This window comes from Neobacillus drentensis, assembly GCF_021560175.1.
GTDB classification, from domain to species: Bacteria; Bacillota; Bacilli; order Bacillales; family Cytobacillaceae; genus Neobacillus; species Neobacillus drentensis_A.
On the sequence record NZ_CP091110.1, the window covers coordinates 1 to 57,671 of the forward strand.

47 protein-coding genes, 5 tRNA genes, 6 rRNA genes, 1 other RNA gene and 1 other annotated feature (1 of these 60 running past the window's edge) are annotated in these 57,671 nt (G+C 41.6%); of the genes, 52 read left to right on the forward strand and 7 right to left on the reverse strand.

Features of this window, described 5'->3' with window-relative positions:
* Positions 1 to 593 precede the first annotated feature (593 nt).
* The 7 genes from dnaA (at position 594) to gyrA (ending at position 9,626) form a co-directional block, all read left to right on the forward strand.
* Positions 594 to 1,940 carry a chromosomal replication initiator protein DnaA gene (gene dnaA / locus L1999_RS00005; protein WP_235741754.1) on the forward strand — a complete coding sequence of 449 codons (1,347 nt, stop codon included), beginning with the start codon at positions 594 to 596 and terminating at the stop codon, positions 1,938 to 1,940.
* A gap of 200 nt (positions 1,941 to 2,140) precedes the next feature.
* A complete protein-coding gene (gene dnaN, locus L1999_RS00010; RefSeq protein WP_235741755.1) occupies positions 2,141 to 3,277 on the forward strand; it encodes a DNA polymerase III subunit beta in 1,137 nt (378 codons plus the stop codon).
* A 194-nt stretch (positions 3,278 to 3,471) separates the two neighbouring features.
* A complete protein-coding gene (yaaA, locus tag L1999_RS00015; protein ID WP_235741756.1) occupies positions 3,472 to 3,687 on the forward strand; it encodes a S4 domain-containing protein YaaA in 216 nt (71 codons plus the stop codon).
* 18 nt (positions 3,688 to 3,705) lie between these two features.
* Complete coding sequence (gene recF, locus L1999_RS00020) at positions 3,706 to 4,824, forward strand: DNA replication/repair protein RecF (protein ID WP_235741757.1); 1,119 nt, start codon at positions 3,706 to 3,708, stop codon at positions 4,822 to 4,824.
* Positions 4,825 to 4,833: 9 nt separating this feature from the next.
* Entirely contained in the window at positions 4,834 to 5,082 is a 249-nt protein-coding gene (gene remB, locus L1999_RS00025) for an extracellular matrix regulator RemB (RefSeq protein ID WP_235741758.1), read from the forward strand.
* 64 nt (positions 5,083 to 5,146) lie between these two features.
* The gene (gene gyrB, locus L1999_RS00030) at positions 5,147 to 7,072 is read left to right on the forward strand and encodes a DNA topoisomerase (ATP-hydrolyzing) subunit B (RefSeq protein ID WP_374104106.1); all 1,926 of its coding nucleotides are present in this window, start codon (positions 5,147 to 5,149) and stop codon (positions 7,070 to 7,072) included.
* A gap of 22 nt (positions 7,073 to 7,094) precedes the next feature.
* Positions 7,095 to 9,626 (forward strand): DNA gyrase subunit A, encoded by a 2,532-nt coding sequence (gene gyrA, locus L1999_RS00035; RefSeq protein WP_235741759.1) that lies wholly within the window; start codon positions 7,095 to 7,097, stop codon positions 9,624 to 9,626.
* A 134-nt stretch (positions 9,627 to 9,760) separates the two neighbouring features.
* Here the strand turns inward: gyrA and L1999_RS00040 are convergent, their stop codons facing one another.
* Positions 9,761 to 11,122: an IS1182 family transposase gene (locus L1999_RS00040; RefSeq protein WP_235739642.1), complete on the reverse strand. Its 1,362-nt coding sequence runs from the start codon at positions 11,120 to 11,122 to the stop codon at positions 9,761 to 9,763.
* A gap of 322 nt (positions 11,123 to 11,444) precedes the next feature.
* On the opposite strand from L1999_RS00040, the gene L1999_RS00045 reads away from it, so the two are divergent.
* The 5 genes from L1999_RS00045 to rrf (L1999_RS00065) all read left to right on the forward strand — a co-directional run bounded on the left by L1999_RS00045 (position 11,445) and on the right by rrf (L1999_RS00065) (position 16,509).
* A 16S ribosomal RNA gene (locus tag L1999_RS00045) occupies positions 11,445 to 12,994 on the forward strand.
* A gap of 93 nt (positions 12,995 to 13,087) precedes the next feature.
* A tRNA-Ile gene (locus L1999_RS00050) sits at positions 13,088 to 13,164 on the forward strand.
* Between the two features lie 11 nt (positions 13,165 to 13,175).
* Positions 13,176 to 13,251 (forward strand) — tRNA-Ala (locus L1999_RS00055).
* 129 nt (positions 13,252 to 13,380) lie between these two features.
* A 23S ribosomal RNA gene (locus L1999_RS00060) occupies positions 13,381 to 16,315 on the forward strand.
* A gap of 78 nt (positions 16,316 to 16,393) precedes the next feature.
* Positions 16,394 to 16,509: ribosomal RNA gene (gene rrf, locus L1999_RS00065) — 5S ribosomal RNA — on the forward strand.
* Together the 16S, 23S and 5S rRNA genes with 2 tRNA genes alongside form the textbook arrangement of a ribosomal RNA operon.
* Before the next feature lie 308 nt (positions 16,510 to 16,817).
* On the opposite strand, the gene L1999_RS00070 is transcribed toward rrf (L1999_RS00065), so the two are convergent.
* Positions 16,818 to 17,753 carry a YaaC family protein gene (locus L1999_RS00070; RefSeq protein ID WP_235744193.1) on the reverse strand — a complete coding sequence of 312 codons (936 nt, stop codon included), beginning with the start codon at positions 17,751 to 17,753 and terminating at the stop codon, positions 16,818 to 16,820.
* A 112-nt stretch (positions 17,754 to 17,865) separates the two neighbouring features.
* Between L1999_RS00070 and guaB the strand changes: the two genes are divergently transcribed.
* From guaB to L1999_RS00090, 4 genes are all read left to right on the forward strand, one after another.
* On the forward strand, positions 17,866 to 19,335 hold the full coding sequence (guaB, locus tag L1999_RS00075; RefSeq protein ID WP_235741760.1) for an IMP dehydrogenase: 1,470 nt from the start codon (positions 17,866 to 17,868) through the stop codon (positions 19,333 to 19,335).
* Positions 19,336 to 19,554: 219 nt separating this feature from the next.
* Entirely contained in the window at positions 19,555 to 20,871 is a 1,317-nt protein-coding gene (locus tag L1999_RS00080) for a serine hydrolase (protein WP_235744194.1), read from the forward strand.
* A 171-nt stretch (positions 20,872 to 21,042) separates the two neighbouring features.
* Positions 21,043 to 21,261: a binding site (T-box leader), on the forward strand.
* A gap of 73 nt (positions 21,262 to 21,334) precedes the next feature.
* Positions 21,335 to 22,615, forward strand: coding sequence for a serine--tRNA ligase (serS, locus tag L1999_RS00085; protein ID WP_235741761.1), 1,281 nt, complete (start codon positions 21,335 to 21,337; stop codon positions 22,613 to 22,615).
* A gap of 117 nt (positions 22,616 to 22,732) precedes the next feature.
* Positions 22,733 to 22,825: transfer RNA gene (locus tag L1999_RS00090), tRNA-Ser, on the forward strand.
* 111 nt (positions 22,826 to 22,936) lie between these two features.
* Here L1999_RS00090 and L1999_RS00095 read toward each other — a convergent pair.
* The 4 genes from L1999_RS00095 to L1999_RS00110 all read right to left on the reverse strand — a co-directional run bounded on the left by L1999_RS00095 (position 22,937) and on the right by L1999_RS00110 (position 26,445).
* Positions 22,937 to 23,632, reverse strand: coding sequence for a deoxynucleoside kinase (locus L1999_RS00095; RefSeq protein ID WP_430539998.1), 696 nt, complete (start codon positions 23,630 to 23,632; stop codon positions 22,937 to 22,939).
* A complete protein-coding gene (locus tag L1999_RS00100) occupies positions 23,632 to 24,297 on the reverse strand; it encodes a deoxynucleoside kinase (protein WP_235741763.1) in 666 nt (221 codons plus the stop codon). Before L1999_RS00100 ends, L1999_RS00095 begins: the two co-directional genes overlap by 1 nt.
* Before the next feature lie 250 nt (positions 24,298 to 24,547).
* On the reverse strand, positions 24,548 to 25,837 hold the full coding sequence (locus L1999_RS00105) for a LysM peptidoglycan-binding domain-containing protein (protein ID WP_235741764.1): 1,290 nt from the start codon (positions 25,835 to 25,837) through the stop codon (positions 24,548 to 24,550).
* A 32-nt stretch (positions 25,838 to 25,869) separates the two neighbouring features.
* Positions 25,870 to 26,445 carry a cysteine hydrolase family protein gene (locus tag L1999_RS00110; protein ID WP_235741765.1) on the reverse strand — a complete coding sequence of 192 codons (576 nt, stop codon included), beginning with the start codon at positions 26,443 to 26,445 and terminating at the stop codon, positions 25,870 to 25,872.
* Positions 26,446 to 26,565: 120 nt separating this feature from the next.
* Here L1999_RS00110 and tadA point away from each other — a divergent pair, with 120 nt between their 5' ends.
* The 22 genes from tadA (at position 26,566) to rsmI (ending at position 43,533) form a co-directional block, all read left to right on the forward strand.
* Positions 26,566 to 27,078: a tRNA adenosine(34) deaminase TadA gene (tadA, locus tag L1999_RS00115; RefSeq protein WP_235744195.1), complete on the forward strand. Its 513-nt coding sequence runs from the start codon at positions 26,566 to 26,568 to the stop codon at positions 27,076 to 27,078.
* 92 nt (positions 27,079 to 27,170) lie between these two features.
* An RNA gene (gene ffs / locus L1999_RS00120) (signal recognition particle sRNA large type) lies at positions 27,171 to 27,435 on the forward strand.
* 131 nt (positions 27,436 to 27,566) lie between these two features.
* Positions 27,567 to 29,261 carry a DNA polymerase III subunit gamma/tau gene (dnaX, locus tag L1999_RS00125; protein ID WP_235741766.1) on the forward strand — a complete coding sequence of 565 codons (1,695 nt, stop codon included), beginning with the start codon at positions 27,567 to 27,569 and terminating at the stop codon, positions 29,259 to 29,261.
* Positions 29,262 to 29,291: 30 nt separating this feature from the next.
* The gene (locus L1999_RS00130; protein WP_374104104.1) at positions 29,292 to 29,615 is read left to right on the forward strand and encodes a YbaB/EbfC family nucleoid-associated protein; all 324 of its coding nucleotides are present in this window, start codon (positions 29,292 to 29,294) and stop codon (positions 29,613 to 29,615) included.
* A gap of 84 nt (positions 29,616 to 29,699) precedes the next feature.
* Positions 29,700 to 30,296, forward strand: a complete 597-nt coding sequence (recR, locus tag L1999_RS00135; RefSeq protein WP_098533749.1) for a recombination mediator RecR — start codon at positions 29,700 to 29,702, stop codon at positions 30,294 to 30,296.
* Between the two features lie 71 nt (positions 30,297 to 30,367).
* Entirely contained in the window at positions 30,368 to 30,586 is a 219-nt protein-coding gene (locus L1999_RS00140; protein WP_235741767.1) for a YaaL family protein, read from the forward strand.
* A gap of 85 nt (positions 30,587 to 30,671) precedes the next feature.
* Positions 30,672 to 30,935, forward strand: coding sequence for a pro-sigmaK processing inhibitor BofA family protein (locus L1999_RS00145; RefSeq protein ID WP_215047276.1), 264 nt, complete (start codon positions 30,672 to 30,674; stop codon positions 30,933 to 30,935).
* Positions 30,936 to 31,258: 323 nt separating this feature from the next.
* Positions 31,259 to 32,808: ribosomal RNA gene (locus tag L1999_RS00150) — 16S ribosomal RNA — on the forward strand.
* 93 nt (positions 32,809 to 32,901) lie between these two features.
* Positions 32,902 to 32,978: transfer RNA gene (locus L1999_RS00155), tRNA-Ile, on the forward strand.
* Positions 32,979 to 32,989: 11 nt separating this feature from the next.
* Positions 32,990 to 33,065, forward strand: a tRNA-Ala gene (locus L1999_RS00160).
* A gap of 128 nt (positions 33,066 to 33,193) precedes the next feature.
* A 23S ribosomal RNA gene (locus L1999_RS00165) occupies positions 33,194 to 36,128 on the forward strand.
* An 84-nt stretch (positions 36,129 to 36,212) separates the two neighbouring features.
* A 5S ribosomal RNA gene (gene rrf / locus L1999_RS00170) occupies positions 36,213 to 36,328 on the forward strand.
* Positions 36,329 to 36,534: 206 nt separating this feature from the next.
* On the forward strand, positions 36,535 to 36,753 hold the full coding sequence (locus L1999_RS00175) for a sigma factor G inhibitor Gin (protein WP_235741768.1): 219 nt from the start codon (positions 36,535 to 36,537) through the stop codon (positions 36,751 to 36,753).
* Positions 36,754 to 36,847: 94 nt separating this feature from the next.
* Positions 36,848 to 38,290 (forward strand): aminotransferase class I/II-fold pyridoxal phosphate-dependent enzyme, encoded by a 1,443-nt coding sequence (locus L1999_RS00180; RefSeq protein WP_235741769.1) that lies wholly within the window; start codon positions 36,848 to 36,850, stop codon positions 38,288 to 38,290.
* A 25-nt stretch (positions 38,291 to 38,315) separates the two neighbouring features.
* Positions 38,316 to 38,948, forward strand: a complete 633-nt coding sequence (gene tmk, locus L1999_RS00185; RefSeq protein ID WP_235741770.1) for a dTMP kinase — start codon at positions 38,316 to 38,318, stop codon at positions 38,946 to 38,948.
* 81 nt (positions 38,949 to 39,029) lie between these two features.
* Positions 39,030 to 39,359, forward strand: a complete 330-nt coding sequence (locus L1999_RS00190; RefSeq protein WP_098530279.1) for a cyclic-di-AMP receptor — start codon at positions 39,030 to 39,032, stop codon at positions 39,357 to 39,359.
* Between the two features lie 22 nt (positions 39,360 to 39,381).
* Positions 39,382 to 40,389, forward strand: a complete 1,008-nt coding sequence (gene holB, locus L1999_RS00195; RefSeq protein ID WP_235741771.1) for a DNA polymerase III subunit delta' — start codon at positions 39,382 to 39,384, stop codon at positions 40,387 to 40,389.
* A complete protein-coding gene (locus L1999_RS00200; RefSeq protein WP_235741772.1) occupies positions 40,382 to 41,209 on the forward strand; it encodes a PSP1 domain-containing protein in 828 nt (275 codons plus the stop codon). The genes holB and L1999_RS00200 overlap by 8 nt, the downstream gene beginning before the upstream one ends.
* 12 nt (positions 41,210 to 41,221) lie before the next feature.
* On the forward strand, positions 41,222 to 41,596 hold the full coding sequence (gene yabA / locus L1999_RS00205; protein ID WP_215045699.1) for a DNA replication initiation control protein YabA: 375 nt from the start codon (positions 41,222 to 41,224) through the stop codon (positions 41,594 to 41,596).
* An 18-nt stretch (positions 41,597 to 41,614) separates the two neighbouring features.
* Positions 41,615 to 42,400 carry a tRNA1(Val) (adenine(37)-N6)-methyltransferase gene (locus L1999_RS00210; protein WP_235741773.1) on the forward strand — a complete coding sequence of 262 codons (786 nt, stop codon included), beginning with the start codon at positions 41,615 to 41,617 and terminating at the stop codon, positions 42,398 to 42,400.
* The gene (locus L1999_RS00215) at positions 42,390 to 42,674 is read left to right on the forward strand and encodes a GIY-YIG nuclease family protein (protein ID WP_235741774.1); all 285 of its coding nucleotides are present in this window, start codon (positions 42,390 to 42,392) and stop codon (positions 42,672 to 42,674) included. Before L1999_RS00210 ends, L1999_RS00215 begins: the two co-directional genes overlap by 11 nt.
* On the forward strand, positions 42,652 to 43,533 hold the full coding sequence (rsmI, locus tag L1999_RS00220) for a 16S rRNA (cytidine(1402)-2'-O)-methyltransferase (protein ID WP_235741775.1): 882 nt from the start codon (positions 42,652 to 42,654) through the stop codon (positions 43,531 to 43,533). The genes L1999_RS00215 and rsmI overlap by 23 nt, the downstream gene beginning before the upstream one ends.
* A 112-nt stretch (positions 43,534 to 43,645) precedes the next feature.
* Here rsmI and L1999_RS00225 read toward each other — a convergent pair whose 3' ends face one another.
* Positions 43,646 to 43,930, reverse strand: coding sequence for a transition state genes transcriptional regulator AbrB (locus tag L1999_RS00225; protein WP_098530272.1), 285 nt, complete (start codon positions 43,928 to 43,930; stop codon positions 43,646 to 43,648).
* Between the two features lie 478 nt (positions 43,931 to 44,408).
* Between L1999_RS00225 and metG the strand changes: the two genes are divergently transcribed.
* The 14 genes from metG to L1999_RS00295 form a co-directional block, all read left to right on the forward strand.
* On the forward strand, positions 44,409 to 46,367 hold the full coding sequence (gene metG, locus L1999_RS00230; RefSeq protein ID WP_235741776.1) for a methionine--tRNA ligase: 1,959 nt from the start codon (positions 44,409 to 44,411) through the stop codon (positions 46,365 to 46,367).
* A gap of 172 nt (positions 46,368 to 46,539) precedes the next feature.
* Positions 46,540 to 47,307, forward strand: coding sequence for a TatD family hydrolase (locus L1999_RS00235; RefSeq protein ID WP_235741777.1), 768 nt, complete (start codon positions 46,540 to 46,542; stop codon positions 47,305 to 47,307).
* Positions 47,308 to 47,544: 237 nt separating this feature from the next.
* Positions 47,545 to 48,726: a G5 and 3D domain-containing protein gene (locus L1999_RS00240; protein WP_235744196.1), complete on the forward strand. Its 1,182-nt coding sequence runs from the start codon at positions 47,545 to 47,547 to the stop codon at positions 48,724 to 48,726.
* 208 nt (positions 48,727 to 48,934) lie between these two features.
* Positions 48,935 to 49,495 carry a ribonuclease M5 gene (gene rnmV / locus L1999_RS00245; RefSeq protein WP_235741778.1) on the forward strand — a complete coding sequence of 187 codons (561 nt, stop codon included), beginning with the start codon at positions 48,935 to 48,937 and terminating at the stop codon, positions 49,493 to 49,495.
* Complete coding sequence (rsmA, locus tag L1999_RS00250) at positions 49,488 to 50,366, forward strand: 16S rRNA (adenine(1518)-N(6)/adenine(1519)-N(6))-dimethyltransferase RsmA (RefSeq protein WP_235741779.1); 879 nt, start codon at positions 49,488 to 49,490, stop codon at positions 50,364 to 50,366. The genes rnmV and rsmA overlap by 8 nt, the downstream gene beginning before the upstream one ends.
* Before the next feature lie 601 nt (positions 50,367 to 50,967).
* Positions 50,968 to 51,852, forward strand: coding sequence for a sporulation peptidase YabG (gene yabG / locus L1999_RS00255; protein WP_275677304.1), 885 nt, complete (start codon positions 50,968 to 50,970; stop codon positions 51,850 to 51,852).
* A gap of 236 nt (positions 51,853 to 52,088) precedes the next feature.
* Positions 52,089 to 52,352, forward strand: coding sequence for a biofilm formation stimulator Veg (gene veg / locus L1999_RS00260; RefSeq protein WP_007084178.1), 264 nt, complete (start codon positions 52,089 to 52,091; stop codon positions 52,350 to 52,352).
* A gap of 130 nt (positions 52,353 to 52,482) precedes the next feature.
* Positions 52,483 to 52,668 (forward strand): small, acid-soluble spore protein, alpha/beta type, encoded by a 186-nt coding sequence (locus L1999_RS00265; RefSeq protein WP_235741780.1) that lies wholly within the window; start codon positions 52,483 to 52,485, stop codon positions 52,666 to 52,668.
* A gap of 304 nt (positions 52,669 to 52,972) precedes the next feature.
* A complete protein-coding gene (ispE, locus tag L1999_RS00270; protein WP_235744198.1) occupies positions 52,973 to 53,842 on the forward strand; it encodes a 4-(cytidine 5'-diphospho)-2-C-methyl-D-erythritol kinase in 870 nt (289 codons plus the stop codon).
* A 56-nt stretch (positions 53,843 to 53,898) separates the two neighbouring features.
* Complete coding sequence (gene purR, locus L1999_RS00275; protein ID WP_235741781.1) at positions 53,899 to 54,726, forward strand: pur operon repressor; 828 nt, start codon at positions 53,899 to 53,901, stop codon at positions 54,724 to 54,726.
* Position 54,727: 1 nt separating this feature from the next.
* Positions 54,728 to 55,102 carry a 2-iminobutanoate/2-iminopropanoate deaminase gene (ridA, locus tag L1999_RS00280; protein ID WP_235741782.1) on the forward strand — a complete coding sequence of 125 codons (375 nt, stop codon included), beginning with the start codon at positions 54,728 to 54,730 and terminating at the stop codon, positions 55,100 to 55,102.
* Between the two features lie 498 nt (positions 55,103 to 55,600).
* Positions 55,601 to 55,891, forward strand: coding sequence for a septation regulator SpoVG (gene spoVG, locus L1999_RS00285; protein ID WP_003347151.1), 291 nt, complete (start codon positions 55,601 to 55,603; stop codon positions 55,889 to 55,891).
* A gap of 203 nt (positions 55,892 to 56,094) precedes the next feature.
* Positions 56,095 to 57,468, forward strand: coding sequence for a bifunctional UDP-N-acetylglucosamine diphosphorylase/glucosamine-1-phosphate N-acetyltransferase GlmU (gene glmU, locus L1999_RS00290; RefSeq protein ID WP_235741783.1), 1,374 nt, complete (start codon positions 56,095 to 56,097; stop codon positions 57,466 to 57,468).
* A gap of 24 nt (positions 57,469 to 57,492) precedes the next feature.
* Positions 57,493 to 57,671, forward strand: partial view of a ribose-phosphate diphosphokinase gene (locus L1999_RS00295; protein ID WP_235741784.1) — the 5' portion only. Its footprint extends 778 nt past the window's final position; only the first 179 of its 957 coding nucleotides appear in the window; its start codon is at positions 57,493 to 57,495; the stop codon falls past the right edge of the window.

Sequence of the window (57,671 nt, forward strand, 5' to 3'; positions counted from 1 at the left end):
TGCCGAACGATTAAATCACATCCCTGTCTGTCATATCTGATCAAGGCGCTTCCGCTTTTCTGGTTGTCTGGCTCCGGCGAACAGCGACAGGCACCTCCGCTTTTCTAGGCTGTGGATAAAATTTCGACATTATTTTTATTATCCACACATGATATTGACAGGTTTTACACAAACCATCAGCTTGTGGACAAATTTTACGCACAGAATGTTATAGTTGTGGATAAACTACGAAAAAGCATTGCACCTAAGGCAATTATTTGTTATTATATTTGTGTTTTCACTCTGAATAACTTCATCAACAGAAAAGTGTTATCCACAGATTGTGGATAACGTGTGGATAGTTTATCCTAGCATTCTGTAAAAACTTGTCCACAAGCGGTGGATATTGTCGAAACTCCACTTTATTTCCTTATTATAAGTTTTTCCACAATCACTGTTTTGTATATTTATAAATTAATAGGTTGTACTGCCGGTATAACCTATTTTTTCACGGAACATCGCCGTAAATAAATATTAGTTTGGAGTTAGACAGTAATAGAGAGAGTGTCTGTTATAATAAATGGTTTTATAAAATGAAAAAGGAGGGATACTAGTTGGAAAATATTGCGGATCTTTGGAATGCAGCGCTGGCCAATATCGAGAAAAAGATAAGCAAGCCAAGCTTTGACACCTGGCTTAAATCTACAAAAGCCCATTCCTTACAAGGCAATCTCCTGGTGATTACCGCTCCTAATGAATTTGCAAGGGACTGGCTAGAAGAGCGTTATTCTCAGTTAATCGCGGGGATCCTTTATGAAATAACCGGTGAAGAGCTATCTGTAAAGTTTATTATTCCGCAAAATCAAAATGACGCTGAAAATGACGTTCAGCTGCCGCCTAAAAAGGTTAAAAAAGATGATGATCATGTTGAATTCCCACAGGGGATCTTAAATCAAAAATATACTTTTGATACGTTTGTTATCGGATCTGGAAATCGATTTGCCCACGCTGCGTCACTAGCAGTAGCTGAAGCACCAGCGAAAGCTTATAATCCATTGTTTATTTATGGGGGAGTGGGACTCGGAAAAACACACTTAATGCACGCCATTGGCCATTATGTTCTTGATCATAATCCAGCTGCAAAAGTAGTTTATTTATCATCTGAAAAATTTACGAATGAATTCATTAACTCAATTCGTGATAATAAAGCAGAGAGTTTCCGCAATAAATATCGAAATGTCGATATCTTACTTATTGATGATATTCAGTTCTTGGCCGGAAAAGAATCGACGCAGGAAGAATTTTTCCATACCTTTAACGCCCTGCATGAGGAAAGCAAACAAATCATAATCTCAAGTGACCGCCCGCCAAGGGAAATTCCCACATTAGAAGACCGGCTTCGTTCACGATTTGAGTGGGGCTTAATCACGGATATCACTCCTCCTGATTTAGAAACGAGAATAGCGATTCTCCGTAAAAAAGCAAAGGCCGAAGGTTTAGATATTCCGAATGAAGTGATGCTATACATTGCAAATCAGATTGATTCGAACATCCGTGAGCTGGAAGGTGCACTCATTCGCGTGGTGGCTTATTCGTCTTTAATCAATAAAGATATCAATGCAGACCTTGCAGCCGAGGCATTAAAAGATATCATCCCAAGCTCAAAGCCAAAGGTGATTACCATTCATGAAATTCAAAAGGTTGTTGGGGAGCATTATAGTATTAAACTAGAGGACTTCAAAGCAAAAAAGCGGACAAAGTCTGTTGCCTTTCCACGGCAGATCGCGATGTACTTATCACGTGAATTAACCGATTATTCCTTGCCAAAAATAGGAGAGGAATTTGGCGGTCGTGACCATACAACCGTTATTCACGCACATGAAAAAATTTCAAAGCTCCTTCAAACCGATTCTATGTTTCAAAAACAAATGAAGGAATTACATGAGCTTTTAAAAATATAGTTCATTTTTTTTGTTTAAACTGTGAATAACTTCTTGGGATCTATACACAGTCTGTCCACATGTGGATAGGCTGTGTTTCTATTGAAAATCGCAGTTATCCACATACTAACAGGGCCTACTAGTACTTCTACTATTTTTTTAAAAAATAATATTATATGTAACAGCAATAAAAATATGCATAATACGGAGGATTAAAGGCGATGAAATTTATCATCCAGCGCGACCACTTAGTTCAAAGTGTTCAAGATGTAATGAAGGCTGTCACTTCTAGAACGACTATACCAATCTTAACGGGGATTAAAATAACAGCTTCAACTGAAGGAGTTACATTAACCGGCAGTGATTCAGACATATCGATTGAATCATTTATACCTAAAGAAGATGATGGAAATGAAATTGTGGAAGTCAGACAACCAGGTGCGATTGTCCTTCAAGCCAAATTTTTTAGTGAAATTGTTAAAAAGCTTCCTACCGATACGGTTGAAATAGAAGTTCTAGGATCGTTACAAACCGTTATTCGCTCTGGAAAGTCCGAATTTAATCTGAACGGTCTTGATGCAGAAGAATATCCACATCTTCCTCAAGTTGAGGAAAACAACAAATTTCACATTGCGACAGATCTGCTAAAAGCCATGATTCGTCAAACACACTTTGCGGTGTCCACCTCAGAAACACGCCCCATCTTGACAGGTGTAAACTGGCGGATTGAAAATGAAGAACTAACCTGTATTGCAACAGACAGCCATCGTCTTGCTTTACGAAAAGCTAAAATTGAATCAGAAAGTCATGAAAACTATAATGTGGTCATTCCTGGAAAAAGCTTAAATGAATTAAGTAAAATTATTGCTGATTCGAATGAATTAATAGATATTGTCATTACAGAGAATCAAATCTTATTCAAAGCGAAACACTTATTATTCTTCTCTAGATTATTAGAAGGAAACTATCCTGATACTTCAAGATTGATTCCTGAGGAAAGTAAAACAGATGTAACAGTGAATACCAAAGAGTTTCTACAAGCAATTGATCGTGCCTCCCTTTTAGCTCGTGAAGGAAGAAATAATGTTGTGAAACTGTCTACCATTGAGGGAGGAACAATTGAAATCTCATCCAATACCCCCGAAATTGGAAAGGTAGTGGAAGAAATTCAGAGCCAGTCCATAGACGGAGAAGAACTGAAGATCTCTTTTAGTGCAAAATATATGATGGATGCGCTAAAGGCCTTAGAAGGAACAGAAATTAAAGTAAGCTTTACCGGTGCAATGCGTCCGTTTGTTATTCGTCCACTTCATGACGAAACAATTTTGCAGCTTATATTGCCAGTTAGAACCTACTAAATAAAAGCAGTTTACAACCTATAAGCCACCATATTACTGGTGGCTTCTTTATGTGCTAAGGTTTGAGTTTACTGTGTTACTTCATCGCAGTACTAGACCGCTTACTTTTATTTTTTTCTAGTTTCCTTTGTGTCTGACTAATTTTTTTAGTAAAATAAAGTATTGGGACCATTTTTAGAAATGAGGATGAAAAGATGCCTGAAAAAATTAAATTGGATACCGAGTATATTACATTAGGGCAATTTTTGAAGCTGGCGGATGTAATCCAAACAGGCGGTATGGCCAAATGGTTTTTAAGCGAGCATGAAATATTTATCAATGGTGAGCAAGACCAAAGAAGAGGGAGAAAGCTTCGCGTTGGTGACAAAGTCCAAATAGCAGGGTACGGGGAATTTGTAATTAGCGAGTAGCTAAAGGATGTTGTTGCCATGTATATAGAAAAATTAGCACTTAAAGATTATCGGAACTATGACGAGTTATTCGTCGAGTTTGAAAATAAGGTAAATGTTATTTTGGGAGAAAATGCCCAAGGGAAAACCAATGTAATGGAATCTATTTATGTGTTAGCAATGGCCAAGTCACACCGAACGTCTAATGATAAAGAACTTATTCGCTGGGACCAGGAGTATGCTAAAATAGAAGGAAGGGTTCAAAAGCAGCACAGCTCCCTGCCCTTGCAGCTGATCATCTCAAAAAAAGGAAAAAAGGCAAAGCTGAACCATATTGAACAGCAAAAATTAAGCCAATATGTTGGAAACTTTAATGTAGTCATGTTTGCACCCGAGGATTTGAATATTGTAAAAGGCAGCCCTCAGGTACGAAGACGATTTATTGATATGGAAATTGGTCAGGTATCACCGATTTACTTACATGATATGAGTCAATATCAAAAAATACTTCAACAACGCAACCATTATTTAAAAATGATGCAAATCAAAAAACAAAGCGATCCAACCATGCTCGAGGTTTTAACCGAACAATTTATTGACATGGCTGTAAAGGTCGTTAAAAAAAGGTTTGAATTTCTGAGATTACTCGAAAATTGGGCTAAACCTATTCATCAAGGTATTTCAAGAGGCTTGGAAACACTTGAAATTATGTATAAACCTTCTGTAGAGGTATTAGAAGAACAAGATTTGTCGAAAATGATAGAAAGCTTTCAGGAAAAATTTTCTAAAGTGAGAGGCAGGGAAATAGAACGAGGAACTACCTTGTTTGGCCCGCATCGTGATGACGTATTGTTTTTCGTTAATGGAAGGGATGTTCAAACATACGGCTCCCAAGGGCAGCAACGTACAACGGCCCTCTCTGTTAAGCTGGCCGAAATTGAATTGATTCATAATGAAATTGGTGAATATCCAATTCTTTTGCTTGATGATGTTTTATCCGAATTAGATGATTACAGGCAATCCCATTTACTCAATACCATTCAAGGGAGAGTCCAGACATTTGTCACCACGACAAGTGTGGAAGGAATTGATCATCAGACATTAAAAGATGCTTCAACCTATATTGTGCAGGCAGGCACCATAAAGAAGGTTAATTGAGGTGGGTTAATGTATATTCACATCGGGGAAGATTTAAATATTAGGGCGGAAGAAATTATTTCAATATTAGATAAAGAAAGTGCCAATCAATCACCATTGGTCAATGAATTTTTGAAAAAACAAAGCGAAAAAGCCATTAACTTGTCTAAAAACCCCTATAAATCAGTCATTATTACATATGACAAGGTTTATTTATCCCCCATTGCTTCAGGAACATTAAAGAAACGTTCAAATCAAATGAGTATACATGAATTTTAATATAAATCTTTATTTTTATAATTTAGTTAGAGATATTTTTGTCAGAAGGTGTAGGTGAACAAGTATGACTTTGGAACAAAAAGCAGTAGAGGGAGCATACGGCGCTGATCAAATTCAAGTTCTTGAGGGGCTTGAAGCAGTACGGAAAAGACCGGGTATGTATATTGGTTCAACAAGCGGAAAAGGTCTGCATCATCTTGTTTGGGAAATAGTTGATAATAGTATTGATGAGGCACTGGCAGGCTACTGTGATGAAATTAATGTCATTATTGAAGAAGATAATAGTATCACGGTAAAGGACAATGGCCGTGGAATCCCAGTTGATATTCAAGAAAAAATGGGCAGACCAGCGGTCGAAGTAATCATGACTGTACTTCACGCGGGTGGAAAGTTTGGCGGCGGAGGCTATAAGGTTTCCGGCGGTTTGCATGGTGTAGGTGCATCGGTTGTTAATGCTCTTTCTACCAAACTTGAAGTTAATGTTCATCGTGACGGTAAAATTTATCAGATTATTTTTGAACGAGGAGCAGTAGTTTCTGAACTAAAGGTAATTGGAACTACTGACAAAACCGGAACGATCACCCATTTTAAACCAGATGGTGAGATCTTTACGGAAACATTAGTTTATGAATATGATATTCTTGCTACTCGTTTACGTGAGCTTGCCTTTCTTAACAGAGGAATCAAAATCTCAATTGAGGATAAACGTGAAGAAAATAAACGGAATGAATATCACTATGAGGGTGGTATTAAATCGTATGTTGAACATCTAAATCGTACAAAAGAAGTAGTCCATGATGAGCCCATCTACATGGAAGGAGAAAAAGACGGCATTAGTGTGGAAGTCGCACTCCAATACAACGAGGGCTATACAGAAAATATTTACTCTTTTGCAAATAATATTCATACCTATGAAGGCGGTACACATGAATCAGGTTTTAAAACCGCTTTAACAAGAGTAATTAATGATTATGCTAGAAAAAATGGCATATTCAAGGAAAGTGATCCAAATCTTTCCGGTGAGGATGTACGTGAAGGCATTACAGCGATTGTTTCAATCAAACACCCTGATCCTCAATTTGAAGGACAAACCAAAACAAAGCTTGGAAATTCAGAAGTCAGAGCGATTACTGATACCGTTTTTGCAAGTACCTTTGATAAATTTTTATTAGAGAATCCAACCGTGGCAAGAAAAATCGTTGATAAAGGATTGATGGCATCAAGGGCAAGACTTGCTGCTAAGAAGGCTAGGGAATTAACTCGCCGCAAAAGTGCCTTAGAGGTTTCCAGTCTGCCTGGGAAATTAGCAGATTGTTCTTCAAAGGATCCTTCAGAGAGTGAATTGTACATCGTAGAGGGTGACTCTGCCGGCGGGTCAGCAAAGCAAGGACGTGATCGTCATTTCCAAGCCATTCTACCGTTGCGCGGAAAAATTCTTAATGTGGAAAAAGCACGTTTAGATAGAATTCTGTCTAACAATGAAGTCAGAGCAATGATTACGGCAATAGGAACAGGAATTGGGGAAGATTTTGATATTTCCAAGGCTCGTTACCATAAAGTGGTCATTATGACAGATGCCGATGTGGATGGTGCTCATATTCGTACCCTTCTTTTAACGTTCTTTTACCGCTTTATGAGAAAAATTTTAGAAGCTGGTTATGTTTATATTGCCCAGCCGCCTCTTTACAAGGTACAGCAGGGCAAACGAATTGAGTACGCTTATAATGATAAAGAACTCGAGCGGATATTTGCAGAACTGCCAGCTGCACCGAAGCCTAATATCCAACGATATAAAGGTTTAGGAGAAATGAATCCTGAACAATTATGGGAGACAACGATGGATCCTGCTAATAGAAGTATGCTCCAAGTAAGTCTTGAAGATGCAATTGAAGCAGACGAGACCTTTGATATGTTAATGGGTGAGAAGGTTGAACCACGTCGTAACTTCATTGAAGAAAACGCACAATACGTAAAGAATTTAGATATATAAAAAGCGGAGGGAGGTAGGTAATATGACTGAAACACCTAATTCAAAAGTAAGCGAAATTAATATTAGTCAGGAAATGAAATCATCCTTTCTTGACTATGCGATGAGTGTTATTGTTTCTCGTGCCCTTCCAGATGTTCGAGATGGGTTAAAACCAGTTCATCGCCGTATTTTATATGCCATGCATGACCTTGGCATCCATGCAGACAAACCATATAAAAAGTCTGCTCGTATCGTTGGGGATGTTATCGGTAAATATCACCCGCATGGTGATTCTGCTGTATATGAAACAATGGTCCGGATGGCACAGAATTTTAACTACCGTTATATGCTCGTAGATGGACATGGAAACTTTGGGTCTGTTGATGGAGACTCAGCGGCCGCAATGCGTTATACAGAATCAAGAATGTCCAAAATCTCGATGGAACTACTAAGAGATTTAAATAAAGATACCATTGATTACCAAGATAACTATGATGGTGAAGAAAGAGAGCCGGTTGTGCTGCCGGCCCGATTCCCAAACCTTCTAGTAAATGGAACAACCGGGATTGCCGTAGGTATGGCAACCAATATCCCGCCGCACCAATTAGGGGAAGTGATTGATGGGGTATTAGCAGTAAGCCGCGAACCTGAAATCACTATCCAAGAATTAATGGAAATCATTCCAGGTCCAGACTTTCCAACAGGCGGGATTATTATTGGCCGTAGTGGAATTAGAAAAGCATATGAAACAGGCCGTGGCTCGATTACCATCCGTGCTAAAGTGGAGATTGAACAGAAATCCAACGGTAAAGAAGTCATAATCGTTAATGAAATACCATATCAAGTAAATAAAGCAAGGTTAATTGAAAAAATTGCCGAACTTGCCCGTGATAAAAAAATTGAAGGTATCACCGACCTTAGAGATGAATCCGACCGCCGCGGGATGCGGATTGTCATTGAGGTCCGTAAAGATGCAAATGCAAATGTACTTTTAAATAATTTATATAAGCAAACAGCTTTGCAAACCAGCTTTGGGATCAACACATTAGCACTAGTTGATGGACAGCCAAAAGTGTTAAGCTTAAAGCAGTGTTTAGTTTATTATTTAGATCATCAAAAAGTGGTCATTCGCCGGAGAACGCAATTTGAATTAAACAAAGCAGAAGCCCGTGCACATATTCTGGAAGGATTAAGAATTGCACTTGATAATTTAGATGCTGTCATTACCCTGATTCGAGGCTCACGTACAACGGATATTGCACGTGAAGGCTTAATGACCCAGTTTAATCTTTCTGAAAAACAGGCCCAAGCCATTCTTGATATGCGTTTACAGCGTTTAACGGGATTAGAAAGAGAAAAGATTGAGGAAGAATTTCAAAGTTTAATGAAGCTAATTGCTGAACTAAAAGCGATTTTAGCTGATGAAGAAAAGATTCTTGATATTATCCGAGAAGAATTATTAGAAATTAAGGAACGTTTTAATGATAAGCGCCGGACGGAAATTGTCATGGGCGGAATTGAAAATATTGAAGACGAGGATTTAATTCCACGTGAAAATATCGTTATTTCGTTAACTCACAATGGATATATTAAACGGCTCCCAGTGTCCACTTATCGCGCGCAGAGACGAGGCGGACGAGGAATACAAGGAATGGGAACGAATGAGGATGACTTTGTTGAACATCTAATTACTACTTCATCCCATGATACGATTTTATTCTTTACCAATAAAGGTAAGGTTTATCGTTCTAAAGGTTATGAGATACCAGAATACAGCAGGACAGCTAAAGGACTTCCAATTATAAATATGCTTGGTATCGAAAAAGGTGAATGGATCAATGCCATTATCCCTGTAGATGAATTTGTGGACGATTGGTTCTTATTCTTCACAACGAAGGAAGGGGTCTCAAAGCGTTCACCACTTTCATCTTTTGCTCATATCCGCAACAATGGGCTGATCGCCTTAAGTCTGCGCGAAGGGGATGAACTAATCTCTGTTCGTCTGACTGATGGGACAAAACATATTATTATTGGTACTAAAAAAGGTATGCTAATCCACTTTCCAGAGACGGATGTTCGATCAATGGGACGTACTGCAACAGGGGTCAAAGGGATTACACTTGACTCAGATGATGAAGTAGTGGGTATGGAAGTAATAGAAGAAGATAACGATGTATTAATTGTAACTAAAAATGGCTATGGAAAACGTACCCCTGCATCTGAGTACCGGATTCAAGGCCGTGGTGGTAAAGGAATCAAAACCTGCCATGTCACAGAGAAAAACGGTAATCTAGTCTCCATGAGAGCTGTAACTGGTGAAGAAGATCTTATGCTGATTACAACCGGTGGTGTGTTAATCCGGACCGATGTTGCAGGTATTTCACAGATGGGTCGAAATACACAGGGTGTTAAACTGATCAGTCTAAAAGAAAGTGAAAACGAATTTGTTGCAACCGTAGCAAAGGTTGAAAAAGAAGAGGAACTAGAGCAAACAGCTGAAGATGCCTTAGATGATAGCAATGAGGCAGTCCTCGATGAAGGTCAACATGGCAGCCTACCTGAAGGTGAAGAATAATTTTGATTAAGAGGGGCACTTTACAAGTGCTCCTCAGATTGTAGACAAAAGGCATCCGGATGTGCCAATCTGGGTGTCTTTTTGTTGTTTTTTTGCTCGTAAGAGCAAAAGTTAGGCCTATCCTATGCTTATTGCTACGCCATTTCTGGACTTATCCAAGTCCAATTGGCCATCTTTTTTAAATTCATGGCTGCAAAAGTAAGCATCGCTTGCATGGACAATTTTTTTAGGCCTCTTAAGGTTGTCCAACGCATACCATGCTTTTCCTTGGCATCTGCAAAAACACGTTCAATGGTTTCTTTGCGTTTTGCGTAAATGCTTTTATTCTCTTGTGTCGAACGAAGATATTCGGCTTCTTCTATATGGTGTTCCCAGACATGACGCTGAATGAGTTTTTTATGTTCCTTACTCTGCGTGCATTTTGAAAGTAAGGGACATTTTTCACATTCAATCGGATTAGAGAAGTATTGACGGTAGCCTTCCTTCGTCGTAGTTGCATACTTCAATACTTGTCCTTGCGGACAGATATAACAATCGTAGTATTCATCATAAACATATTCATATTTTTTCATGTACCCCTCTTTCGTACGAGGGCGAGTATAAGGTAAAGCAGGTGTCATATCATTTTCAAATATGTATTGGGCAATAGCAGGTGTTTTATATCCAGCATCAGCAGCAACAGCAGAAGGTTTTCCTTGTTTCTCGATTACCTTTTCCAATAGTGGTTCGAAAATGACACTATCATGGACATTCCCAGGAGTTACAATTGCCCCTAATACAAAACCATTTCGATCAGCGGCCGCATGGAATGAGTATGCGAACTGTTTCGTACGCTCGTCTTTTACGTAATAACCACTCTCAGGGTCAGTAGTACTTTTTTTTATTTCCTTAAATTCCTCTTTCTCAAACTTATCTGGTGGAAATGGCTTTTTATCATGTTCTTCACGGTCTTTATTAATCTCTTCTTGTAGTCTTGCTTCGTATGCTTTCGTTTCTTTTCTAACTAATTTCTTCTCGAATTTATGTTTATTTGCACTTGCTTTTACATGGGTTGAATCTATAAATACATGCTCGCTACTAATCAATTTCTTATCAGAGGCTTCCTTCAAAATACGATAGAAGATCTGTTCAAATAAATCTGTATCTTTAAAACGTCGTTCGTAATTTTTACCGAAGGTAGAGAAGTGAGGCACTTTATCATAAAATCCAAAGCCTAAGAACCAACGATAAGCCAAATTTGTTTCGATTTCTTCAATAGTTCTTCGCATAGATCGAATACCGAAGGTGTATTGGATGAATGCCATCTTAATTAATATCACAGGATCAATGCTTGGGCGTCCTCTTTCAGTAGAATACATTTCTTGAACCAGGGGATAGATAAATGAAAAATCAATAGAAGCTTCTAACTTGCGTACTAAATGGTTGGCCGGCACAAGTTGTTCTAAAGCTATCATTTCTAATTGGTCACGATTTATCTGTGTATTCTTACTTAACATCTTATCCACCTCAAAAAAATTATCTATATCCCAATTATACAAAAAAGACTGCCTACAAACCCTTAATTTTTTCGGATTTGTCGACAGTCTGAGGGGCACTTTACAAGTGCTCCTTTTATTATGACCAAGATTTGAGTATTATATGAAACCTAAAAATTATTAAAAAAATTATTGACTTCACTTAATATGGGTGGTATATTTATAAAGTCGCTTCGGGGCGATGGTTGTTCTTTGAAAACTAAACAAACAAAAACGTCAACAAACAATAATATTAGTTTCTACTATGAAACTAAGCCAACGTAACAAAATGAGCTAATCAACTTTCATGGAGAGTTTGATCCTGGCTCAGGACGAACGCTGGCGGCGTGCCTAATACATGCAAGTCGAGCGAATCAATAGGAGCTTGCTCCTGTTGGTTAGCGGCGGACGGGTGAGTAACACGTGGGCAACCTGCCTGTAAGACTGGGATAACACCGGGAAACCGGTGCTAATACCGGATAATCCTTTTCCTCTCATGAGGAAAAGCTGAAAGTCGGTTTCGGCTGACACTTACAGATGGGCCCGCGGCGCATTAGCTAGTTGGTGAGGTAACGGCTCACCAAGGCGACGATGCGTAGCCGACCTGAGAGGGTGATCGGCCACACTGGGACTGAGACACGGCCCAGACTCCTACGGGAGGCAGCAGTAGGGAATCTTCCACAATGGACGAAAGTCTGATGGAGCAACGCCGCGTGAGCGATGAAGGCCTTCGGGTCGTAAAGCTCTGTTGTTAGGGAAGAACAAGTACCGGAGTAACTGCCGGTACCTTGACGGTACCTAACCAGAAAGCCACGGCTAACTACGTGCCAGCAGCCGCGGTAATACGTAGGTGGCAAGCGTTGTCCGGAATTATTGGGCGTAAAGCGCGCGCAGGCGGTCCTTTAAGTCTGATGTGAAAGCCCACGGCTCAACCGTGGAGGGTCATTGGAAACTGGGGGACTTGAGTGCAGAAGAGGAAAGCGGAATTCCACGTGTAGCGGTGAAATGCGTAGAGATGTGGAGGAACACCAGTGGCGAAGGCGGCTTTCTGGTCTGTAACTGACGCTGAGGCGCGAAAGCGTGGGGAGCAAACAGGATTAGATACCCTGGTAGTCCACGCCGTAAACGATGAGTGCTAAGTGTTAGGGGGTTTCCGCCCCTTAGTGCTGCAGCTAACGCATTAAGCACTCCGCCTGGGGAGTACGGCCGCAAGGCTGAAACTCAAAGGAATTGACGGGGGCCCGCACAAGCGGTGGAGCATGTGGTTTAATTCGAAGCAACGCGAAGAACCTTACCAGGTCTTGACATCCTCTGACACTCCTAGAGATAGGACTTTCCCCTTCGGGGGACAGAGTGACAGGTGGTGCATGGTTGTCGTCAGCTCGTGTCGTGAGATGTTGGGTTAAGTCCCGCAACGAGCGCAACCCTTGTTCTTAGTTGCCAGCATTCAGTTGGGCACTCTAAGGAGACTGCCGGTGACAAACCGGAGGAAGGTGGGGATGACGTCAAATCATCATGCCCCTTATGACCTGGGCTACACACGTGCTACAATGGATGGTACAAAGGGCAGCAAAGCCGCGAGGCCTAGCCAATCCCATAAAACCATTCTCAGTTCGGATTGTAGGCTGCAACTCGCCTACATGAAGCCGGAATCGCTAGTAATCGCGGATCAGCATGCCGCGGTGAATACGTTCCCGGGCCTTGTACACACCGCCCGTCACACCACGAGAGTTTGTAACACCCGAAGTCGGTGGGGTAACCGTAAGGAGCCAGCCGCCTAAGGTGGGACAGATGATTGGGGTGAAGTCGTAACAAGGTAGCCGTATCGGAAGGTGCGGCTGGATCACCTCCTTTCTAAGGATAATGCAGTCCTTATGGACTGATAAAAGGTTGACTGTTTTTTGTTTGTTTAGTTTTGAGAGTGCAACTCTCTCTATTTTATGGTATGGGCCTATAGCTCAGCTGGTTAGAGCGCACGCCTGATAAGCGTGAGGTCGATGGTTCGAGTCCATTTAGGCCCACCATACTTCATAATGGGGTCTTAGCTCAGCTGGGAGAGCGCCTGCTTTGCACGCAGGAGGTCAGGGGTTCGATCCCCCTAGACTCCACCAATAACGTTTTTTTAACGTTGAAAATTTGTTCTTTGAAAACTAGATAATCGTATAGAAGAAACCAAGTAAAAACCGAGTAAAATCGCCATTTTAGTTTTTTCTCTCAATTAATTAGAGTAAAACCTTTTAGGTTAAGTTAGAAAGGGCGCACGGTGAATGCCTTGGCACTAGGAGCCGATGAAGGACGGGACTAACACCGATATGCTTCGGGGAGCTGTAAGTAAGCTTTGATCCGGAGATTTCCGAATGGGGGAACCCGCTGTTCGTAATGGAACAGTATCTTTACCTGAATACATAGGGTATTGATGGCAGACCCGGGGAACTGAAACATCTAAGTACCCGGAGGAAGAGAAAGCAAACGCGATTCCCTAAGTAGCGGCGAGCGAAACGGGATTAGCCCAAACCAAGAGGCTTGCCTCTTGGGGTTGTAGGACACTCAACATGGAGTTACAAAGGAACGGGGTAGATGAAGCGGTCTGGAAAGACCCGTCATAGAAGGTAAAAACCCTGTAGTTGAAACTTCGTTCCCTCCTGAGTGGATCCTGAGTACGGCCGGACACGTGAAATCCGGTCGGAAGCAGGGAGGACCATCTCCCAAGGCTAAATACTCCCTAGTGACCGATAGTGAACCAGTACCGTGAGGGAAAGGTGAAAAGCACCCCGGAAGGGGAGTGAAATAGTTCCTGAAACCGTGTGCCTACAAGTAGTTAGAGCCCGTTAATGGGTGATAGCGTGCCTTTTGTAGAATGAACCGGCGAGTTACGATTACATGCAAGGTTAAGTTGAAGAGACGGAGCCGCAGCGAAAGCGAGTCTGAATAGGGCGATTGAGTATGTGGTCGTAGACCCGAAACCAGGTGATCTACCCATGTCCAGGGTGAAGTCCAGGTAACACTGGATGGAGGCCCGAACCCACGCACGTTGAAAAGTGCGGGGATGAGGTGTGGGTAGCGGAGAAATTCCAATCGAACTTGGAGATAGCTGGTTCTCTCCGAAATAGCTTTAGGGCTAGCCTCACGTAGTTAGAGTCTTGGAGGTAGAGCACTGTTTGGACTAGGGGCCCTCATCGGGTTACCGAATTCAGACAAACTCCGAATGCCAAAGACTTATCCGTGGGAGTCAGACTGCGAGTGATAAGATCCGTAGTCAAAAGGGAAACAGCCCAGACCACCAGCTAAGGTCCCAAAGTATACGTTAAGTGGAAAAGGATGTGGAGTTGCTTAGACAACCAGGATGTTGGCTTAGAAGCAGCCACCATTTAAAGAGTGCGTAATAGCTCACTGGTCGAGTGACTCTGCGCCGAAAATGTACCGGGGCTAAACGTATCACCGAAGCTGTGGATTGACATCTACGATGTCAGTGGTAGGAGAGCGTTCTAAGGGCGTTGAAGCTAGACCGTAAGGACTGGTGGAGCGCTTAGAAGTGAGAATGCCGGTATGAGTAGCGAAAGATGAGTGAGAATCTCATCCACCGAATGCCTAAGGTTTCCTGAGGAAGGCTCGTCCGCTCAGGGTTAGTCGGGACCTAAGCCGAGGCCGAAAGGCGTAGGCGATGGACAACAGGTTGATATTCCTGTACCACCAAAGAATCGTTTGAGTGATGGGGGGACGCAGGAGGATAGGGTAAGCGCGCTGTTGGATATGCGCGTCTAAGCAGTTAGGCTGAGAAGCAGGAAAATCCGCTTCTCGTGAAGGCTGAGCTGTGACAGCGAGGGAAATTTAGTACCGAAGTTCCTGATTCCACACTGCCAAGAAAAGCCTCTAGCGAGATTCAAGGTGCCCGTACCGCAAACCGACACAGGTAGGCGAGGAGAGAATCCTAAGGTGAGCGAGAGAACTCTCGTTAAGGAACTCGGCAAAATGACCCCGTAACTTCGGGAGAAGGGGTGCTCTTTGGGGTTCATAGCCTCGAAGAGCCGCAGTGAATAGGCCCAGGCGACTGTTTAGCAAAAACACAGGTCTCTGCGAAGCCGCAAGGCGAAGTATAGGGGCTGACGCCTGCCCGGTGCTGGAAGGTTAAGAGGAGGGGTTAGCGCAAGCGAAGCTCTGAATCGAAGCCCCAGTAAACGGCGGCCGTAACTATAACGGTCCTAAGGTAGCGAAATTCCTTGTCGGGTAAGTTCCGACCCGCACGAAAGGCGTAACGATCTGGGCACTGTCTCAACGAGAGACTCGGTGAAATTATAGTACCTGTGAAGATGCAGGTTACCCGCGACAGGACGGAAAGACCCCGTGGAGCTTTACTGTAGCCTGATATTGAATTTTGGTACAGCTTGTACAGGATAGGTAGGAGCCTGAGAAGCCGGAGCGCCAGCTTCGGTGGAGGCGTCGGTGGGATACTACCCTGGCTGTATTGAAATTCTAACCCGCACCCCTGATCGGGGTGGGAGACAGTGTCAGGTGGGCAGTTTGACTGGGGCGGTCGCCTCCTAAAGAGTAACGGAGGCGCCCAAAGGTTCCCTCAGAATGGTTGGAAATCATTCGTAGAGTGTAAAGGCACAAGGGAGCTTGACTGCGAGACCTACAAGTCGAGCAGGGACGAAAGTCGGGCTTAGTGATCCGGTGGTTCCGCATGGAAGGGCCATCGCTCAACGGATAAAAGCTACCCCGGGGATAACAGGCTTATCTCCCCCAAGAGTCCACATCGACGGGGAGGTTTGGCACCTCGATGTCGGCTCATCGCATCCTGGGGCTGTAGTCGGTCCCAAGGGTTGGGCTGTTCGCCCATTAAAGCGGTACGCGAGCTGGGTTCAGAACGTCGTGAGACAGTTCGGTCCCTATCCGTCGTGGGCGCAGGAAATTTGAGAGGAGCTGTCCTTAGTACGAGAGGACCGGGATGGACGCACCGCTGGTGTACCAGTTGTCTTGCCAAAGGCATCGCTGGGTAGCTATGTGCGGACGGGATAAGTGCTGAAAGCATCTAAGCATGAAGCCCCCCTCAAGATGAGATTTCCCATAGCGTCAAGCTAGTAAGATCCCTGAAAGATGATCAGGTTGATAGGTCAGAGGTGGAAGCGTGGCGACATGTGGAGCTGACTGATACTAATCGATCGAGGACTTAACCATAGTTATAAGCGAACTCGTTTTTACAACATTTCTTCTACATTATCTAGTTTTGAGAGAATGATCTCTTAATTTAATAAGTCTGGTAATTAAGGCGAGAAGGTCACACCCGTTCCCATACCGAACACGGAAGTTAAGCTTCTCAGCGCCGATGGTAGTTGGGACTTTGTCCCTGTGAGAGTAGGACGTTGCCAGGCATGTTTAGGACAATCCGGAAGGATTGTCCTTTTTTGTGTTCTAAGAAATTATAGATTTACTACTTGCGGCTAACTTTTTACAGGGTTAGATATGTCCAGCTCCAGCGCCTAGCCCCTCGATGGTCCACAGTCAATCCGTCTAAAAGGTTAAAGAGCAACCTTTCAGCCGGCTCGTCTTATGCTTGGCTACATAAAGCTATCGCTTTCTGTACGCATTAAGGGCGACTAGCATTTGACCTTGCTTTCACCGGTCAGTCGACAAGTCGCCCTATATCGGGGCTAACCAAGGCGCTTGTGCTTTTGTTCTTTTATTTCATAAGAAATTGAAAAATTAAAAAGGGACCCTTTTTCATGGTGATTTCTAGAAAAGATTTAATAAATGGGTAATCCCGGTTGGGCATCATTTTTGTTAACTCACTCCACCATTCCGTTTCATAGCGGGCAATCATACTTAGGTTATATAATAAAAGATAGTGAACAAGCAGCTCTGGAAAATGAATAAAACTTCCTTTAACGAGTGGGAGTGTGTAACTACTGTTCTCTAAGTCAAAGCATAATGGTGAGATATCAGAAGAAAATTCCTCTTTGGTATAAAAGGCAAGCTCCCCATCAATAAACTCCACACTATTTTTGAATTTTGATGTAAAAAATTCCTTAAATCTGCTTTCTGTCATATGATAAGTATCCAATACATATTCAGGGATAATCAATTTATTATCCTGTTGAGCTAAATTGGCAAATGTCTTTTTCCCTTCAACGATAAAGAATAAGTCATTTAATTCAGGTATAAGCTGTAATAATTCTTCCATAATGGCTTTTTCACCTTCTAATTGTTTCATGTGGAACATTTTTTCAGACATAAAGGGAAAGAGACCGTTTTTTTGAAATTTTACCTCATCATGGAAGAAGAGATAATTTTGCTTTTTTCTTTTCCTAGTTGAAACACCATGCGCTAGTACAGCGGTTGTTTCCGGATAAGAAGGATCTATCGTTAAGATACAAGCTTTAATTAAATGGACAAGTCCATAGAAAAGTAAAATTGGTTTTAAAATGAGTGGCGACTTTTCTGCTTGATCATAATATATTTGTCCATGTTCGAGATAATAGAGAAAGGCGTATCCATTTTCATAGCTTTTTTGTTCTGGATTATCGATATTTCGCTTTTGGTAGCAGGTTTTTAAATACCTTTGACAGTAGTCAGCGGAAAAAAAACAGGAATAGTTTTCCCAACCTTTGTAGTTCATCACTAAATTATCACCTTTTTCTGAAAAATCAATTAAATATTTATTCCTTGACAGTATTTTGTCCAATTGATAAAGTACAAATAATATTTTTTGTCCTGGAGGGCTGTTAAAAATGTGGGAAAATAAATTTGCAAAAGAAGGTTTAACGTTTGATGATGTATTGTTAATTCCGGGTAAATCAGAGGTATTGCCCAAAGATGTCAACCTGCAAGTAGAATTATCGCCGAGTGTAAAACTTAATATTCCAATTATCAGCGCTGGAATGGACACTGTAACAGAATCAGAAATGGCTATTTCAATTGCCCGCCAAGGCGGCTTAGGAATCATCCACAAGAATATGACCATTGAACAGCAGGCAGAACAAGTAGAAAAGGTCAAAAGATCAGAAAGCGGAGTTATAACTGATCCCTTTTTCCTAACCCCTGAACATCAAGTGTTTGATGCGGAGCATTTGATGGGTAAGTATCGAATTTCTGGTGTCCCGATTGTCAATAATATGCAGGACCAAAAGCTAATTGGGATCATTACCAACCGTGACCTTCGTTTTATTCAGGATCAAGATTATTCTTTTAAAATCTCAGATGTAATGACAAAGGAAAATCTTGTAACAGCCCCAGTCGGAACAACATTAAAAGAAGCAGAAAAAATACTTCAAAAGCATAAGATTGAAAAGCTTCCTCTAGTAAATGAAGACGGCGTATTAAAAGGGTTAATCACAATTAAAGACATCGAAAAAGTAATTGAATTCCCTAACTCTGCAAAAGACAGACAGGGTCGTCTACTTGCTGGCGGAGCTGTAGGGGTAACAAAGGATACGATGAAGCGTGTTGAAGCTCTAGTAGCAGCAAATGTCGATGCTATTGTTATTGATACAGCTCATGGGCATTCTAAAGGCGTTCTTGACATGGTGAAGGAAATTAGAAGTGCATATCCTGACTTAACCATTATTGCCGGGAATGTCGCAACAGCTGAAGCGACAAAAGACTTAATTGAAGCAGGTGCCGATGTAGTAAAGGTTGGAATTGGACCTGGATCTATTTGTACAACAAGAGTAGTAGCAGGGGTAGGAGTACCGCAAATAACAGCTGTCTATGATTGTGCAACTGAAGCAATGAAGCATGGAAAAACAATTATTGCTGATGGCGGGATTAAATATTCTGGAGATATTGTAAAGGCCTTGGCAGCGGGCGGACATGCCGTCATGCTTGGAAGCTTATTGGCCGGGGTATCAGAGAGTCCGGGTGAGACAGAAATCTTCCAAGGACGCCGTTTTAAGGTGTATAGAGGCATGGGTTCGGTCGCAGCGATGGAAAAGGGTTCAAAAGACCGTTATTTCCAAGAGGATAATAAAAAGTTTGTTCCTGAAGGAATTGAAGGGCGGATTCCATATAAAGGACCATTAGCTGAGACAATTTACCAGCTTATTGGCGGCATACGTTCAGGTATGGGCTATTGTGGAACAAAAGATCTTCAAGATTTAAGAACAAAAGCACAATTTATTAAGATGACAGGTGCTGGTCTGAAAGAAAGTCATCCACACGATGTTCAAATTACCAAAGAGGCACCAAATTATTCATTATAAATTTTCCAAACAGAGAGGTGATCCTTCTCTGTTTTTATTATGAAAAATTTCCTAGTAAATTTTAAGAGAATTTTAATCATTTGCCAAAGAATGGTTCAATGCTCATTCTATGATTTACTAGGCAGGTATGATAAAATATTCAAAGTGTATAAATTCCTTGGAGGGCGTGTAATAGTGAACAAACATCTTTATCAAAAATATATTGCCAGTGCATTGGCAATGATTATGTTTTTTAGCGTTTTTGCTGGTGTACATAAGGCCCATGCAGAAGCAGCTTTAAATGTGAATGCAGATGGAGCCATTTTAGTAGATGGAAAAACAGGTAAAGTTTTATATGAAAAAAATGCTGATAGTGTACTAGGAATTGCTAGTATGACCAAAATGATGACTGAATATATCTTACTTGACTCTGTTAAAAAGGGAAAAGTCAAATGGGATCAAGAGTACAGGGTAAGTGATCTTGTTTATAAAATCTCTCAGCGCCGTGACCTTTCCAATGTACCATTACGGGCAGATGGCACCTATAAAGTACGAGAATTATATCAAGCTATGGCGATTTACTCTGCCAATGCTGCCACCATCGCGCTTGCAGAAATTATGGGCGGTTCAGAAACAAACTTTGTAAAAATGATGAATGATAAAGCAAAGAGCTTAGGCTTAAAGGATTATAAATTTGTTAACTCAACAGGTTTAAATAATCGTGACTACAAAGGTTTGCATCCAAAAGGAACAGGTGCAGAGGATGAAAATGTGATGTCATCCCGGGCAGTTGCGAAATTGGCTTTTCATTTAATAAATGATTTCCCGGATGTGCTAAAAACAGCGAGCACACCGAAAATGGTCTTTCGTGAAGGAACAACTGATCAAATTAATATGATTAACTGGAACTGGATGCTTCCATCACTAGATTATGGTTACCAAGGAATGGACGGGCTTAAAACGGGGACTACTGACTTTGCAGGCTATTGCTTTACCGGAACAGCTAGCCGTGATGGAAAACGATTTATTACTGTCGTGCAAAATGCAAAGGATGCCTCTGGGCAACAGGGGGGATATAAAGCCCGCTTTGAAGAAACTAGAAAAATGATGGATTATGCATTTAGTAACTATACGAATGTAAAACTTGTTCCAAAACACTTCCAAGTAAAAGGACAGAAAACATTACCAGTCCTTAAAGGAAAAGACGATCAAGTAAAGATATACACTAAATCCGCCATTAATATGATTGTTCTTAATGGTGAAGAGAAAAACTATCAACCGGTTCTGGTTTTAGATAAAAATAAAGTTAACAAAAAGGGTGAATTGACCGCACCGATTAAAAAAGGTGAAAAAATCGGTTATGTGACCCTAAAACCGAAGAATAACGAAAAGGTTAGTTTCTTAACTGCTGAGGGGCAGAAGAAAGCACAAGCGGATGTTGTCGCTGCTCAGGATGTTGAAAAAGCCAACTGGTTTGTCTTAATGATGCGCGGAATTGGCAATTTCTTCGGGGATGTATTTCATGGCATCGGTACAACCATTAAAGGTTGGTTTTAACTAAAAAAGCTTAATCTCCGTTTAGCAACGGATGGATTGGATTGAGGATTCTTGTCTTGACAGGAATCCCCTTTTTTTATTAAATGATAAGAGAAACAAAGGCCAAATAATTTGTTTAATTCAGTTGCATTTGGTTCATAATTATAGTAAATTATAAAACAAATCAATAATGAAAAAGCAATGAGAGGAACTAGTAACAAGAACATCACACTAAAGAGAGCCGGTGTCTGGTGTAAACCGGTGTGTGACCCTTGCGAATCCCTCCTCGAGCAAGGTACAGAACACCTGTTTGGTAAGTAAGTACTTTCGGTAAAAACCGTTACATTCTTTCGAGGTGGGCAGCCTATGCTGTCAACCAGGGTGGTATCGCGACTAACTCTCGTCCCTGTATTTGGGGCGGGAGTTTTTTTATTTGGCTCATCAGCGCTGGATAGTTTTTTAATTAAAAAAGGAGTGTCGACAGATGTTAGATATTAAAGTATTAAGAGCAAACTTTGCTGAAGTAAAAGAAAAGCTTCAGCATCGAGGTGAAGATTTAACAGACCTAGGACGATTTGAGGATTTGGATGTAAAAAGACGCGAGCTCATCGTTGAAACAGAAAAATTAAAAAGCCGCAAAAATGAAGTCTCACAGCAAGTGGCCGCACTAAAGCGTGAAAAAAAGGATGCCGACCATTTAATTACGGAAATGCGTGAAGTTGGCGATCAAATAAAAGTCCTAGATGACGAACTGCGCGGAGTAGAAGAAACATTAGAGCTGTTACTCCTAAGTATTCCAAATATTCCACATGAAAGTGTACCAATCGGAGAAACTGAGGACGATAACATTGAAATCAGAAAATGGGGCCAAGTGCGCGAATTTGACTTTGAAGCAAAGCCGCACTGGGACGTTGCAGACGAACTAGGGATCCTTGACTTCGAGCGGGCAGGAAAGGTGACTGGAAGCCGTTTTGTCTTTTATAAGGGACTTGGAGCCCGCTTAGAACGGGCCTTAATCAGCTTCATGCTAGACCTGCATGTTGATGAGCATGGATACACCGAAATATTACCGCCTTACTTAGTCAATCGAACAAGTATGACAGGAACAGGGCAGCTGCCAAAGTTTGAAGAGGATGCTTTCTTAATCGAAAATGAAGATTATTTCCTCATTCCTACTGCTGAAGTACCTGTTACAAACTATCACCGCGATGAAATTCTAAGTGGTGAAGACCTTCCGATTCGTTTTGCTGCGTATAGTGCTTGTTTCCGTTCTGAAGCAGGTTCTGCAGGACGCGATACAAGAGGATTGATCCGTCAGCATCAATTTAATAAAGTTGAGCTTGTAAAGTTTGTGAAACCGGAAGATTCTTATGAGGAACTAGAAAAGCTGACCCATGATGCGGAGCGTGTGCTGCAGCTGCTTGAACTGCCATACCGTGTATTAAGCATGTGTACAGGGGACCTGGGCTTTACCGCTGCCAAGAAATATGATATTGAAGTATGGATTCCAAGTTACGGAACATACCGTGAGATTTCTTCTTGCAGTAACTTTGAGGCTTTCCAGGCAAGACGGGCCAATATCCGCTTCCGTCGGGATCCAAAAGCAAAACCAGAGCATGTTCATACTCTAAACGGATCTGGTCTTGCGATTGGCCGCACGGTGGCCGCAATCCTAGAAAATTATCAGCAAGAAGACGGCAGTGTCATTATTCCAACGGCCTTACGGCCATATATGGGCAATCGCGAAGTCATTAAATCTTTGTAAGTTTTAAAAAGAACCGTATGTAAAAGATTTTTCCGGGCAAGCTAAATTTGCCCGGAAAAATCAGTTATTCTATTTGACATAGTGATATATATATGGTAAATTATCATTTGTCGACACGGAGGAATACCCAAGTCCGGCTGAAGGGATCGGTCTTGAAAACCGACAGGCGGGTTAAACCGCGCGGGGGTTCGAATCCCTCTTCCTCCTCCATTATTTTAAAACAACTACGCGCATAAAAACTGGAGATAAAAATTCGCTGCAATTTACTTGCAGCGAATTTTTTTTTGCCTAATCCCAAAGATAGAAAAAGCACAGATCGGATTACCCAATCTGTGCCTTTTCTATTTTTAATATTTCATTTAGTTTCTCTTCGACAGCATTACAAACCTTCAAGGCATCTTCTTTGCTTTTAATAACATCTGTATAATCCATATCAATTACAAGTACTTCACTGGCAGCGTACTGATTCATGACCCATTCATCGTAACCCTTCCACACTTCGAAATAGTACTCCTTTAGTTCTGGGTTAATTTCAAAGCTTCTGCCGCGTGCCATAATTCGATCAATGACCGTATCAAATGAACCCTTTAAGTAAACCATTAAATCTGGCGCTTTCTTAGGAAGTTCATTTAACTCTTCCATCATATTATCAACAAGATCTTCATATATTTTGAATTCCAAGTCGGAAATTCGGCCTAAGTTTTTATTCACATAAGCAAAATACCAATCTTCATAAATCGAACGGTCTTGAATGGTATAGACTGGTTCGCGCCAATTAATACATTCTTTAACCGTTTTAAAGCGTTTATTTAAAAAGAATAACTGCAGGAGGAAAGGAATTCTTCTAGCATCAAGTTCCTCAGGTGTTAGTTCATAGTAAAGGGGAAGAATCGGATTGTCATCGACCGTTTCATAAAATACCTTACTCTCAATTCCTTTAGCTTTAAAGTGGGCATTCAATGTATCCGCCACACTTGTTTTTCCTAGACCAATCATGCCACCAATAACGATACTCACTAACATCCCCCGTTCAATAATATGTTGTTTGTCCAGCTGTTTTCTTGTAAGGAAGCAGATAACTTTTGAAAAATATAATGTAAATCCTGTTCACTCTGCACAAAATCCAACTCATCTCCACTAAAGCGAAGAACTGGAATCTCCGGATGTTCCTTTTCAAAAGCAGTTATCGTATTTTCATAGTCAAGAGAGAGCTGTTCTAAATATAAAGGGCTAATATTTTTCTCTACTTCGCGCCCTCTTTTTTTAATTCGGTTCAAAAGTGTATCGAGGCTTGCGTTTAGATAAATAATGACGTTCGGCTTCGGCATATCTTCTGTTAGAATTTGATAAATCTTTAAGTACTTTTGATACTCTTCCTTATTTAAAGTCCGCTCGGCAAAGATCAGATTCTTTAAAATATGATAGTCTGCCACCACAGACCTATTTTGACTTATAAAATGGGAATTGATATCTCCTAATTGCTTATAGCGATTACAGAGAAAGAACATCTCCGTTTGAAAACTCCACTCCTCTATATTTTCGTAGAATTTCCCCAAAAACGGATTTTCATCAACAATCTCTTTTAATAAAGCAAAATTGAACTTTTTTGAAATGGCTTTTGCGAGAGATGTTTTTCCTACACCAATCGGCCCTTCAACGGTAATAAAGGGTGTATCCCCCATTGCAAGTCCTCCTTCTCCAACTGGCCGTACATCTATGATATCTTATGATAAGTTTTTCTAACCTATCGTAGTCCATGTGGTTATACGTTCTCTAAATGATGACGCAAAGAATATTTTATCATAATCTGTCGTAGGAAGGGATATGGAATATTTTCAAGCAGTATGTATTATGTCAAATATATGAAAAAACTGCCGAATGACGGCAGTTTTTGTAGAATGGTAATTTTTATATTCCTGTTAAAAGGCTTTTTTACGAACCCCGTTTTGTTACGGTGAAATTGTCTACGATTAACAGCCAATTCTGTGGGAAGGCTAAGCCCAGTTTCCAATAACTCATTCCTCTAATATTAAGCTCCTTAATTAAATCAAACTTCGCCTGGATGGAACGGGCATCTTCAAACCAAACCTCATGCTGTTTGCCATCGGCAGCAGTATACCGAAAATGAGGAGCTTGTGCTTTTGTATCATATTCGATCGGGACATTATGTGTTGCGGCAAGCTGAATAGCTTGCTGGGGGCTCACCGCTTTCGCCACTGTTCCTTGGACGAATGGAAGCGTCCAATCATATCCATAGAGGTTTTGCCCCATTAGAATTTTAGTAGATGGCATTTCAGTGACCGCATATTCGAGGACTTTACGTACCTGATCAATGGGTGAGACGGCCATGGCCGGACCGCCGCTGTAGCCCCATTCATAAGTCATAATGACCACGAAGTCGGAGATTTCCCCGTGAGCATGATAATCATGTCCTTCGTACCATTTTCCTTTTTGGGTTGCACTTGTTTTAGGTGCCAGAGCCGTCGACATAAGCCAGCCTTCCCTGCTAAACCGCTGCTTTGCTTTCCGTAAAAAGTTGTTATAGGCTTCCCTGTCAACTGGCCGTATAAATTCAAAATCAAAATGAATGTCACGGAATCCATATCTTTTCGCAGTTGCCACAATATTATTAAGGAATCGATCCTGGATCGCTAGATCGTTTAGTAAAATGCGGCCAAGCTCATCACTAAACTGATCATTCTCCTGATTGTTAATGACCATCATCAAAACATTGCGATTGGCTCTGGCGATTGCTGGAAAATTATTTAGTAAGGGCTCTTTTAACGTCCCATCGCGGCGTGCCTGGAAGCTAAAAGGGGCTAAATAAGTTAGATATGGTGCGGCTTCGCGGGCACTATTCTCCAATACAGGGGCTACAGAGGTACCACGAGGTTCAACATAGGCATTGAATTCAGCATTTCTTTTGGTTCCTTGAGGTATATAGAGACGGAACCCTACATTTAAAGGCTGATTGATGTTAATTTGATTAACACTTGCCAATTGCTGCGCAGAAACGCCAAACCTACGGCCAATGGAATAAAGAGAATCTCCGGATTGAACAAAATAAAAATGGCCGATAATGGGAATAACAATGGCTTGCCCAATGACAAGATTATTGGGGTTTGGCAAATCATTCGCCTCAACGATGTCTTGTACGGTGGTATGATAGGTCCTTGCAATTATGGTTAATGATTCATTACTCTTTATGACATGGATTTGCATCCTAATCCCTCCCGAAGAAACATACGCTACAGCTATTCTATGAGGGAGGGCGGGTTTACATGATATACTTTTGGTAAATCCTGCGAGGATTTAATTTCTGCCTTTAAGACATTTCTCATCATCGTTAAAGCATATTGGTTATCTTGATCATCTGTCGAGGCAATACAATTTTTAGGGATATATAGCTTGAATTCACGCATATAGGCATCGTTTGCTGTAAACAGAACACAGATATTGCCCGCAATGCCTGTTATAATAAGGGTATTTACTTTTAGCTGATGCAGTAAGGTATTTAAGGCAGTTCCGTAAAAGGCAGAGTGTTTCGGCTTTATTAAAAAATAATCATTTTTATCCGGCAGCACTTTTTCATAGATAGGCTCACTATATTGATTTCGGCAATGTTCGATAATGGTATGGTAATCAGCCTGCCATAAATTATAATGATCATTAATAAAAACAACAGGGAGCTGCTGTTGGTTAAATTGATCCTTTAATTCTTTAATGGGCCTGGCAATTTTCAGTGCCTTTTGAGCAAGAACCTGGCCATGGTTAAAATTAAAGTTATTAATCATATCAATGATTAACAGGGCAGGACGTTCAAGATTCAAACTGTCTCCCTCCTTTTCACTTATTTTGGAATAATAAAGAAGTTTTTATCCTGTGTTCTTCCACTGATAGGAGATTTTAAACCGGAAATACTAAAAAAATCAGGTGATAATTTGATAGATATTGTAGAAATTCAAGATGAATATTTTATGAAGGAAGCAATTAGGGAAGCAAAGAAAGCGGAAGAATTAAATGAAGTACCGATCGGCGCCGTGCTGGTAATGAATAATGAAATTATTTCCCGGGCCCATAATTTAAGGGAACTAGAGCAAAGTGCAATTGCTCATGCTGAGCTGCTTGCGATTGACAACGCCTGCCGAAAAACCGGGTCTTGGCGATTAGAAGATTCCACTCTATATGTCACCCTGGAGCCATGTCCAATGTGTGCAGGTGCAATTATTTTATCAAGAGTGAAAAGGGTAGTGTACGGGGCAGGTGATCCTAAAGGAGGATGTGCTGGAACACTCATGAATCTCTTACAGGATGAGCGCTTTAATCATCAATGTGAAATCACTAAGGGTGTATTAGAATCTGAATGCGGGCAAATGCTCTCTGATTTTTTTCGAAGCATTAGAGATAGAAAAAAACTTGCTAAGCAAATGAAGAAAAATCAAGTCTTGGACGATTTACAGTAATTTACAAAATGATTAAGATTGCTTTTTTTCGTAAGAAGTTGTATATTTAAAAGGCGTCACATACGACGCGTTAATATTAGGTATCAATTTTGCCGTGCTAGGTGGGGAGGCAGCGGTGCCCTGTACCCGCAATCCGCTCTAGCGGGACTGAATCCCTTCCCGAGGCTTATGGCCTGTAGGGTCTGCCTTAAGTAAGTGGTGTTGACGCCCGGGTCCTGCGCAATGGGAATCCATGAACCATGTCAGGTCCGGAAGGAAGCAGCATTAAGTGGACGCTCCCATGTGCCGCAGGGTTGCCTGGGCCGAGCTAACTGCTTAAGTAACGCTTATGGGCGTAAGTCGACGGAAGGTGCACGGCAGTACATATAACACGCATAAATAAACTCATCTCAATTTGGGGTGAGTTTTTTTACATACATTTTGGAAAATGGGAGTTAAATAAGCTATAATGGGTAGGATGATAAAAAAATTGAAGGGGGCGGTGTCCATTGGCATATCAAGCTTTATATCGTGTTTGGCGGCCGCAGGCATTTATTGATGTAGTAGGACAAGAACATGTAACCAAGACATTGCAGAACGCCCTGCTTCAACAAAAAACTTCACATGCTTATCTTTTTTCTGGTCCAAGAGGAACAGGTAAAACAAGTGCGGCTAAAATATTAGCAAAGGCGATAAATTGTGAACATGCACCAGTTTCGGAGCCGTGTAATGAATGTGCAGCCTGCCGCGGCATCACCAATGGCACCATTCCAGATGTATTAGAATTTGATGCTGCCTCCAATTCCCGTGTTGAGGAAATGAGGGATGTCCTTGATAAGGTGAAATTCGCCCCAACTGCTGTAAACTACAAGGTTTATATCATTGATGAGGTGCATATGCTTTCGATTAGTGCTTTTAATGCCTTGTTAAAGACATTAGAGGAACCGCCAAAGCATGTCATTTTTATTTTAGCGACAACGGAGCCTCATAAGATACCACTAACCATTATCTCAAGATGTCAGCGGTTTGACTTTAGACGCATTACGGCAGGATCAATTGTAAATCGGATGAAATTAATCGTGGAAGAAACAGGCGTTAACTGTGATGAAACGGCGCTGCAAATGATTGCCCGTGCAGCTGATGGTGGTATGCGTGATGCTTTAAGTCTGTTGGACCAGGCTATTTCCTATAGTCAAGACCGAGTAACACTGGAAGATGCGTTAACCGTAACGGGGTCTGTATCACAAGGATTCTTGAATAAATTAGCCCATGCCTTTCAGGAAGGGGAAGTGTCCAGCGGTTTAGAGGCGCTCGATGAACTGTTATTCCACGGGAAGGATCCAGCGAGATTTATTGAGGACTTAATACTATTTTATCGGGATATGCTGCTTTATAAAACAGCGCCTAATTTAGAAGAGTCACTTGAAAGAGTGATGTTGGATGAGGACTTTCGGAAATTGGCTGAAACCATTCAAGTGGAACAAATTTATCAGCTGATTGATTTATTAAATAAAACACAGCAGGAAATGCGCTGGACCAATCATCCCCGAATCTTTTTGGAGGTAGCGGTGGTAAAGCTCTGTCAAACAGAAGTGAAACCGTCCGTTTCTGGTGATTCTGCGCCTATTGGGCAGTTACTAGCCAGAATCGATCAACTTGAGTCAGAGCTGCAGCACTTAAAAGAAAATGGACTCGTACCGGCTGCCCAAGATGCTGCACCACAGCCGCAAAAGCAGGCACAGAGATCCTCGAAAAAGGTCTTTCAACCGCCAGTAGGAAAAATTAATGAAGTTTTAAAACTGGCAACGAAGAATGATTTAAATTTAATTAAAGCGAACTGGGGAGAAATGCGTTCGAGTCTGTTAAAATCGCAGGCAGCATTATTAAATGATGCTGAACCGATTGCTGCCTCTTCTACCGCTTTTATTATAAAGTTTAAGCATGAAATGATTTGCCAAATGGCAATGAACCGCGCCGATTTCCTTGAAGCAGTTACCTCCTCACTTTTAAAATTAACTGGAAAGAGGCTTCAGCTTTTAGGTGTTCCGGAAGATCAATGGATGCCGATTCGCGAAAGCTTTTTGAACACTCAACATAGTGAAGATGGAACAAGTATAGGCGGAGAATCTGTCAAAGAAGAGGAACCGCATATCGCAGAAGCAAAGAAATTATTTGGTGCTGATTTTGTAGAAATTATTGACTAATAAATAATTAATTAACTGGAGGTTAAGATTATGATGCGTGGTGGAGGAATGGGTAACATGCAAAATATGATGAAACAAATGCAAAAAATGCAAAAGAAAATGGCTGAGGCTCAAGAGGAGTTAGGCCAGCAAAAAATTGAAGGTACTGCCGGCGGAGGTATGGTGACTGTCGTTGTGACAGGACATAAAGAAGTAGTAGATGTGCAAATTAAACCTGAAGCCGTAGACCCTGATGATGTTGAAATGCTTCAAGATCTAGTACTTGCAGCGGTTAATGATGCCCTTAAGAAGGCAGAAGAATTAACAAACAATACAATGGGGCAATTTACTAAAGGAATGAATTTACCTTTTTAATTAAACATTAGTTGGGGTGCATAGACACTCGGGGTTCACGCTCTGAGGTCAGGCACCCCTGCTTTTCTAGAGGAGAAAAATGACATGCACTATCCAGAACCTATATCAAAGCTGATTGACAGCTTTATGAAGCTGCCTGGAATTGGCCCAAAAACGGCTGCCCGTCTTGCGTTTCATGTCTTGAACATGAAAGAAGACACTGTGCTCGATTTTGCAAAGGCACTTGTCAATGCGAAACGTAATCTCACCTATTGCTCTGTCTGTGGCCATATTACCGATCAAGATCCGTGTTATATCTGTGAAGACCAGCGCAGGGATAAAAGCATTATTTGTGTCGTTCAAGATCCAAAGGATGTTATCGCAATGGAAAAGATGAAGGAATTCAACGGCTTATATCATGTTTTGCATGGGGCCATTTCACCAATGGATGGAATTGGACCAGAAGATATAAATATTCCTGATTTGTTGAAACGGCTGCAAGATGAAACGGTTCAAGAAGTTATCCTCGCCACAAACCCAAATATTGAGGGAGAAGCAACAGCTATGTACATCTCCCGATTATTGAAGCCATCGGGTATTAAAACCACAAGGATTGCGCATGGACTTCCTGTAGGCGGGGACCTAGAGTATGCAGATGAGGTAACCTTATCTAAAGCGCTAGAAGGCAGACGTGAATTGTAAACCATAAATAAGTGAATGGCGAATGTAATGTCTAAATTACAGAGTTTACACGATTACCGGAGGAGTAACACATGTTTTTTCGGCGCAAAGGGCGGCTGCGAAAAGAATATGATGAAAAGCTTCTAGCTCAATTAAATCGCTATAAAATAAATTGGCAGCAGGAAAAGCTGCTTTTAGAAAAAAGTTTTGATCCTTCGGATGAAGTGATCTGTCAAACTAAAATAGCTGAAGCTAAATACATCTTTCTATTAAAAGAAGCAAAGCAGCGTAATGTAACAATCTTTAAGTAAATCAGTATTTCACCCGCTATGGTCTATACTTAACAACTTGTACATATGTTGTAAGTAAAAAGACCTTAAAGGGGGAAAGCACTAATTGGAACCAATTGTTGTGATTTCTATTTTAGGCGGGCTTATTCTTTTATTATTATTTTCTGGTGCACCAGTTAAGCCTGTAAGATTTGTCGGACAGGCAGCTGTGAAGTTTTTAATAGGAGCCTTGTTTTTATTTTTTTTGAATGTGGCCGGCAATCGTTACGGGATTCATGTCCCGATTAATTTTGCAACTTCTGCTGTTTCAGGATTTCTTGGTGTACCCGGATTAGTTGCGCTAGTCGCGATCCAACATTGGGTTTTATAGGACAAAGAGCCGCTGGAAAAACAGCGGTTTTCTTATGTCTTATAGAGAGAAAGAAAAGAAGACAACTAATCCGATAAAAATAATAACTATTTGCTTGACGGATTAACGCTAATGCTGTAATATATTAAAAGTCGTCACCAAGACGTCGTGTGAAAAAAGAAAGTTGTTGACTTTTAGTTGATAACTTGTTACTATTATAAAGTCGCTTTTGAATAGCGAGTTAAATTGCTCTTTGAAAACTAAACAAACAAAAACGTCAACAAACAATAATATTAGTTTCTACTATGAAACTAAGCCAACGTAACAAAATGAGCTAATCAACTTTCATGGAGAGTTTGATCCTGGCTCAGGACGAACGCTGGCGGCGTGCCTAATACATGCAAGTCGAGCGAATCAATAGGAGCTTGCTCCTGTTGGTTAGCGGCGGACGGGTGAGTAACACGTGGGCAACCTGCCTGTAAGACTGGGATAACACCGGGAAACCGGTGCTAATACCGGATAATCCTTTTCCTCTCATGAGGAAAAGCTGAAAGTCGGTTTCGGCTGACACTTACAGATGGGCCCGCGGCGCATTAGCTAGTTGGTGAGGTAACGGCTCACCAAGGCGACGATGCGTAGCCGACCTGAGAGGGTGATCGGCCACACTGGGACTGAGACACGGCCCAGACTCCTACGGGAGGCAGCAGTAGGGAATCTTCCACAATGGACGAAAGTCTGATGGAGCAACGCCGCGTGAGCGATGAAGGCCTTCGGGTCGTAAAGCTCTGTTGTTAGGGAAGAACAAGTACCGGAGTAACTGCCGGTACCTTGACGGTACCTAACCAGAAAGCCACGGCTAACTACGTGCCAGCAGCCGCGGTAATACGTAGGTGGCAAGCGTTGTCCGGAATTATTGGGCGTAAAGCGCGCGCAGGCGGTCCTTTAAGTCTGATGTGAAAGCCCACGGCTCAACCGTGGAGGGTCATTGGAAACTGGGGGACTTGAGTGCAGAAGAGGAAAGCGGAATTCCACGTGTAGCGGTGAAATGCGTAGAGATGTGGAGGAACACCAGTGGCGAAGGCGGCTTTCTGGTCTGTAACTGACGCTGAGGCGCGAAAGCGTGGGGAGCAAACAGGATTAGATACCCTGGTAGTCCACGCCGTAAACGATGAGTGCTAAGTGTTAGGGGGTTTCCGCCCCTTAGTGCTGCAGCTAACGCATTAAGCACTCCGCCTGGGGAGTACGGCCGCAAGGCTGAAACTCAAAGGAATTGACGGGGGCCCGCACAAGCGGTGGAGCATGTGGTTTAATTCGAAGCAACGCGAAGAACCTTACCAGGTCTTGACATCCTCTGACACTCCTAGAGATAGGACTTTCCCCTTCGGGGGACAGAGTGACAGGTGGTGCATGGTTGTCGTCAGCTCGTGTCGTGAGATGTTGGGTTAAGTCCCGCAACGAGCGCAACCCTTGTTCTTAGTTGCCAGCATTCAGTTGGGCACTCTAAGGAGACTGCCGGTGACAAACCGGAGGAAGGTGGGGATGACGTCAAATCATCATGCCCCTTATGACCTGGGCTACACACGTGCTACAATGGATGGTACAAAGGGCAGCAAAGCCGCGAGGCCTAGCCAATCCCATAAAACCATTCTCAGTTCGGATTGTAGGCTGCAACTCGCCTACATGAAGCCGGAATCGCTAGTAATCGCGGATCAGCATGCCGCGGTGAATACGTTCCCGGGCCTTGTACACACCGCCCGTCACACCACGAGAGTTTGTAACACCCGAAGTCGGTGGGGTAACCGTAAGGAGCCAGCCGCCTAAGGTGGGACAGATGATTGGGGTGAAGTCGTAACAAGGTAGCCGTATCGGAAGGTGCGGCTGGATCACCTCCTTTCTAAGGATAATGCAGTCCTTATGGACTGATAAAAGGTTGACTGTTTTTTGTTTGTTTAGTTTTGAGAGTGCAACTCTCTCTATTTTATGGTATGGGCCTATAGCTCAGCTGGTTAGAGCGCACGCCTGATAAGCGTGAGGTCGATGGTTCGAGTCCATTTAGGCCCACCATACTTCATAATGGGGTCTTAGCTCAGCTGGGAGAGCGCCTGCTTTGCACGCAGGAGGTCAGGGGTTCGATCCCCCTAGACTCCACCAATAACGTTTTTTTACGTTGAAAATTTGTTCTTTGAAAACTAGATAATCGTATAGAAGAAACCAAGTAAAAACCGAGTAAAATCGCCATTTTAGTTTTTTCTCTCTAGTAATTAGAGTAAAACCTTTTAGGTTAAGTTAGAAAGGGCGCACGGTGAATGCCTTGGCACTAGGAGCCGATGAAGGACGGGACTAACACCGATATGCTTCGGGGAGCTGTAAGTAAGCTTTGATCCGGAGATTTCCGAATGGGGGAACCCACTGTTCGTAATGGAACAGTATCTTTACCTGAATACATAGGGTATTGATGGCAGACCCGGGGAACTGAAACATCTAAGTACCCGGAGGAAGAGAAAGCAAACGCGATTCCCTAAGTAGCGGCGAGCGAAACGGGATTAGCCCAAACCAAGAGGCTTGCCTCTTGGGGTTGTAGGACACTCAACATGGAGTTACAAAGGAACGGGGTAGATGAAGCGGTCTGGAAAGACCCGTCATAGAAGGTAAAAACCCTGTAGTTGAAACTTCGTTCCCTCCTGAGTGGATCCTGAGTACGGCCGGACACGTGAAATCCGGTCGGAAGCAGGGAGGACCATCTCCCAAGGCTAAATACTCCCTAGTGACCGATAGTGAACCAGTACCGTGAGGGAAAGGTGAAAAGCACCCCGGAAGGGGAGTGAAATAGTTCCTGAAACCGTGTGCCTACAAGTAGTTAGAGCCCGTTAATGGGTGATAGCGTGCCTTTTGTAGAATGAACCGGCGAGTTACGATTACATGCAAGGTTAAGTTAAAGAGACGGAGCCGCAGCGAAAGCGAGTCTGAATAGGGCGTATTAGTATGTGGTCGTAGACCCGAAACCAGGTGATCTACCCATGTCCAGGGTGAAGTCCAGGTAACACTGGATGGAGGCCCGAACCCACGCACGTTGAAAAGTGCGGGGATGAGGTGTGGGTAGCGGAGAAATTCCAATCGAACTTGGAGATAGCTGGTTCTCTCCGAAATAGCTTTAGGGCTAGCCTCACGTAGTTAGAGTCTTGGAGGTAGAGCACTGTTTGGACTAGGGGCCCTCATCGGGTTACCGAATTCAGACAAACTCCGAATGCCAAAGACTTATCCGTGGGAGTCAGACTGCGAGTGATAAGATCCGTAGTCAAAAGGGAAACAGCCCAGACCACCAGCTAAGGTCCCAAAGTATACGTTAAGTGGAAAAGGATGTGGAGTTGCTTAGACAACCAGGATGTTGGCTTAGAAGCAGCCACCATTTAAAGAGTGCGTAATAGCTCACTGGTCGAGTGACTCTGCGCCGAAAATGTACCGGGGCTAAACGTATCACCGAAGCTGTGGATTGACATCTTTGATGTCAGTGGTAGGAGAGCGTTCTAAGGGCGTTGAAGCTAGACCGTAAGGACTGGTGGAGCGCTTAGAAGTGAGAATGCCGGTATGAGTAGCGAAAGATGAGTGAGAATCTCATCCACCGAATGCCTAAGGTTTCCTGAGGAAGGCTCGTCCGCTCAGGGTTAGTCGGGACCTAAGCTGAGGCCGAAAGGCGTAGGCGATGGACAACAGGTTGATATTCCTGTACCACCAAAGAATCGTTTGAGTGATGGGGGGACGCAGGAGGATAGGGTAAGCGCGCTGTTGGATATGCGCGTCTAAGCAGTTAGGCTGAGAAGCAGGAAAATCCGCTTCTCGTGAAGGCTGAGCTGTGACAGCGAGGGAAATATAGTACCGAAGTTCCTGATTCCACACTGCCAAGAAAAGCCTCTAGCGAGATTCAAGGTGCCCGTACCGCAAACCGACACAGGTAGGCGAGGAGAGAATCCTAAGGTGAGCGAGAGAACTCTCGTTAAGGAACTCGGCAAAATGACCCCGTAACTTCGGGAGAAGGGGTGCTCTTTGGGGTTCATAGCCTCGAAGAGCCGCAGTGAATAGGCCCAGGCGACTGTTTAGCAAAAACACAGGTCTCTGCGAAGCCGCAAGGCGAAGTATAGGGGCTGACGCCTGCCCGGTGCTGGAAGGTTAAGAGGAGGGGTTAGCGCAAGCGAAGCTCTGAATCGAAGCCCCAGTAAACGGCGGCCGTAACTATAACGGTCCTAAGGTAGCGAAATTCCTTGTCGGGTAAGTTCCGACCCGCACGAAAGGCGTAACGATCTGGGCACTGTCTCAACGAGAGACTCGGTGAAATTATAGTACCTGTGAAGATGCAGGTTACCCGCGACAGGACGGAAAGACCCCGTGGAGCTTTACTGTAGCCTGATATTGAATTTTGGTACAGCTTGTACAGGATAGGTAGGAGCCTGAGAAGCCGGAGCGCCAGCTTCGGTGGAGGCGTCGGTGGGATACTACCCTGGCTGTATTGAAATTCTAACCCGCACCCCTGATCGGGGTGGGAGACAGTGTCAGGTGGGCAGTTTGACTGGGGCGGTCGCCTCCTAAAGAGTAACGGAGGCGCCCAAAGGTTCCCTCAGAATGGTTGGAAATCATTCGTAGAGTGTAAAGGCACAAGGGAGCTTGACTGCGAGACCTACAAGTCGAGCAGGGACGAAAGTCGGGCTTAGTGATCCGGTGGTTCCGCATGGAAGGGCCATCGCTCAACGGATAAAAGCTACCCCGGGGATAACAGGCTTATCTCCCCCAAGAGTCCACATCGACGGGGAGGTTTGGCACCTCGATGTCGGCTCATCGCATCCTGGGGCTGTAGTCGGTCCCAAGGGTTGGGCTGTTCGCCCATTAAAGCGGTACGCGAGCTGGGTTCAGAACGTCGTGAGACAGTTCGGTCCCTATCCGTCGTGGGCGCAGGAAATTTGAGAGGAGCTGTCCTTAGTACGAGAGGACCGGGATGGACGCACCGCTGGTGTACCAGTTGTCTTGCCAAAGGCATCGCTGGGTAGCTATGTGCGGACGGGATAAGTGCTGAAAGCATCTAAGCATGAAGCCCCCCTCAAGATGAGATTTCCCATAGCGTCAAGCTAGTAAGATCCCTGAAAGATGATCAGGTTGATAGGTCAGAGGTGGAAGCGTGGCGACATGTGGAGCTGACTGATACTAATCGATCGAGGACTTAACCATAGTTTTAAAGCGAAAAACTCGTTTTTACAACATTTCTTCTATATTATCTAGTTTTGAGAGAACGAGCTTCTTTCAATTAAATAGTCTGGTAATTAAGGCGAGAAGGTCACACCCGTTCCCATACCGAACACGGAAGTTAAGCTTCTCAGCGCCGATGGTAGTTGGGACTTTGTCCCTGTGAGAGTAGGACGTTGCCAGGCATGTTTAGGACAATCCGGAAGGATTGTCTTTTTTATTTATGTAAGAAAAAGATGCTTAAAAAGCAAAAAGTACGAAGTGTTTTCAAAGAAAATACATATAGACATACACCCAATTAGGGGCATTAACATAAGATAATACAGGAGCCGGGTGAAAAGATTATTCAAAAAATTGTATACAAATCTGCGGTGATGGACAGAATGGATGTATGGAGGTGGAGGGATTGAATTCAATATTAGCATATAATCATTTTGAGGAAACGTGCGTTATTTGTGAGACTCTAAAACCAAAAGGCATACATCTATACACTTCTTTTATTTGTATAGACTGCGAAAATGATTTAATTCATACGGATACAAATGATCCAAGATATAAATATTTCCTTAAACAGCTAAGAAAGATTACTACACCTGAAATATTTTCATAATAAGTCCTTAAAGGGCTTTATTTTTTTGTTGAAAAATAGGAAACTAGATAAAGTGATCTTAAAAAATGTCGTTTAATAGGCAAGGTAGATATAAATGAAAAATCAATTAGAAATCCCTTTGTATAATGCTTTGAAGAGGCATATAAGTAATAATCCTGTATCCTTTCATGTTCCCGGTCATAAATTTGGTGAAATAGCTGCATATAAACAGGATGAAATCTTTAAAGGAATAGTAAAAATAGATGCAACAGAATTAACAGGTTTAGATGACCTTCATTCACCAGAAGGGCCCATTAAGGAAGCAGAAGAGCTGTTAGCTGAGTTATATGGATCGAAAAAAAGTTACTTTCTTGTGAATGGTTCAACCGTTGGCAACTTGGCTATGATTATGGCCGTCTGCAGGGAGGATTCAACGGTCCTTGTTCAGAGAAACTGCCATAAATCGGTGTTAAATGCGCTGAAGTTAGCGAAAGTAAGGCCTGTCTTTCTTGAGCCAGAGATCGACCAGGATTGGAAGGTAGCTGCAGGCATCAGCACTAAAACCGTCCAACAGGCTATTAACCAGTATCCTGACGCTAAAGCGCTGATCTTAACTTATCCGAACTATTATGGGATGGTCGATGAATTAAAGGGAATAATTGAGTTGGCTCACCTCCATCAAATTCCGGTATTGGTGGATGAGGCACATGGTCCACATTTTATCATTGGGGATCCATTTCCGCCATCGGCACTGCAATTGGGTGCGGATGTGGTTGTTCACTCTGCACATAAGACCCTTCCAGCGATGACAATGGGTTCCTTTTTGCACGTGAATGGAAACCTAGTAAACTTGACAAGGATAGAAGAATATCTAGGGATATTTCAATCAAGCAGCCCGTCCTATCCGATTATGGCATCACTAGATATTTCAAGATATTACTTAGCTGGGTATCAACCTGAAGATGTGGACTTTCTTCTATTTGAAATCCAATCCTTTAAAGAAGCTTTAGCTAAGATTGAAAGCATAAAAGTGTTAACCTATCCAATGAACGAGGGTGATCCTCTTAAGATCACCATCCAATCTAAATCTAATTTAACAGGATTTGAAGTACAAAAAAAGTTTGAAGCGAATGGAATCTATACGGAATTAGCGGATCCGTATAATGTCCTATTTATTTTACCTCTTTTAAAAAAGGGACAGGTCTATCCCTTATCCGAGACTGCGGCGAAAATTAAAAGTGTGCTTGCCGGTATGCCATTTAACGACTTAAAAGAAGAAATACCGACAGGCAATGAAAGGATTTCGGAATTAGCCATCCGTTATAGTGAAATGGAAAAACTAAATGTAACGGAGGTCAAGATAGAGAGGGCATTAGGATTGGTTAGTGCAGATACGATCATACCCTATCCACCTGGAATACCTTTGCTAATGAAGGGAGAAAGAATAACAAGTGGAAAAATTGGACAGCTTAATCGTTTACTGCAGACAGGTGCAAGATTTCAAGGGGATGTCTCGCTATTAAAAGCAGGTTATCTAAAGGCTTTTTCTATAACGTAGGATGATACATACTGGAGGTTTTATTTTGAAAGAAAACGGAACTTTTATTACATTTGAAGGTCCGGATGGGGCTGGAAAGACAACGATCATAAATCTGATAGCCAAAGAGTTGGAGCACGCTTTGTTGACCAGGGAACCAGGAGGCATTGAAATAGCTGAGCAAATTAGAAAAGTTATTTTAGATAAAGAAAATACCGCTATGGACCCTCGAACAGAAGCACTGTTATATGCAGCAGCGAGAAGGCAGCATTTAATTGAAAAAGTAAAGCCAGCATTACAAGATGGGAAAGTAGTTCTATGTGATCGATTTGTTGATAGTTCATTAGCGTATCAGGGATATGCCCGTGGATTAGGAATGGATGAGGTTTATGCGATTAATCAATTTGCCATTGAGGACTTGAGCCCAGAGCTGACTATTTATTTTGATATAGAACCTGAATTAGGAATGAAGCGGATTAATCGAAATAAAGGAAGAGAAGTAAACCGCCTCGACTTAGAAAATCTTGATTTCCACCATAAAGTAAGAGAAGGATATCTTCTACTTTTGAAGCGTTTCCCAGATCGAATGGTCCGGATTGATGCGTCAGGTACCATTGATGAGGTCTATCAAAAAACACTAAATATAATAAAAGCAAGATTAGCAGAGAAAAGCCTTTAGCATAAGGCTTTTTTATTTAGGTATACCGGCAGATAACCTGCTATAATAAAATAAAGGAAAAAAGAGGAGAGGGTGTTCCATATGAAAATGATCATAGCCGTCGTTCAAGATCAAGATAGCAATCGTTTATCTAAAGCATTAGTAGATAATAATTTTAGAGCAACCAAACTAGCTAGTACAGGTGGTTTTTTGAAGTCGGGGAACACAACCTTTATGATAGGTACCGAAGATATCCGGGTGGACCGGGCTCTGCAAATTATTAAGGATAACTGCAAATCCAGAGATCAGCTGGTTGCCCCTGTTTCCCCAATGGGAGGAAATGCTGATTCTTATGTCCCTTATCCGGTAGAAGTAGAAGTAGGCGGAGCAACGGTATTTGTATTACCAATTGAGCAATATATGCATTTTTAATTATAGATAGTGAGTGATTAATTTGGTTAAAACATGGGATCAACTACTAGAGCTGCAGCCGATGGTATTGAAAATGTTAAAAAACAGCTTGCTGAAAAATCGAGTGGCCCATGCTTACCTTTTTGAAGGCATGAGAGGAACAGGAAAAAGGGAAATAGCCTTATTGCTCACAAAGTCCTTATTTTGTGAAAAGTTAATAGAAGGCTATAAACCATGCGAGTCCTGTAATAACTGCCTTCGAATCAATAACGGTAACCATCCAGATGTTCATATGGTGGAGCCGGATGGATTATCGATTAAAGTAGAGCAGATTCGAGCCCTTCAAGCAGAGTTCTCAAAAAAGGGAGTAGAATCATTCAATAAAGTTTACTTGATCTCTCATGCCGATAAAATGAGTGTGAGTGCTTCAAACAGCTTACTAAAATTTCTCGAGGAACCAAATCCGGGTACGGTTGCATTTCTATTAACAGAGCAGGTTCAGCAGTTGCTGCCAACGATTTTATCTAGATGTCAAATGCTGGTATTCCAACCTTTAGCGCCGCAGATGATGATCAAACAGTTAATTGAAAACGGGGTTAATCCTGCTAAAGCACCTTTGTTAGCACAGCTAACCAATAATTTGGAAGAAGCTCTCAAATTAAATGTCGATGAATGGTTTGCACAAGCCCAAAAAATAGTGGTAAAATTATATGAGGCGTTAAAAAAAAATCCGCTGGAGGCAATGGTTACACTCCAGGGTGATTGGTTTTTACACTTTAAAGAGAAAGAACAGATTCAACGTGGTTTAGATCTATTACTTTTAGTTTTTAAAGATTTACTATATATACAATTGGATAGGCAGGAGCAGCTTGTTTTTATTGAGGAGAATGAGCGGTTAAGACAATATGCCCTGCAAACATCTGGACGGCGCTTATCGGATCAAATGTCAGCTATTCTTGATGCCAAAAGGAAGCTGCAGGCAAATATGAATCCTCAGCTGATGATGGAACAGCTTGTGTTAAAATTGCAGGAGGGATCTTCATTTGTATGATGTTGTAGGAGTACGCTTTAAAAAAGCGGGGAAAATCTATTATTTTGATCCGGGAGACCTCTCAATTGATAAGGATGACTATGTCATTGTTGAAACAGTTCGCGGTGTAGAATATGGGAAGGCAGTGATTGCCCGTAAACAGGTGGAAGAACATGATGTAGTTCTTCCGTTAAAAAAGGTAGTCAGAATTGCCGACCAAAAGGATCGAATGATTGTTGAGGAAAATAAGCAGGCAGCCCAAGAAGCTTATGAGGTTTGTAATGAAAAAGTAAATGAACATCAGCTGGATATGAAACTAGTGGATGTTGAATATACATTTGACAGAAATAAAGTAATCTTCTACTTTACAGCGGATGGAAGAGTTGATTTCCGAGAACTCGTAAAAGATTTAGCAGCTATTTTTCGGACTCGCATTGAATTACGCCAAATTGGTGTCCGTGATGAAGCAAAAATGCTTGGCGGTATTGGACCATGTGGAAGGATGCTATGCTGTTCAACCTTTCTAGGTGATTTTGATCCTGTCTCGATAAAAATGGCAAAGGATCAAAATCTTTCATTAAATCCAACGAAGATTTCCGGTTTATGCGGAAGACTTATGTGCTGCTTGAAATATGAAAATGATGAATACGAATCCGCTAAAGAAGCTCTGCCAGATTTAGGGGAAATCATTGAAACACCACAGGGTAAAGGAAAAGTGGTTGGATTAAATATATTAGAGCGGGTACTTCAGATTGAACTAAAGGAACAAGAACGGGTTCTGGAGTATACTTTGGATGAAATCATTAAAGAAGGTGCCTTTTCTATACAATCCACAGATTAAGAGGTGGAAGCCGTGGATAAAAAGGAAATTTTTGAATCAGTAAGTAATATGGAAACACAAATTGGCCATCTTTATCAGCAATTAGGGGAATTAAAGCAGCATTTAGCCGAGATACTAGAAGAGAATCATTATTTAAAGCTTGAAAATGAACATTTAAGGCGCCGTTTAGATGTAACCATGGAAGATGAAAAGAAAGAAACGGATCCAGCACAAGGCGCTGAAGCAGCTGTGGAAACTCCAAGGAGTAAGCATTTTGATGTTGGTGAAGGATATGATAACCTCGCAAGGCTCTATCAAGAGGGGTTTCATATTTGTAACCTTCATTTTGGCAGTTTGCGTAAAGAAGGCGATTGTTTGTTTTGTCTTTCTTTTCTTAATAAGAAATAATCTTAAGAGGCTGATTTGATGCAGCCTCTATTTTCATATCTTTTTGACAGGGTGATGGATATAGTGGTGTATTTAAAGGAAGATGAACGGCTTGATTATTTACTAGCTGAGAAGCTTCGAATTATTCAAAGCCCATCTGTATTTGCTTTTTCTCTCGATGCAGTCCTGCTGGCCCGGTTTGTATATGTTCCCATTCAAAAGGGGAACTTAATCGACCTCTGCAGCGGCAATGGGGTGATCCCTTTATTTTTAAGTACACGGACAAAAGGACAAATTACAGGTGTGGAGATACAAGAACGATTATATGATATGGCAGTTCGAAGCATTGAGCACAATGAGCTCAAAGACCGTTTAAAAATGATTCATGGCGATATTAAGGAAATGCCAAAAGCATTAGGGCATGGTAAATTTGATGTGGTTACCTGTAATCCCCCTTACTTTACCACTCCTTCTAAGGAAGAAATAAATCCTAATGAGCATTTAGCTATTGCCCGACATGAAATACTCTGCACACTTGAAGATGCAATCAAAGCTTCAAGTCAGTTAGTCAAACAAGGGGGCAAGGTTGCTTTCGTCCACCGTCCTGGCCGTCTCATTGATATCATTACATTAATGCGCCAGTACAAACTTGAGCCAAAGCGGATTCAGTTTGTTTACCCAAAGCAGGGAAAGGAAGCAAATATCCTTCTAGTAGAAGCGACTAAAAACGGCAGTCCAGATTTAAAAATACTTCCCCCATTGATCGTATACAATGAGGCGGGCGAATACACTCCTGAAATCAGTGGAATTTTATATGGAGAGTAATCGTCATTATTTTTATGTCTTAACATGCAGCGATGGAAGTCTGTATGGGGGCTATACAAATGATCTTAAACGTCGGATTGAGCAGCATAATGAAGGCAAGGGAGCAAAATACACACGAGGCAGAGGACCGGTCAAATTGACATATTCTCAAGTTTTTGCGAGCAAGGGTGAAGCCTTAAGGGCAGAATATCAGTTTAAGCAGTTAACAAGAAAGAAAAAGCTTGAGTATTTATTGAAAGCAGGTGAATCGGATGTGGCAGCAAAAAAGCTTTGAAAATGAAGCGAATAAGGGAATTCTTTATCTTGTTCCTACCCCAATAGGAAATTTAGAGGATATGAGCTTTCGAGCTATTAGAATCTTGAAAGAGGCAGATTTGATTGCTGCGGAGGATACAAGGAATACAAAAAAACTCTGTAATTACTTTGAAATTGATACCCAGATTGTCAGCTATCATGAGCATAATAAAGAAACCAGTGGGGAAAAGCTAATCGCAAAGGTCAAGCAGGGCCTAAAGGTAGCGCTGGTCAGTGATGCAGGAATGCCAGCCATCTCTGATCCAGGATATGAGCTTGTCCAAGCTGCGATTAGTGAACAAGTAGCGGTTGTTCCATTACCAGGGGCAAACGCAGCACTAACTGCTTTAATTGCCTCAGGAATTTCCTGTCAGCCCTTTTACTTTTATGGATTTTTACATCGAAACAAGAAAGAAAAGCGGGCAGAATTAGATATTTTGAGGAAACAAAATGCGACCCTAATCTTTTATGAATCGCCCCATCGGATTAAAGAAACGTTAGCTATTATGCTTGATGTTCTAGGAAATCGAAAAATCGTTATCTGCAGGGAATTAACAAAAAAGTATGAGGAATTTATTCGTGGAACCCTTGAAGAAATCATCGAGTGGGCTCATTCAGATGAAATTCGCGGAGAATTTTGTCTGATTGTAGAAGGAACCGAATATCAAGAAGTTAATGAAGAGGCAGACTGGTGGCAGGATCTATCTATAGAGGAACATGTTAAACATTACATAACCGTTAATAGCATTTCTTCAAAGGAAGCCATTAAGCAAACCGCAAAAGATCGAGATCTGAATAAGCGCGAGGTGTACCAAGCTTATCATATCGAAGAACATTAAAAATATGAGGCTCCCCGTACCGCCCGCGCCTGGTGCGGAAATCAACAGACTAGTTTAATGTATAAAAAAAGGTGTCCCAAAAGGTTTACTTTTGGGACACCTTCTATTTTTTTTATTTTACAAGTTCAAAATTCTTTTGAATTTCTTCTATTAATTGTTCTGCACCTTCACGGCTAAGGATTAATTTTCCGCCGGCAAGAGCCATGTTATCATCAGAAACTTCACCAGTTACTTGACAAGTCATATTAGGCTTGTATTTTTTCAAGATAATGCGCTCATCATCCACATAAATTTCAAGAGCATCCTTTTCTGCAATACCAAGTGTACGTCTTAATTCAATCGGTATAACGACGCGGCCTAACTCATCAACTTTACGAACAATACCAGTAGATTTCATTTTATAATCTCCTCTCATAAACACTCAAATTATTTATCTATCTTTCCTTTTAGTTCGTCATAATTCGACAAATTTCTTATAGATTCATAATACCAGTACTTCCCATATCCGTCAATTATTTTATTTTCAAAAGTAATAGTGAAAATTTTTCCATTTGCAAAATTATTGATATAACAAGGATTGATATTAAAATTCAGTCGTGACGCAGGTTAATAATACTATTGTAGGGAAAACATCCTTTTTGTCGTATAATAAATTGAAGTTTCGACAAAGTTCTACAATAATCCAGTTATCGTTCATATGTTTCGTAGATTTTATCTCCTTTGTGGGTGTAATAGGAAATAATTTTAAAAATCTGGAAGTCTAGCAATACGCTTTCTTGCACAAAAGTTTATTTTTCGGTATATTTTGATGATAGAAGTGTTAAAAAGAGGCAATAATGGTTTAATGGGATTTGCATTGTTTAGGAGGGAATATAATGGATGAAAAATCAAAGACTTTTTATTTAACTACACCAATTTATTATCCAAGCGGGAATTTACATATTGGACATGCGTATACCACCGTTGCTGGTGATGCCATGGCTCGTTATAAGAGGATGCGCGGTTTTGATGTAATGTATCTAACAGGTACGGATGAACACGGCCAAAAAATTCAGCGTAAGGCTGAAGATAAAGGTATCACACCACAACAGTACGTTGATGAGATTGTCGGAGGTATTAAAGATCTTTGGAACAAACTTGATATTTCTTACGATGATTTTATTCGAACTACCGAAGATCGGCATAAGCAGGTGGTTGAACAAATCTTTGCTAAGCTTTTAGAGCAAGGGGATATCTATCTTGATCAATATGAAGGCTGGTATTGTACACCCTGTGAATCTTTTTTTACCGACCGTCAGTTAGTAGATGGGAATTGTCCTGATTGCGGCCGGCCTGTCGAAAAAGTGAAAGAAGAATCATACTTTTTTAGAATGAGTAAGTATGTTGACAGGCTTTTGCAATATTACGAGGAAAATGCAGAGTTTATTCAGCCTGAATCCCGTAAAAATGAAATGATTAATAACTTCATTAAGCCTGGTCTTGAAGATTTAGCAGTATCAAGAACGACATTCGACTGGGGGATCAAGGTGCCAGGTAATCCTAAACATGTGATTTATGTCTGGATTGATGCGCTTTCCAATTATATTACTGCGCTGGGATATGGTACAGAGGATGATAGCAAATACAAAAAGTTTTGGCCAGCAGATGTTCATTTGGTTGGTAAGGAGATTGTCCGTTTCCACACGATTTATTGGCCGATTATGTTAATGGCATTAGATTTACCACTGCCAAAGAAGGTATTTGCCCATGGCTGGTTGTTGATGAAAGACGGCAAAATGTCAAAATCTAAAGGAAATGTAGTGGACCCGGTTACCTTAATCGACCGCTATGGTTTAGATGCCCTTCGCTACTATTTATTACGTGAAGTTCCATTTGGTGCAGACGGAGTATTTACACCAGAAGGATTTGTAGAAAGAATTAATTTTGACTTGGCTAATGACCTAGGCAACTTACTAAACCGGACAGTGGCGATGATTGAAAAGTATTTTGCCGGTGTGATTCCTGAATATGCTGGTTCTGTTGGTGACTTTGATGAATCGCTGCTCCAGGTAAACCGTGAAACCGTTGCAAAATACGAAGAGGCAATGGAAAAGATGGAATTCTCTGTGGCATTAACTTCCATCTGGCAATTAGTTAGTCGGACAAATAAGTACATTGATGAAACACAACCATGGACATTGGCTAAAGATGAAGAGCGAAAAGGAGAACTTGCTAGTGTAATGGTTCACTTGGCAGAATCTTTACGCCGTACGGCGATCTTATTAAAGCCATTTTTAACTCGTACGCCTAATGGGATTTTTGCACAATTAGGTATTCAAGATGAGGAATTGAAAACATGGGAGAGTCTCGAAGGCTTTGGCAAAATTCCAAGTGGAGTTAAGGTAGAAAAGGATGCTCCGTTATTCCCAAGATTGGATATTGCTGAGGAAGTAGAATTCATCAAAACAAAAATGCAAGGAAGCACGCCGGTTATCGAAGAAAAGAAAGAAGAAGAGAAACCAGAGGAGCTTGCGGAAATTTCCATTGATGATTTCATGAAGGTAGATTTACGAGTAGCTGAGGTAATTCAAGCAGAGCCGGTGAAAAAGGCAGATAAATTACTAAAGCTTCAGTTAGATTTAGGATATGAAAAACGGCAAGTGGTTTCAGGTATTGCCCAATACTATAAGCCTGAAGAACTGGTCGGCCGGAAGGTAATTTGTATTACCAACTTAAAGCCGGTTAAACTCCGCGGCGAATTGTCACAAGGAATGATTTTGGCTGGTTCTAAAGATGGTCAGCTTTCGATTGCTACTGTTGACCAATCATTGCCAAATGGATCGAAGGTAAAATAATTATAGACAAAGGCGCCCGAATTGGGCGCTTTTTACTTAGAAAAATGTCGGGATTTGCATTAAAATGTTCCACGTGGAACATTTATCCTGTTCATTAGTTGTCTTTAGACAATGGAATACTAAAAGTACAAAATAGCGAGAAATAAACAAAAAAAGGAGAGTTTTGATCCGTATGTTATTCGACACACATGCACATTTAAACGACACGCAATTTATTGAAGACCTTGAAGAAGTGATCGAGCGGGCCCAAACGGAAGGAGTCTCTAATATGGTCATCGTAGGTTTTGATCGTCCGACGATTCAAAGGGCCATGGAATTAGTCGAACGATATGATTTTATGTACGCCTGTGTTGGCTGGCATCCAGTCGATGCGATCGACATGACCGATGAGGACTTAAATTGGATTGAGGAATTGACTTCCCATCCTAAAGTGGTTGCTATAGGTGAAATGGGCTTAGATTATCACTGGGACAAGTCACCAAAGGAGGTCCAGAAAGATGTTTTCCGCCGGCAAATCCGCCTGGCTAAAAAGGTGAAACTTCCCATTGTGATTCATAATCGTGAAGCAACTGCTGATATTGTTGAAATTTTAAAAGAAGAAGGGGCGGAGGAAGTAGGAGGGATTATGCATTGCTTTAGCGGCAGCCCAGAGGTAGCAAAAGAATGCATAAAGATGAACTTCTTGATTTCTTTAGGGGGACCAGTTACCTTTAAAAATGCTAAAAAGCCAAAAGAGGTAGCAGCAGAAGTACCAATTGAAAGGCTTTTAATTGAAACTGATTGCCCATATTTGGCACCTCATCCCTATCGAGGAAAGCGAAATGAACCAAGTTATGTGAAGCTGGTTGCCGAACAAATTGCCGAAATAAAGGGCTTGACTTATGAGGAAGTGGCTCAAGCCACGACACAAAATGCAAAGAAATTATTCGGCATAAAATGATAAGGGATATTGTCGAAACGACAAGAAGCTTGTCCTAATTTTTTCTGATAACAAAAAGTTCTACATGTCTCCTTTTCAACATAGGATGAACGTGTCGATAAGTTTTTCTTTGCAAAGCTTCTAAGGTTGTGCATAATTAGAACTACCTTCACAGGATTAGCAAGGATTGACAGCCGGCGTATGGTTCTCTATAATCTCTCCAAAGAAAAGGAGGCGTTTTTCATCGTATTTCCAAACATGAAAAACCTGTTCCCCACGTCTTTGAGCGGGAGGTCATGGACCATCATATTTGCTAGTTTTATAGTTTTGCTTACAACTCTGGGAATTCTTTTATTTGAAGGCTCAAAGCATACTGTAGCAATGACATTAGATGGCAAGAAGATGGTTGTGAACACACATGCAGTTACCATCAAGGAACTCTTAGATGAACTGGATGTACCCCTCACGTCAAAAGACTACCTGTATCCAAGGGCAAGTACAAAGGTTAGGGATGACCTTAATGTCGTTTGGAAGCAGGCGAACATGGTTCACATTGTGAAAGACAACGAGAAGAAAACGATCTGGACTACAGCCGATACCGTGGCTGAACTCCTAAAAGAACAGAAGATTGTATTAAAGGAACACGATCAAATTTCACCAAATCCACAAACGGCAATTGAAAATAAGATGAGTGTAAAGCTTAATATTGCGTTGCATCTTACATATGTGGACGGCGGAAAATCGCAAAAGGTTTGGTCCACTTCGACTACGGTCGCTGACTTTTTAACACAACAGGGTATCAAACTAAATGAATTAGACCGAGTGGAACCTTCACTAACAGATAGAATAACAGAGAATGGTGTTGTGAACGTCATTCGGGTAGAAAAGGTCACCGATGTAGTGGAAGAACCCGTTCAATTTGCCGTGGTAACGAAAAAGGATGAAAAATTGCAAAAAGGGCAGGAAAAAGTCATTGCTCCTGGAAAGCAGGGACGTGTCTCAAGACAGTACGAGGTCGTGCTTGAAAATGGCAGGGAAGTTTCAAGAAAGTTGATCAACGAACAGAATATCTTACAAAAACAGGATAAAGTTGTGGCTGTCGGTACGAAGGATTTGGCGTTACAGGTTTCCCGCGGTGAGGCTCCTAATGGACAGGAGTTTTATGTGACGGCAACTGCGTATACGGCCTATTGTAATGGCTGCTCCGGACATACAGCTACAGGTCTTAATCTTCGTGCTAATCCAAATATGAAAGTAATCGCGGTTGACCCAAGGATTATTCCACTTGGTTCGAAGGTCTATGTAGAAGGCTACGGATATGCTGTGGCTGCTGATACAGGCGGAGCAATCAAAGGGTATATTGTTGATTTATTAATGCCATCACATGCGGATGCATATCGCTGGGGGCGTAAGAAAGTAAAGATTACAGTCCTAAACTAATTACTCAGGTGCAGAGGATTTGATTCCTCTGCATTTTGCTTTTTTTCTAAAATTCTTTATACTAAACAACGAATACTTGCTTCAAATTTCTTTACCAAAGCCTATATCTAAATGTATGAAATCTATCAATAATATAGACGAAGGACATTACAAAAATGTTTCAATTTTTTCATTTTTAATTTATTTCTATGGAGGCATTTATTTTTACATGAAAATCAAAGAAATCATTGTCGTAGAGGGAAAAGATGATACGACAACAATAAAACGAGCCGTTGATGCTGACACAATTGAAACGAATGGATCGGCTGTCAATCAAACTACTATTGAAAAAGTAAAACGGGCCCAAGCAACACGTGGTGTTATTATCTTTACCGATCCAGACTATCCTGGTGAAAAAATCAGAAAGACGATTGCTGCAGCTGTTCCTGGCTGTAAACATGCCTTTTTGCCAAAAGAGGCTGCTATAGCTAAAAGAGGAAAAGGCGTGGGCGTAGAACATGCCAGTCCAGAGGATATTAGAGAAGCGTTAAAGGATGCGCAAATCATGCATGAGGTGATTTCAGAAGAAATTACCCAAGAGGACTTAGTAACGGCCGGCTTAATCGGCGGAGAGGGCTCTAAGGAGCGGAGAATTTTGCTGGGCAAGCTGTTAAAAATCGGTTATACAAACGGAAAACAGCTTCATAAACGATTAATGATGTTCCGTATTAGCAGACAAGAGTTTGCAGAAGCATTACGTGTTTTACGACAGGAGGAAAAGAATGGATAAGGATATAGCAACACCAGTCAGAACGAGGGCAATCCTCGAAAAATATGGTTTTTCTTTTAAGAAAAGCCTGGGACAGAATTTTTTAATTGATACAAATATATTAAAGAAAATTGTTAGTTTTGCCGAGTTAAGCGAAAGTTCCGGTGCGATTGAAATTGGTCCTGGAATTGGAGCCCTGACTGAACAGCTTGCACGTTCAAGCAAAAAAGTGGTTGCCTTTGAAATCGACCAAAGATTGCTGCCAATTTTACAGGATACCTTGTCACCCTATGAAAATGTAAAGGTTATACATAAGGACGTGTTAGAAGCAGATGTTCAAATGGTAATGGAAGAGGAGTTTCAAGAAATTAATGATATTATGGTGGTGGCCAATCTTCCATATTATGTAACGACCCCGATCATTATGAAGCTCCTTGAAGACCGGCTGCCGATTCGCGGGATTGTTTGTATGCTGCAAAAGGAAGTGGCAGACCGAATTTCTGCCAAGCCAGGCACAAAGGAGTATGGATCGCTTTCAATTGCTATTCAATATTACACAGAGGCTGAGACTGTCATGATTGTACCAAAGACGGTGTTTGTCCCGCAGCCAAATGTTGATTCTGCTGTGATTAGATTAACGAAGCGAGAGAAGCCTGCTGTTGTGGTAAAGGATGAGGATTTCTTTTTCCAAGTGACCAAAGCGAGCTTTGCACAGCGGCGGAAAACGTTATTAAATAATTTAACTAGTCAGCTGCCGAATGGGAAAGAGAAGAAGGAAGAGATTCTCACGGCCTTAAGTGCGAGTGGAATTGAGCCGGTTCGCCGGGGGGAAACTCTTTCTCTAGAAGAATTTGGCCGGTTAGCAGATGAACTATATTCATACTTTCATTAATACTTTTGTCCTCATGATCGTTTCATGGGGACATTTATTTTAATTACTCCACAATTTCCGCCCGCAAAGCGGGTCAAGAAGTAGGATTCCTTTACCGATTTTGTCCGTGGGAGATTCATGAGGACAAAGACAAGAGGTTCAGTTAGGAATCTGTCCGCATGAGGGGTTGATGAGGACAAAGACAAGAGGTTCAATCATGAATCTGTCCGCATGAGGGGTTGATGAGGACAAAGAGAAGGGTTCTAACCAGGAATCTGTCCGCATGAGAGACTGATGAGGACAAAGAGGAGGGTTCTAACCAGGAATCTGTCCGCATGAGAGGCTGATGAGGACAAAGAGGAGGGTTCTAACCAGGAATCTGTCCGTATAAGCGGTTGATGAGGACAAAGACGAGTTTTCTAACCTGGTTCCACTCCCATAAAAGATACATATAGACCAATTAGAGCAGCCACATTATTAAATCTTCACATTTTCATTACGTAGATTCCCCTCCATATGTCTCATTTTTCGTAAATTTTTAACAAGGACAACTTTCCCTGCATAGCCTATGAGAGAACCCATAATTAAAAGGCCTAAGCTGGTCTTATTGGAGTGACGGGCAGTGGATATTAAGCAAATGGATATTGTCGGAAGGAAATCGTATAACTGCGACATCATGTTCCGCGTTATCGACATTCAAAACATAAACAACCAGAAGGTAGCCATCCTCTATGGAGAGGATTTCCGTCTCGCTGCAGATGCACCATACACTGATTTGGTTATCCTTAATCAAAATGAACGGATAAAATTGCAGCAAGAATATAGAACACTTGAAGAACAGTCATTAAGACTATTTCGGCAGGATGTCGATTTAGTGAAACATCGTCAGGAATATGAATCAACCAGCGGTTATGTGAGACCAAGCAATTATTTTCAAATTCCTGGAAAAGTTCTTCACTTGGACGGTGATCCCTCCTATTTAAAGAAATGCATGGCTGTATACGAAAAAATTGGCATCCCTGTAGTGGGGATACACTGTAATGAGAAAGAAATGCCGGAACGAATTGGCCCCTTAATGGATCAATACCGTCCCGATATCTTGGTTATTACTGGCCACGATGCCTATTCAAAGGCGAAGGGGAAAATGTCTGATATCAATGCCTATCGACATTCAAGACATTTCGTCCAAGCGGTTAGAGAAGCCCGAAAAAGGGTTCCTCATTTAGATCAACTCGTTATCTTTGCAGGCGCCTGCCAATCTCATTTTGAATCACTCATCCATGCAGGGGCAAACTATGCCAGTTCTCCATCAAGGATCAATATTCATGCACTCGACCCTGTTTATATTGTAGCCAAAATAAGTTTCACTCCGTTTATGGAGCGTATCAACGTCTGGGATGTATTAAGAAATACTCTAACAGGTGAAAAAGGTCTCGGAGGAATTGAAACAAGGGGTGTATTGCGGACGGGTATGCCTTTTCGGCCAATTATTGATGAGGTTGAATAATTGATTAGAATAGTGGAGCTGCTAGTTTCAATTTGGCTCCCCTTATTCTAATCCGTGCTTAATTTTTTTTAGATACATATTAACCACTAAATAAGGCAACGATAACAATGTTGAAAATTAGAAGAAAAAGTAGAAGAAAAAATATTGACAATCATTTTGTTGGACTGATATAATTTATATTTTTGTTTGACAGAACTATGTCAGTGTGTTATACTTTACACAGTGAGGTGGACCGAATGCCAAAAACCTTAGCCGATATTAAAAAGGCTCTTGACACAAATTTGGGAAAAAGATTATTGCTGAAAGCCAACGGTGGACGCAGGAAAACAATCGAACGTTCTGGAGTTTTAGCTGAAACTTACCCGTCAGTTTTTGTTATTGAGTTAGATCAAGATGAAAATTCGTTTGAGCGTGTTTCATACAGCTATGCGGATGTTCTTACAGAAACAGTTCAAATTACTTTCTATGATGATGCAGCAGGACATGTAGCTTTAAGCTAGTATATAAGCAATGAGATGGCAGTAAACAAAGGTTTACTGCTTTTTGCTGTTTAGATGATTTAAAAATTTTCATGAAAAGGAACGTACTTTTACATACTAAGAATGCTGTGGTATGAAAGGGGTTGTTTAGATGGGCCGAAGAAGAGGAATTATGTCCCATCGCTTGAAAGAGGAGCTAGCCAAGGAACTTGGCTTTTATGATGTGGTTCAAAAAGAAGGCTGGGGCGGTATCCGTGCAAAAGATGCAGGGAATATGGTGAAGCGTGCTGTAGAACTTGCCCAGCAGCAGTTAGTCAATCAGAATCGTCAAACGTAACATAGATTAGCACCTCCATATTAAACAAATCTTCCCCACAGCTTGGTCAGTGCAAGGAACCGAAAGGGCCTCTTTTGCACTGGCCTTTTTCTATTTTTGGCTGCAGCTTTTTTACTTTTGTCGAAAAAGTGGCTTTTTTCGACGAAAAACGACTGATATAATTATAAAATTGGGTAGATATCTTATATCTGACGTCTTACATTTATCTTTTTGTGGTAAAATAGGACAAAATGTGGATTTTTGGAATCGTATGCAAAAGCCCCCCCTTGGGTGCTAAGTGGATAAAACAAAAGTAGGTGACGTAGTGAAGCTTTTAGTCAAAGCGCCGGCTAAAATCAATTTAGCATTAGATGTTTTACATAAACGCCCCGATGGCTATCATGAAGTTGAAATGATCATGACCACGATTGATTTAGCCGACCGGGTTGAACTAACCCTATTAGAACAGGACAAAATACATATTCTTTCGCATAATCGCTATGTACCGGATGATCAGCGAAATCTAGCCTATCAAGCAGCCCAGCTGTTAAAGGATCGTTTTGGCGTTAAAAAGGGTGTACTTATTTCAATCGAAAAAACAATTCCGGTGGCAGCCGGCTTAGCAGGAGGCAGCAGTGATGCTGCAGCAACGCTAAGGGGTCTGAATAAACTATGGGACCTTGGTTTAAGTTTGGATGAATTAGCAGCGCTCGGCAGTGAAATTGGCTCGGACGTTTCTTTCTGTGTCTATGGAGGCACAGCCTTGGCAAAGGGCAGAGGTGAAATCATTACGGAACTTCCACCGCCGCCAACATGCTGGGTTATTTTAGCGAAGCCCTTTATTGGGGTCTCGACAGCCGAGGTTTATCGGCGGCTTGATTTGAATGGAACCAAACATCCGGATATCTATGGAATGATCCAGGCCATTAAAGAACATGATTACCAGCGGGTCTGTGACAACGTCGGAAACGTTCTTGAAGGGGTAACTTTGAGTCTTCATCCAGAAGTTGCTCAAATCAAAGAACAAATGAAGCGTTTTGGGGCAGATGCGGTGTTAATGAGCGGAAGCGGGCCGACCGTATTTGGAATTGTACAGCATGATTCGAGAATGCATCGAATCTATAATGGCCTAAGGGGTTTTTGTGACCAAGTTTTTGCGGTTCGCATGCTGGGAGAACGTCATTCGCTTGATTAAAAACGTACAATAATGATATTCTTTAAATAGAATATTCGGGTTCTGGGAGGGTAGTTATGAAATTTCGCCGTAGTGAACGTTTGATTGATATGACTAATTATTTATTAGACCATCCTCGCCAGCTTGTGCCGCTCACTTTTTTTGCTGATCGATATGCATCCGCAAAGTCCTCGATTAGCGAAGACTTAGCAATTGTGAAAGAGACCTTTGAACAACGGGGTATTGGCACCTTGCAAACCGTACCGGGGGCTGCCGGTGGTGTGAAATTTTTTGTAAAAGTAAGCCAGGAAAAAGCAGAACCATTTGTAAATGAACTTTGTCAGTTAATCGCCAATTCCGAACGGCTATTACCAGGCGGTTATTTGTATTTAACCGATATCTTGGGAGATCCGCAAATTGTCCAGAAAGCCGGACGAATTATTGCTTCCGCCTATGCTGACACAAAAATTGATGTGGTCATGACGGTAGCCACAAAAGGGATTCCTTTAGCGTATGCTGTTGCCAGCCAATTAAATGTGCCGGTAGTCATTGTTCGACGAGATAGTAAAGTGACGGAAGGTCCGACGGTTAGTATTAATTATGTATCCGGGTCTGCTAAGAGGATTCAAACGATGGTACTCTCTAAAAGAAGCATGAGACAGGATTCCCGTGTCCTCATTGTAGATGATTTTATGAAAGCAGGCGGAACGGTAATGGGAATGATCAGTATGCTTGAGGAGTTTAACTCTCAGCTTGCTGGAATTGCTGTTTTAGTGGAAGATGAGAAAATCCAGGAACGGTTAGTGGATGAATATTTATCGCTGGTACAGCTAGCCGATGTGGATGTAAAAGAAAAAAGGATAAGTGTACAGGCAGGTAATTATTTTAATATATGGAGGGATTAACATGAAAGTTGTTCAAACCAATCAGGCACCAGCCGCCATTGGTCCGTATTCTCAAGGAATTGTGGTCAATAATTTATTCTATAGTTCGGGACAAATCCCATTAAATGCAGAAGGGGTTATGGTAACCGGAGATGTAAAGGAACAAACCCATCAAGTATTTAAAAATTTACAGGCCGTATTAGCTGAAGCAGGAGCATCGCTTGAAACGGTGGTAAAGGCAACTGTTTTTATTAAAAATATGGATGAGTTTGCTGACGTCAATGAAGTTTATGGCGAATATTTCTCCACTCATAAACCTGCCCGTTCTTGTGTAGAAGTAGCAAGGCTGCCAAAAGATGCATTAGTTGAAATTGAAGTGATCGCGCTCGTGAAGTAATTCGGGCGCTTTTTTATTTTAATTTAAGGCTGTGCTAATCTTGAATGTTGATTACCGCTCCAGGCGGCTTCGCTTTCCGCGGGTGTGCCGGGGAGCCTCCTCGGCTTGCGCCTGCGAGGTCTCCTCTGCCCCGTACTCCCGCAGGACTTTGAATTTGCATCCTCGAATCCGCCCACGCACGAAGGAAATGCGATAGCATTTTCGAGGAGTCTTCGCCGCCTTCCGCTCCAATCAACAGGCTAAAAAATCAACAATAACTTTTAACTCAGCCTAATTTAAAAATGGTTCAGCTCCATTCTTGTCCTGTGCTAAACAAGCAATTCCGCTTTTCTATTCGACGCTTTTCTACTGTACACGTGGTGAAAACGCTATTTTTTACAAATGTTCACGATTCCGCCCTAATTTTTCAAAAAAATTTTAAAATTTGAGAAGGATAATAGAATTAATTGTTGAATTTATTTAACTAGCATTTTATATAACAAAAAAGGGTGTGAGCACATGGAAGTAACTGACGTAAGATTACGCCGGGTTAATACGGATGGAAGAATGAGAGCGATTGCATCAATCACATTGGACAATGAATTTGTTGTTCACGACATTCGTGTTATTGACGGAAACAACGGTTTATTTGTAGCTATGCCAAGTAAACGTACTCCAGATGGAGAATTTCGTGACATTGCGCATCCAATCAATTCAGGAACACGCGGTAAGATCCAAGAAGCTGTTTTGGCGGAGTATCACCGTTTAGGTGAATTGGAAGTAGAATTTGAAGAAGCCGGAGCTTCCTAAGGATTTTAACAACTAGGGCCTTTCTTCTATGTAAGGCTCTTTTTATATTTTTTTACCCCAAAACAATCTCCTCGACACATTTTCTTTTATCTAAAATTCTACATATTATGACAAAATTAGACACTTTCCCATCATTCCTTGAAAAGCGAGCCCATTTACGTTAATATTTTTAATGGATAAAAAGGTAAATTGGAGGACTGTCCATGTCTAATCGTTATGCTGTGATTTTGGCTGCGGGGCAAGGAACGCGGATGAAATCTAAGCTTTATAAAGTTTTACACCCTGTGTGCGGTAAACCTATGGTACAACATGTAGTCGATCAAATAACAAAGCTTACTATTAATGAGATAGTCACAATTATTGGCCATGGAGCTGAAATGGTCCAAACGCAATTGGGTGATCAAAGTCTCTATGCATTACAAAAAGAACAGTTGGGTACTGCTCATGCAGTGATGCAGGCTCAAGATAGCTTAATGGGAAAAGAAGGCGTAACTATAGTTGTGTGCGGTGACACTCCTTTAATTAAAGCTGAAACGATGGAATCTCTATTCAAACACCATGAAAAGTTAAAGGCAAAAGCGACAATCCTTACAGCCAAAATAGATAACCCAACCGGCTATGGTCGAATTATCCGTAACCAAGAGGGTCTAGTCGAAAAGATTGTAGAGCATAAAGATGCTACAGAAGAAGAACGGAAAATCAATGAAATAAATACAGGTACGTATTGTTTTGACAACCAGGCATTGTTTGAAGCATTAAATAAGGTATCCAATGACAATGTGCAAGGGGAATACTATTTACCAGATGTAATTGAGATTCTGAAGAAACAAGGGGAAGTAGTTACAGCCTACCAGACAGAGGAGTTTGAAGAAACCTTGGGTGTAAATGACCGGGTTGCCTTAGCAGAGGCTGAACGGATTATGCGTTCCCGGATTAATGTAGCCCATATGCGCAATGGGGTAACCATTATTGATCCTGCAAATACTTACATAGAAGCAGATGTTGAAATTGGGCAAGATACTGTTATCTATCCAGGAACGATGATCAAGGGTCAAGCTAAAATTGGTACGGAATGTATAATTGGTCCTAACACAGAAATTGATACCTGTGAAATTGGTGATGAAACAGTGATCCGTCAATCTGCCGCTTTTAACAGTTCAATTGGATCTCATGTAAACATTGGCCCATTTGCCCACATTCGCCCTGAATCCACTATCCTAGATGAGGTAAAAATCGGCAACTTTGTTGAGATTAAAAAGGCAGTCTTTGGTAAGGGGAGTAAGGCGTCACATCTTAGCTATATTGGCGATGCAGAGGTGGGCAGAGATGTAAACATTGGCTGCGGATCAATCACGGTTAATTACGATGGGAAAAATAAATTCTTAACAAAAATTGAAGATGGAGTCTTTATTGGCTGCAATTCAAATTTAGTTGCTCCGGTAACCATTAAAAAGGGATCATATGTAGCCGCAGGTTCAACGATTACTAAGAATGTGCCTGAAGAAGCATTAGCGATTGCACGCGCGAAACAGCTTAATAAAGAAGGTTACGTTCAGAAACTTAATCTTAAGAAATAAAGCCATTTATAATTGGAGGCAATTATGTCAAATCAATATTTAGATCCAAACTTAAAGGTATTTAGTTTAAATTCAAATCTGCCGCTGGCAACTGAAATTGCAAAATTTATTGGCGTAGAGCTTGGAAAGTGCTCTGTAACGAGATTTAGTGATGGTGAAATTCAAATTAATATTGAAGAAAGTATCCGTGGCTGTGATGTCTA

Coding starts and splice junctions, on each gene's coding strand:
- L1999_RS00105 (WP_235741764.1), bottom strand. CDS start 25,837: ATGCAAATCCATGTCATAAAGAGTAATGAATCATTAACCATAATTGCA.
- ridA (WP_235741782.1), top strand. CDS start 54,728: ATGAAAGTTGTTCAAACCAATCAGGCACCAGCCGCCATTGGTCCGTAT.
- L1999_RS00190 (WP_098530279.1), top strand. CDS start 39,030: ATGAAAATGATCATAGCCGTCGTTCAAGATCAAGATAGCAATCGTTTA.
- recR (WP_098533749.1), top strand. CDS start 29,700: ATGCACTATCCAGAACCTATATCAAAGCTGATTGACAGCTTTATGAAG.
- L1999_RS00215 (WP_235741774.1), top strand. CDS start 42,390: ATGGAGAGTAATCGTCATTATTTTTATGTCTTAACATGCAGCGATGGA.
- L1999_RS00225 (WP_098530272.1), bottom strand. CDS start 43,930: ATGAAATCTACTGGTATTGTTCGTAAAGTTGATGAGTTAGGCCGCGTC.
- L1999_RS00210 (WP_235741773.1), top strand. CDS start 41,615: ATGCAGCCTCTATTTTCATATCTTTTTGACAGGGTGATGGATATAGTG.
- L1999_RS00130 (WP_374104104.1), top strand. CDS start 29,292: ATGATGCGTGGTGGAGGAATGGGTAACATGCAAAATATGATGAAACAA.
- remB (WP_235741758.1), top strand. CDS start 4,834: ATGTATATTCACATCGGGGAAGATTTAAATATTAGGGCGGAAGAAATT.
- serS (WP_235741761.1), top strand. CDS start 21,335: ATGTTAGATATTAAAGTATTAAGAGCAAACTTTGCTGAAGTAAAAGAA.
- L1999_RS00140 (WP_235741767.1), top strand. CDS start 30,368: ATGTTTTTTCGGCGCAAAGGGCGGCTGCGAAAAGAATATGATGAAAAG.
- L1999_RS00100 (WP_235741763.1), bottom strand. CDS start 24,297: ATGGGGGATACACCCTTTATTACCGTTGAAGGGCCGATTGGTGTAGGA.
- L1999_RS00175 (WP_235741768.1), top strand. CDS start 36,535: ATGGAGGTGGAGGGATTGAATTCAATATTAGCATATAATCATTTTGAG.
- gyrB (WP_374104106.1), top strand. CDS start 5,147: ATGACTTTGGAACAAAAAGCAGTAGAGGGAGCATACGGCGCTGATCAA.
- rsmI (WP_235741775.1), top strand. CDS start 42,652: ATGTGGCAGCAAAAAAGCTTTGAAAATGAAGCGAATAAGGGAATTCTT.
- metG (WP_235741776.1), top strand. CDS start 44,409: ATGGATGAAAAATCAAAGACTTTTTATTTAACTACACCAATTTATTAT.
- L1999_RS00240 (WP_235744196.1), top strand. CDS start 47,545: ATGAAAAACCTGTTCCCCACGTCTTTGAGCGGGAGGTCATGGACCATC.
- L1999_RS00040 (WP_235739642.1), bottom strand. CDS start 11,122: ATGTTAAGTAAGAATACACAGATAAATCGTGACCAATTAGAAATGATA.
- L1999_RS00265 (WP_235741780.1), top strand. CDS start 52,483: ATGGGCCGAAGAAGAGGAATTATGTCCCATCGCTTGAAAGAGGAGCTA.
- recF (WP_235741757.1), top strand. CDS start 3,706: ATGTATATAGAAAAATTAGCACTTAAAGATTATCGGAACTATGACGAG.
- rnmV (WP_235741778.1), top strand. CDS start 48,935: ATGAAAATCAAAGAAATCATTGTCGTAGAGGGAAAAGATGATACGACA.
- dnaN (WP_235741755.1), top strand. CDS start 2,141: ATGAAATTTATCATCCAGCGCGACCACTTAGTTCAAAGTGTTCAAGAT.
- L1999_RS00235 (WP_235741777.1), top strand. CDS start 46,540: ATGTTATTCGACACACATGCACATTTAAACGACACGCAATTTATTGAA.
- yaaA (WP_235741756.1), top strand. CDS start 3,472: ATGCCTGAAAAAATTAAATTGGATACCGAGTATATTACATTAGGGCAA.
- glmU (WP_235741783.1), top strand. CDS start 56,095: ATGTCTAATCGTTATGCTGTGATTTTGGCTGCGGGGCAAGGAACGCGG.
- purR (WP_235741781.1), top strand. CDS start 53,899: ATGAAATTTCGCCGTAGTGAACGTTTGATTGATATGACTAATTATTTA.
- veg (WP_007084178.1), top strand. CDS start 52,089: ATGCCAAAAACCTTAGCCGATATTAAAAAGGCTCTTGACACAAATTTG.
- spoVG (WP_003347151.1), top strand. CDS start 55,601: ATGGAAGTAACTGACGTAAGATTACGCCGGGTTAATACGGATGGAAGA.
- rsmA (WP_235741779.1), top strand. CDS start 49,488: ATGGATAAGGATATAGCAACACCAGTCAGAACGAGGGCAATCCTCGAA.
- guaB (WP_235741760.1), top strand. CDS start 17,866: ATGTGGGAAAATAAATTTGCAAAAGAAGGTTTAACGTTTGATGATGTA.
- gyrA (WP_235741759.1), top strand. CDS start 7,095: ATGACTGAAACACCTAATTCAAAAGTAAGCGAAATTAATATTAGTCAG.
- L1999_RS00080 (WP_235744194.1), top strand. CDS start 19,555: ATGATTATGTTTTTTAGCGTTTTTGCTGGTGTACATAAGGCCCATGCA.
- L1999_RS00070 (WP_235744193.1), bottom strand. CDS start 17,753: ATGAACTACAAAGGTTGGGAAAACTATTCCTGTTTTTTTTCCGCTGAC.
- L1999_RS00180 (WP_235741769.1), top strand. CDS start 36,848: ATGAAAAATCAATTAGAAATCCCTTTGTATAATGCTTTGAAGAGGCAT.